The organism is Diaphorobacter sp. C33, assembly GCF_030503915.1.
GTDB classification, from domain to species: domain Bacteria; phylum Pseudomonadota; class Gammaproteobacteria; order Burkholderiales; family Burkholderiaceae_C; genus Diaphorobacter; species Diaphorobacter nitroreducens.
In genome coordinates this window covers 947,383-1,005,053 of sequence record NZ_CP129980.1, presented here as the reverse complement: position 1 = coordinate 1,005,053, position 57,671 = coordinate 947,383, and the positions used below count along the sequence as shown (strand labels likewise).

Genomic DNA, 57,671 nt, shown 5'->3' with positions numbered 1-57,671 from the left:
TGCGCAGGAGCGCCCGGCGCTGGACCACGCCTGCGCGTTTTACATGGCGCTGCTGCAGTCGCTGCTGTCGCAGGCGCGCCACATCGACATTGCCAAGATCGAAGGGCGCGTGAAGGACCGCGATGAATGCCTGCGCAAGTTTTCGCGCAAGTACCGCGCGGCGCTGGAGGAAAGCGGGGCGCCCTATGAAATCCGCCCCTACATCACCGACCTGATCGGCGTGCGCGTGGTCTGCCTGTACGAGGACGAGCTGGAGAAGGTGGCGCAGATCGTCCAGTCGCACTTCGACGTGATCGACGTGACCGACAAGGTCAGCGCCTTGGAGGGCACCGAGGCCTCTTTCGGCTACAAGGGCCTGCACCTGGACCTGCGACTCAACGCCTTGCAAGCCGCCCTGCCCGAGAACGCTGCCTACGCCGCGCAGCCGTTCGAGCTGCAGGTGCGCACCATCATCCAGGACGCGTGGAGCGTGCTGGACCACAAGATCAAGTACAAGAAGTCGATTCCGGCCGAACTCAAGCGCCGCATCAACGTGCTGTCCGCCCTGTTCGAACTGGCGGACCGCGAGTTCCGCCAGATCCGCGATGCCACCGATGCCGAACTGCTCTACGCACCCGACGAGACCACCGAGGCCGAGACCGAAGCCAGCCGAACGCCGGTGCCCGGCAGCGAGCTCAACGCCTTCACGTTCCTGAAGATTGCCCGCCATTTCTTCAAGGACGTGGAGTTCGACGCGCAGAAGGTGGACCTGTTCGTGGACGACATGCGCGCATGGTCACCGGGCATCACGCGTGCCCGCTTCAACACGCTGATGCGTGAAACGATTGCCACCGTCAAGCGCTACAAGCAGTTCTACGAGGCGCAGAACCCCGAGGGCAGCTTCAACCCCTTCACCGTGATCCGCCACTGCCTGTACCTGGGCGACCGGCAGGCGTTTCGCCGCGCGCTGCGCAACAGCTCGCGCGAAGCCTTCGAAGCGTGGTTGCAGGAAAATCCCACCCTGATATAAGTCAAATCGACCTCCAGCGCTTGTCCATCAAGTGCTAACAGCTATCAAAAGTATAGCATCAAGCCCGCCCGCCAATGTCGCGCGCGGGACACTGAATGCGTAGTTGCACGACACGCAAGCAAATGCAACTGCTGATATATTGCACTGCAACATAACTTGGTCCTGCCCCATGCTGTACACCCTCTACGAGACCCAGCGCTCCCTCATGGAGCCCTTCGCCGACCTGGCGCAGGCCGCCGCCAAGTTCTACAGCAACCCGCTGTCGCCGTTCAGCGAGACGCAACTGGCCCATCGCATTTCGGCGGGCTATGAACTGCTGTACCGCCTGGGCAAGGACTACGAGAAACCCGAGTTCGGCATCAGCACCGTGGACGTGGATGGCGTGAGCGTGGCCATCCATGAGCGCGTGGACGTCGACAAGCCGTTCTGCGAACTGCGCCGCTTCAAGCGGTTTTCGGACGACCCGGCCACCTTGCTCAAGCTCAAGGGCCAGCCCGTGGTGCTGATCGTGGCGCCGTTGTCGGGCCACTACGCCACGCTGCTGCGCGACACCGTACGCTCCATGCTGGAGAGCCACAAGGTCTACATCACCGACTGGAAGAACGCGCGCATGGTGCCGCTGCAGGAGGGCGAGTTCCACCTGGACGACTATGTGAACTACGTGCAGGAGTTCATCCGCTACCTGCAGGGCCAATACGGCAACTGCCATGTGATGAGCGTCTGCCAGCCCACCGTGCCGGTACTGGCCGCTGTCTCGCTGATGGCCAGCCGCGGCGAGACCACGCCACTGTCCATGACCATGATGGGCGGTCCCATCGATGCGCGCCGCTCACCCACGGCGGTGAACAACCTGGCCACCCAACGCAGCTTCGAGTGGTTCGAGAACAACGTCATCTACCGCGTACCCAGCAACTTCCCCGGCGCCGGCCGCCGCGTGTACCCGGGCTTTCTGCAGCACACGGGCTTCGTGGCCATGAACCCGGACCGGCACGCCAGCAGCCACTACGATTACTTCAAGAACCTCATCAAGGGCGATGACGCCAGCGCCGAGGCCCACCGCAAGTTCTACGACGAATACAACGCCGTGCTCGACATGGATGCCGACTATTACCTGGAGACCATCAAGACCGTCTTCCAGGACTACAGCCTGGTCAACGGCACCTGGGACGTGCGCTCGCCGGACGGCGCGGTGGAGCGCGTGCGCCCCCAGGACATCACCCAGACCGCGCTGCTGACCATCGAAGGCGAGCTCGACGACATCTCCGGCTCCGGCCAGACCGAGGCGGCGCAGGATCTGTGCACCGGCATCGCCGCGGACCGGCGCAACCACCTCGAGGTGAAGGGCGCCGGCCACTACGGCATTTTCAGCGGCCGCCGCTGGCGCGAGCTGGTCTACCCGCAGGTGCGCGACTTCATCCGTGCCAACCAGTCCGCCCAGCCCACGTCACGCCCCCGCCGCGCACGCAGCGCCGCCTGACGCCGGCCATGACCTCCCCCGCAGCGCAGCAGGCGCTCGTTGAGCGCATTGACGCGGCCCTGCCCCAGACCCAGTGCACGCGCTGCGGCTACCCTGACTGCCAGTCCTATGCCCGTGCCATCGCACGGGGCGAGGCCGAGATCAACCAGTGCCCGCCCGGCGGGGCCCAGGGCGTTGCACGCCTGGCCGCCATCACTGGCCGGCCCGAGCTGCCGCTGAGCGCGGCCCATGGAACGGAGGTCCCGCGCGCCGTGGCGGTGATCGACGAGAACTGGTGCATCGGCTGCACGCTGTGCCTCAAGGCCTGCCCCACGGACGCCATCCTGGGCATCAACAAGCGCATGCACACCGTGATTGCACCGCACTGCACGGGCTGCGAACTGTGCCTGCCCGCGTGCCCGGTGGATTGCATCCGCATGGAAAATGCCAGCGGCCAGGCCACTGGCTGGGCCGCATGGTCCGCCCCGCAGGCCGAGCAGGCGCGCGTGCGCTACCAGGCGCGGCAAGAGCGGCTGCAGCGCGAGGAGGCGCAGGCCACCGCCCCCGAACCTGCCCCTCCGGCGCCGGACAACGCGCCCGATCCCAAGCGCGCAGCCATTGCCGCGGCACTGGCGCGCGCCCGCGCGCAGCGCGCCGACCGGGGCTGACGCCGCTGCGCCGGCAGCCCTACCGCTCACGACCGTAGCGGGCTATGGCAATACGGAGCGAACCGGCGACAGGCCTGCCGCATCAGGCTGCGAGCGACTTGTAGACGCCGCAGCCCAGATAGACATCTCCCGCGCGCTGCACGTAGGACATCTTGGTTTGCACCGCGCCCGTGGCCGGATTGGTGATGTCGTATTCCACCCAGCCCGGCGCGCGTTCGGCCTGGGCCACGATGGCGCTGACCAGCGCATCCCCGGCAATACCGGGAATGTCCTGCACCCGCGTTCCCACTTTGGCGGGATTGCCGCCAAAGGCCAGGTAGGTGCCGCCCGCATCGAGCGCGAACACGTACATGTCGCGGTCGTGGTAGGGCTGTGCGGGGTCGGTCAACGTGCGCAGAAAGGCGTCGCGCGGCAGGCCGCGCTGCACGGCGGCGGCGCGCTGCACCAGGGCCACGGCCTCCTCGGCCGTACCCTGCTGCAGACGAAACGCCAGCACCGCCCGGGACAGGGTAGACGCCCGGCTCTCCAGCGCCTGCGCCTCGCGCAGGGCATCGCTCACCATCTGGGCATTGCGCTGCGTGATCTGGTCCAGTTGCTGCACCGCGGTGCTGATCTCGCGCAGACCCGTGCCCTGTTCATTGACCGAGTGGGAGATTTCGCTCACATGCCCGGCCACGCCACGGATGCCTTGCGCCATGGCCGCAATGCCCTCACCGGCGGTGCGGATCAGCCCCGCGCTGCCCTCCACCTGCCGCACGGACGTGCCAATGAGGTCGCGGATCTCGCGCGCCGCCTCGGCCGAGCGGCCCGCCAGCGTGCGCACCTCGGCCGCCACCACGGCAAAACCCCGGCCCTGCTCGCCCGCGCGTGCCGCTTCCACGGCGGCATTCAGCGCCAGGATGTTGGTTTGAAAGGCGATGCCGTCGATCACCTGGATGATCTCGCCCATGCGGCGGGCATCGTTCTGGATGCCCTGCACCGCCTCCACCGCCCGCGCCATCGCCTGGGTGCCCGCCTCAGCGGCTTGGCGCACCTCTCCGGCGCGCTGATCGGCCACGCCGGCCGCCTGCGCGTTGTTGTTCACGGCGGAAGACAGCTCCTCCACGCTGGCCGCAGTCTGCTCCAGGCTGGCGGCCTGTTGCTCGGTGCGGTCGGCCAGTTCGCGGTTGTCCGCCGCCAGGCTTTGACCCGCGTGCGCCACCAGCGCCGCGTTGCTGCGGATGTCGGCCACCATCGACGAGAGCGTGTACACCATGCGGTTGAGTTGCTCGTCCATGTGCGCCAGTTCATCGCGGCCGCGCACTTCGGCCCGGCTGCACAGGTCGCCCTGCGCCGTGCGCTCCATTACGCCGCTCAGCCGCCGCAGGTCGCCCGCCACACTGGCCTGGAAAGCCGTGGCCAGATAGGCGGTGGCCAGCACCGCCACGCTACACACGCCCCACGTGGCGCGCGGCCCCCATCCCTGCACCCCCGCGACGGCCAGCAGTGCCAACACGGCCACGCCTCCCAACAGGGCCAGCTTGGCCGAGAAACGCAGGCGCCGCATGAGTCCCACGCCCGGCCGCAGAATGAATGAAACCGTCATCGCTTTTGTCCCCCTCGCTGGCTGAAATGCGCGCCCTGGCGCGTCGCACTGATGAATTGATGCCATTTGTAACCAAATTCGACGGCTGTGTAGAGCGATCAAACCCTGTAGTTGTTTTTGGGAACGGGTGGCGGGGCCGCGCCCTATGGCGCCCGGCCGCATCCCTGATAATCGCCCCCCTATGAATCCCCTGCTCTCCCTACTGCAGCCCTACCCGTTCGAGCGGCTGCGACAGCTTTTTGCGGGGGTGACGCCCTCGGCCGCTCACCGCGCCATCAGCCTGGGCATCGGCGAGCCACGCCATGCAACGCCGCCGTTCATCCAGGAGGCCCTGGCCGCCAACCTGGCAGGCCTGGCCAGCTACCCCTCCACCGCCGGTGACCCCAGCCTGCGCGAAGCCTGTGCCGGCTGGATGCAGCGGCGCTACCGTATTCCCGTCAACCCCGCCACGCAGGTGCTGCCGGTGAACGGTTCGCGCGAGGCGTTGTTCGCATTCGCGCAAACCGTGGTGGACCCCACCCGCGCGGGCGCCACCGTGGTGTGCCCCAACCCGTTCTACCAAATCTATGAAGGCGCCACGCTGCTGGCCGGCGCCACGCCGTACTACGCCCCGAGCGATCCAGCCCGCAACTTTGCTGTGGACTGGGACAGCGTGCCCGATGAGGTATGGCAGCGCACGCAACTGCTCTTCGTGTGCTCGCCCGGCAACCCCACGGGCGCCGTGATGCCCCTGCCCGAGTGGGAGAAGCTCTTCGCGCTGAGTGACCGCTACGGTTTTGTGATCGCCTCGGACGAGTGCTACAGCGAGATCTACTTCCGTGACGAGCCCCCGCTGGGCGGCCTGGAGGCGGCGACCCAACTGGGCCGAGCCGACTACCGCAACCTGATCGCCTTCACCAGCCTGTCCAAGCGCAGCAACGTGCCGGGCCTGCGCAGCGGCTTCGTGGCGGGCGACGCGGCACTCATCAAGGCGTTTTTGCTGTACCGCACCTACCACGGCAGTGCCATGGGTCCCGCCGTGCAGGCCGCCAGCGTGGCTGCCTGGAACGATGAGGTGCACGTGGAAGAAAACCGCGCCCTTTACCGCCAGAAGTTCGCCCAGGTCACGCCCATGCTCGCCGAGGTGATGGACGTGCGCCTGCCCGACGCGGGTTTCTACCTCTGGGCCAAGGTGCCCGACGCCCTGGGCATGAGCGATGCGGAGTTCGCCCAGGCCCTGCTGGCTCAATACAATGTCACGGTATTGCCGGGCAGCTATCTCGCCCGCGATTCCGGCGGCGCCAACCCCGGCGCCCAGCGCGTGCGCATGGCCCTTGTGGCCGAGACCGCGGAATGCGCCGAAGCGGCCTCGCGCATCGTGCAATTCATCCAATCCCGTACGTGATTCCATCCATGACCCAACAATTGCAGACCCTGATCGACAACGCCTGGGACAACCGCGCCAGCCTCTCGCCCTCCGCCGCGCCCCAGGAAGTGGTGGACGCCGTCGAGCATGTGATCGCCGAGCTCAACAACGGCAGGCTGCGCGTGGCCACGCGCGAGGGCGTGGGCCAGTGGACCGTGCACCAGTGGATCAAGAAGGCCGTGCTGCTGTCGTTCCGCCTGAAGGACAACGAGCTCATGAAGGCCGGTGACCTGGGCTTCTTCGACAAGGTGCCCACCAAGTTCGCCCACCTGTCCGCCGACGAGATGGCCGCCACCGGCGTGCGCGTGGTGCCGCCGGCCGTGGCGCGCCGCGGCAGTTTCATCGCCAAGGGCGCGATCCTGATGCCCAGCTACGTGAACATCGGCGCCTATGTGGACGAAGGCACCATGGTGGACACCTGGGCCACCGTGGGCTCGTGCGCGCAGGTCGGAAAGAACGTGCACCTGTCCGGCGGCGTGGGGCTGGGCGGCGTGCTCGAGCCCCTGCAGGCCAACCCGACCATCATCGAGGACAACTGCTTCATCGGCGCGCGCTCCGAAGTCGTCGAGGGCGTGATCGTCGAAGAGAACTCGGTCATCAGCATGGGCGTGTACATCGGTCAGAGCACGCCGATCTACGACCGCACCACGGGCGAGATCACCTACGGTCGCGTGCCCGCTGGCTCGGTGGTGGTCAGCGGCAACCTGCCCAAGGACGGTGGCCGCTACAGCATGTACGCGGCCATCATCGTCAAGAAGGTGGACGCCAAGACCCGCTCCACCACCAGCCTGAACGACCTGCTGCGCGACTGAAGCTACGCCGCACCGGCACTGCACGCATACATAACCAGCACTGAGAGGGAACCAGCATGAGCACGATGGAGCGGATTCTGCGCCTGATGGCCGACAAGAAGGCATCCGATGTCTACCTGTCGGCCAACGCACCGGCGCTGATCAAGATCAACGGCGAATGCGTGCCGATCAACAGCCAGATCCTGCCGCCCGACGCGCCCAAGAACCTGCTGTCCGAGATCGTCCCCCCCGACCGCATCGAAGAGCTGGAAGAGACCGGTGAGCTCAACATGGGTGTGCCGCTCACCGGCGTGGGGCGCTTTCGCGTCAGCGCGATGCGCCAGCGCGGCACCTATGCGGTGGTGATCCGCTTCATCACGCAGAACATCCCGCAGTTGTCCACGCTGCACCTGCCGCCGGTGCTCAGCGAGCTGATCATGGAAAAGCGCGGCCTGATCCTGCTCGTGGGCGCCACGGGCTCGGGCAAGAGCACGACGCTGGCGGCGATGCTGGACGCGCGCAACGAGTCTATGACCGGCCACATCCTCACGGTGGAGGACCCGGTCGAATACCAGTTCAAGAACAAGAAGTCCATCGTCAACCAGCGGGAGATCGGCAGCGACACCCAGTCGCTGCAGACCGCGCTCAAGAACGCGCTACGACAGGCGCCCGACGTGATCCTGATCGGCGAAATCCGCGACCGCGAGACCATGTCCGCCGCCATCGCCTACGCCCAGTCGGGCCACCTGTGCCTGGCCACGCTGCACGGCAACAACAGTTACCACGCCCTCAACCGCATCCTGTCGTTCTACCCCGTGGAGGTGCGCCCCACAATGCTGGGCGACCTGGCGTCCGCCCTCAAGGCCATCATCTCGCAGCGCCTGGTGCGCACTACGACCGGCGATCGCGTGCCCGCGGCGGAGGTCATGCTCAACACCAAGCTGGTGGCCGAGCTGGTGGAAAAGGGCGACTTCTCGGGGATCCGCGAGGCCATGGAAAAATCCATGGCCGAAGGCTCGCAGACCTTCGAGGAAGCGCTGGCCCACCTGATCCTGGAGGGCAAGATCGACCGCAAGGAAGGCCTGGCCTACGCCGACTCCCCCACCAACCTCATGTGGCGCCTGCAAAACGACTTCTCGGCTGCCGCGAAGTCGGCGCGCGCCGTCAACGACGCCGGCCAACAGTCCGAGGACGATGCCCCCTCGTTCACCGAGATCGTGCTGGACGTCAAGCCCGCCTGAGCCCGTTTCGCGGCCGCTGCACGGCAGTGCGCCGCCTGTACCCATGTCCCCCACCCTGCTACTGACCGAACAGCTCATCGCCCGCCCCTCCGTCACGCCCGACGACGCGGGCTGCCTGGACCTGCTGGCCTGGCGCCTCGCTCCCTTGGGCTTTGCCTGCGAGCGACTGGACAGCGGGCCCGAGAACTTCCGCGTCAGCAATTTGTGGTCAAAACGCACTGCAACGCGCTCTGGACAAGCGCAAACAGCTACCAAAACAGTAGTATTCGCCGGCCACACCGACGTGGTACCCACGGGCCCCGTGGAGCAGTGGAGCAGCCCGCCGTTCACCCCCACACACCGGGACGGCCGCCTGTACGGCCGCGGCGCGAGTGACATGAAGGCCTCGATCGCCGCATTCGTCGTCGCGGTCGAGGAATTCCTCGCCGCCACGCCCGACCCGCGCCTGGACATCGCGCTGCTGCTGACCAGCGACGAGGAAGGCCCCTCGGTGGACGGTACCAAGGTGGTCATTGAGCAGCTGCGCGCGCGCGGGGAGCGGCTGGACTGGTGCATCGTGGGCGAGCCTACCTCGGTCGAGCAGACCGGCGACATGATCAAGAACGGCCGCCGCGGCACGCTGTCCGGGCGGCTCACCGTGCGGGGGGTGCAGGGCCACATCGCCTACCCGCAGCTGGCGCGCAACCCCATCCATCAGGCCGTGCCCGCGCTCACCGAGCTCGCCGCCACCGTGTGGGATGAGGGCAACGCCTTCTTTCCGCCCACCAGTTGGCAGATGAGCAACATCCACGGCGGCACCGGCGCGACCAACGTGATCCCCGGCCAGGTGGTGATCGACTTCAACTTCCGCTTCAGCACCGAATCGACCGCTGAAGGGCTGCAGCAGCGCGTGCATGCGGTACTGGACCGCCACGGACTGGAATACGACCTGACCTGGACGCTGGGCGGCCAGCCCTTCCTGACCACGCCGGGCGAACTGGTGCAGGCGGTGCAGCAAGCCATCCACGCCGAAACCGGTCTGGAAACCGAGCTGTCCACCACCGGCGGCACCAGCGACGGGCGCTTCATTGCCCAGATTTGCCCCCAGGTGATCGAGCTGGGCCCGCCCAACGCCAGCATCCACAAGATCGACGAGAACGTGCGCTTGGTCGACATCGAGCCGCTCAAGAACATCTACCGCCGCACGCTCGAGCACCTCAACGCACTGGCGGGCGCATGACCGCGAAAGTGCACGGTGACACCGTCGGTGCGCTGGTCGCCAGCGGCGCCGCGCGCCTCACACAGGCCGGCGTGGCCTTCGGCCACGGCACTGCCAACGCGCAGGACGAGGCCGCCTGGCTGGTGCTGTGGCGCCTGGGGCTGCCGCTGGACAGCGTGCTCGACGAGGGTGCTGAAGGTTCAGTGGCAAATCGGCCCGTAACGCCCGCCCATCAAGCGCTGGTAGCTACACTTTTTGAAGAACGCATCGCCACGCGCAAGCCGGCTGCCTACCTCACGCGCGAGGCCTGGTTGCAGGGCGTGCCGTTCTACGTGGACGAGCGCGCCATCGTGCCGCGCAGCTTCATTGCCGAACTGCTGGCCGACGGCAGCATCGACGACTGGCTCAGCGACCAGACGCGCCACGTGCTCGACCTGTGCACCGGCAACGGCAGCCTGGCCGTGCTGGCCGCCATGGCGTATCCCGACGTGCAGGTGACGGGCGCCGACCTCTCGCCCGACGCGTTGGCCGTAGCCCGCATCAACGTGGACCGGCACGGGCTGCAGGAGCGCATCACGCTGGTCGAGTCCGACGGCCTGGCCGCCCTGCCCGGCCCCTGGGACCTGATCCTGTGCAACCCGCCCTACGTCAACGCCGCCAGCATGGCCCAGCTGCCGCCCGAATACCGGGCCGAGCCCGAGCTGGCCCTGTCCGGCAATATGCGGGGCGGCAGCGACGGCATGGACTTCATTCGCCAGCTGTTGGCCGACGCCCCGGCGCGCATGAGCGAAGACGCCGTGCTGGTGCTGGAGATCGGCAACGAACGCGAACACTTCGAGGCCGCCTTTCCCGACCTGCCCGTGTTCTGGCTGGAGACCAGCGCCGGCAGCGACCAGGTGCTGCTGCTCACGCGCCAGGCCCTGCTCCCACTCGCTCCCGCAAAGTGACGGCGCCGGCCCGTCCGGCCCCCGCCCCGTCCATTGGTTTTGACCCATGATCACCCTGAAGAACGTCACGCTGCGCCGCAGCGCCAAGGTATTGCTCGACGGCGTCTCCGTCACCATCAACCCCGGGGAACATGTCGGCCTGGTCGGGCGTAACGGCGCTGGCAAGTCCACGCTGTTTGCGCTGCTCAATGGTTCGCTGCACGAAGACGGCGGTGACTTCTTCCTGCCCGCGGCCTGGCGCATGGCCCAGGTGGCGCAGAACATGCCAGAGACGGACGAGTCTGCCACCGCCTTCGTACTTGAGGGCGACACCCGTTTGTCGGAGCTGCGCCAGGCGCTGCACACGGCCGAGCAGGCGGGTGATGGCATGGCCATGGCCCAGGCGCACTCCGACCTGGCAGACGCCGGTGCGCACGACGCCACCGCGCGCGCGCAGGCGCTCATCCTGGGTCTGGGCTTTCAGGTGGCGGAGCTGGAGCGCCCGGTCAACAGCTTCTCCGGCGGCTGGCGCATGCGCCTGCAACTGGCGCGCGCGCTGATGTGCCCCAGCGACCTGCTGCTGCTGGACGAGCCCACCAACCACTTGGACCTGGACGCGCTGGTATGGCTGGAAGCCTGGCTGCAGCGCTACAACGGTACCTTGGTCGTCATCAGCCACGACCGCGAATTCCTCGACGCCGTGACCCAGGTCACGCTGCACATCGATAACGCGCGCCTGACCCGCTACGGCGGCAACTACAGCAAGTTCGAGGAGCTGCGCGCCCAGCAGCTGGAACTGCAGCAGTCGGCCTACGAGCGCCAGCAGGACAAAATCGCGCACCTGCAGAAATTCATCGATCGGTTCAAGGCCAAGGCCACCAAGGCCAAGCAGGCACAAAGCCGCGTGAAGGCGCTGGAGCGCATGGAGAAGATCGCCCCCGTGCTGGCGTCGGCCGACTTCACCTTCGAGTTCAAAGAGCCGGCCAACCTGCCCAACCCGATGCTGGCCATCACCGACGCGTCCTTCGGTTATCGCTCCGAGGATGGCAGCGAGACCACCATCCTGCGCCACGTGAACCGCTCGGTGCTAGCCGGCCAGCGCATCGGCATTTTGGGCGCCAACGGCCAGGGCAAGTCCACGCTGGTCAAGACCATCGCCCGCACCATGGCGCCGCTCTCCGGCACCCTGACCGAGGGCAAGGGCCTGTCGATCGGCTACTTCGCGCAGCAGGAGCTGGACGTGCTGCGTCCCGGCGATAACCCGCTGGAGCACATGGTACGCCTGGCGCGCGAACTGGGTGCCCAGGCCCAGGAACCCAGCCGCGAGCAGGACCTGCGCAACTTCCTGGGCAGCTTCAACTTCAGCGGCGACATGGTGCACCAGGCCGTGGGCACCATGAGCGGCGGGGAGAAGGCCCGCCTGGTGCTGGCCATGATCGTCTGGCAGCGCCCCAACCTGTTGCTGCTGGACGAGCCCACCAACCACCTGGATCTGGCCACGCGCGAGGCGCTGTCCATGGCGCTCAACGAGTTCGAGGGCACGGTGATGCTGGTCAGCCACGACCGGGCGCTGCTGCGCGCCGTGTGCGATGAGTTCTGGCTGGTGGGCCGGGGTGCCGTGGCGCCCTTCGACGGCGATCTGGACGATTACCAGCGCTACCTGCTTGAGGAGTCCAAACGCCTGCGCGAACTGGCCCGCGCAGCCGAGCAGGTGGTCGTTGCCGAGGCCGCGTCCCCAACCGCCACTGCCGCCCCTCCCCTGCGCGACGCCCGCGAACAGCGCCGCCAGGAAGCCCAGGCCCGCCAGCAACTGGCCGAGAAAACCCGCCCCCTCAAGCGAGAGCTTGAAAAAATCGACCAGCGCCTGGAAGCCCTAAACCGGGAAAAAGCGCAGTTGGAAGAACGGCTCATGCAGCCGTTGCCCCCCGCGGAGATCGCGGAATGCGGGCGGAGGCTCAAGGACTGCACCGAAGAGGTGACAGCCCTTGAGGAAAAGTGGCTGGATGTTTCCTCAGCGCTGGAAGAACTGGCACGCTGAGGGGCTACAGGTATTTTTGATATCTGTATAAAAACAGCCTCTAAGCCTTACGCATAAATCGCACGCAGCTCCTTTTTCAGGAGTAAATTCTGGGGATATCCCGGGGTTGCATTTTTTTGCAGCGCACTGTCAACGCCCCCCCAGGGGGCCGCGTTGTGGGTACATCTAAGGAGTTTTCCCTATGACCATGACTGCAATCCTCTCTGCCTGGCCCGAAGACGAACGTGACCGCAAGCGCGCCCCGGCCCGCCTGTAAGCGTCCACTCGGCCTGTTCTGAAGGCCGTTCGTTGGAGGAATCGCCGCACTGCGCAATTCCAAGCCACTGCCAGGGCCCGCCGGGAGCTACCGGCCCCGATTCACACCGCCCACTTCAGGGTGGAGACAGAAAAGGAACGTGCCACCACGTTCCTTTTGCATTTCAAGGCAGCCTTTTTCAGCTGCCGCTAGGTCAGCCCATGTGCAGGCCGCCGTTGACCGAGAAATCCGCCCCGGTGGCATAGCCGCCCTCTTCGGAAGCCAGCCACGAAATGATGGACGCGATCTCGCTGGGTTCGCCCAAGCGCTTCACGGGCACAGTGGCGACGATCTTTTCCAGCACATCCGGGCGGATCGCCTTGACCATGTCGGTGCCGATGTAGCCGGGGCTCACGGTATTCACCGTCACGCCCTTGGTGGCCAGTTCCTGCGCCAGCGCCATCGAAAAACCGTGCATGCCCGCCTTCGCCGCCGAGTAGTTGGTCTGGCCGGCCTGGCCTTTCTCGCCGTTCACGCTGCTGATGTTGATGATGCGGCCCCAGCCCTTGTCCACCATGTCTGCAACGACCTGCTTGGTCACGTTGAACATGCTGTTGAGGTTGGTTTCGATGACAGCGTCCCAGTCCTCGCGCGACATCTTGAGGAACATGCGGTCGCGTGTGATGCCGGCGTTGTTCACCAACACATCCACGCTGCCATGCTCGGCCTTGGCCTGGGTGAAGGCCTCCACCGTGGACTCCCAGTTGCCCACGTTCCCGACCGACGCGTAAAACGTATAGCCCAGCGCCTTTTGCTCGCCCAGCCACTTGTTGTAGTCGCGCGTGGGGCCGCACCCGGCGATGACCTTGAACCCGTCCCGGTGCAGACGCTGACAGATGGCCGTGCCGATGCCCCCCATACCCCCGGTGACGTACGCAACTTTCTGGCTCATGTGTGCTCCTTGGATGTGTCAAAAGTGAATCAGATCAGTGACCACTCTACCCAAGAATTACGACAATACCGAGGAGGAAAACACTGCGCCCCGGCATTATTGTTGCGGCGCAAAAAACCGGGCATCATCGCGTTTTTGCACTCCGTAGCCAGCCGTTGCCGCCTGCGCCGACAAAAAAGGCCGCACGGGGAAGCCCGTGCGGCCTTTTTGCATGCAGGGCACCCGTCCCAAAGGGTGCCGCGCCTTCAACGCTCCAGCGCCATGGACACGCCCATGCCTCCACCAATGCACAGCGCGGCCAGGCCCTTCCTGGCATCGCGGCGCTGCATTTCGTGCAGCAGGGTCACCAACACGCGGCAGCCCGAGGCACCGATGGGGTGACCGATGGCGATGGCGCCGCCATTCACGTTGACCTTGGCGGGATCGATGCCGAGTTCTTTGTTCACCGCGCACGCCTGGGCAGCGAAGGCCTCGTTGAGTTCGAACAGGTCCACATCGCCCACGCTCCAGCCCGCGCGCTGCAATGCCTTGCGGGATGCCGGCACCGGGCCCATGCCCATGGTGGCGGGGTCCAGTCCGCTGGTACCGTAGGCCGCAATGCGGGCCAGCGGCTGCAGGCCCAGGGCCGCAGCCTTGCTGGCACTCATCACCACCACGGCGGCCGCACCGTCATTGATGCCCGAGGCATTGCCCGCCGTGACCGAGCCGGCCTTGTCGAAGGCGGGGCGCAGGCCAGCCAGAGCTTCGGCACTGGTTTTGCGGTTGAGATATTCGTCTGCCGCGAATATGACGGGGTCGCCCTTCTTCTGCGCAAGTGTCACCGGCACGATCTCGTCCGTGAAGCGCCCTGCGTCCTGGGCGGCGGCGGCCTTTTGCTGGCTGGCCAGGGCCAGCGCATCCTGCATCTCGCGCGTGATGCCGTGCTGCCTGGCCACGTTCTCGGCCGTGATGCCCATGTGGTACTGGTTGTACACGTCCCACAGGCCGTCGACGATCATGGTGTCGACCAGCTTCCAGTCGCCCATGCGCTGGCCTTCGCGCGAGCCATTGAGCACGTGCGGTGCCAGGCTCATGTTCTCCTGGCCGCCGGCCACGACGATCTCGCTGTCGCCCGTCGCCACGGCCTGGGCGGCCAGCATCACGGCCTTGAGACCCGAGCCGCACACGGCGTTGATGGTGAGCGCGGGCGTCTCCTGGGCCAGCCCCGCCTTCATCATGGCCTGGCGGGCCGGGTTCTGGCCGCAGCCGGCCGCAAGCACCTGGCCCATGATGACCTCGCCCACCTGATCGGGAGCGACGCGGGCGCGTGCCAGCGCCTCGCGGATGACGATGGCGCCCAGATCGGTCGCGGGGGTCTTGGCCAGTGCGCCGCCAAACTTGCCCACGGGCGTGCGCACGGCGGAAACGATGACGATGTCTTCCATGGTGTGTCCTTTCGGGAGTGGCACCTGCCGGCTGCACGGCCGCAGGCCAGTAGCCATTGTCTGTCGGCCCGGTGTCAGGACTATTGCGTAGTCACTCCGCAGCGCGCCGCAACGCCGCCCCCGGGAGCGTGCGGCGCCAGCCTCAGGCCTTTTGCTGCACGTAGCGCCCTGGCGCGGGTTCGATGGCCTTGAACTTCGGCGCCTTTCCATAGGCCTTGGGTGCGGCGATCTGCCGACCGGCGTGGCCGTGCAGCCATGCGCACCAGTCGTCCCACCAACTGCCGGGCAGTTCGGTGGCCCCAGCCAGCCATGCATCCAGCGTGGCGGGCAGTTGCCCATCCTCGCGCAGCCAGTGGCTGCGCTTTTTCTTGGCGGGCGGGTTGATGACCCCCGCGATATGGCCCGACGCGCCCATCACGAAACGCTTGTCCCCCGGCAATACTTGCGTGGAGGCGTAGGCCGCGCCGATCGGCACGATGTGATCCTCGCGCGAGCCGTAGATGTACACAGGCAGTTGGACCTGGGTCAGGTCGAGTGGCTCGCCGCACACGGTGAGCCGCCCCGGCCGGATGAGGTTGTTCTCCAGGTAGAAGTTGCGCAGGTACCAGGCGTAGTACGGCCCAGGCAGGTTGGTGCTGTCGCTGTTCCAGTACAGCAGGTCGAAGGGCGGCGGCGTCTCGCCCTTGAGATAGTTGCCCACCACGTAATTCCACACCAGGTCGTTCGGGCGCAGAAAGCTGAAGGTGGATGCCAGGTCCTGGCCCTTCATGAGCCCGCCCTGCCCCATCTGCAGTTCGCGCATGCGCACGAAGCCTTCGTCGATGAAGACGTCGAGGATCCCGGTGTCGGCAAAATCGATCAGCGTGGTCAGGAAAGTGCAACTGGCCACAGGCTCCTCGCCACGCGCCGCCAGCACCGCGAGCGCCGTGGCCAGCATGGTGCCGCCCACGCAAAAGCCCAGGGCGTTGATCTGCTTGGCGCCAGCGATCTGCTGCACGGTGGCGATGGCCGTAAGCACGGCCTCGTCGATGTAGTCGTCCCAGGTCTTGTGCGCCAGCGACGCATCGGGGTTGCGCCAACTCACCACGAAGGTGCGGTGGCCCTGGGCCACGGCATGGCGGATCAGCGAGTTGTCGGGCTGCAGGTCCAGGATGTAGTACTTGTTGATGCACGGAGGCACCATGAGCAGGGGCCGCTCGTACACCTTGGGGGTGAGCGGCTTGTATTCCAGCAGCTGGAACAGCTCGTTCTCGAACACCACGGCACCCTCGGTGGTCGCCACGTTGCGGCCCACTTCGAAGCGGCTCTCGTCGGTCATCGAGATATGCCCCTGGCCCAGGTCGTGCAGCAGGTTGGCCACGCCCTTGGCGATGCTCTCGCCGTGCGTTTCCAGGGCCTTCTGCTGCGCATCCGCGTTGAACACCAGGAAGTTGCTGGGCGCCACGGCGGCCAGCCACTGCTCCACGCTGAAGCGGATGCGTGCGCGGGTCTTGTCGTCGGCCTGCACCGCGTCGACCAGGCCCATGAGCGCGTGCGCCTGCAACTGGTAGGCCGCGACCGAGAACGCCGACAACGGGTTGTGCGCCCAATTCTCGCCCGCGAACCGGCGGTCGTTGCTGAGGGGTGCCTCGTCGTGATGCAGCGCATGGCTCCACAGCGCCTGCACCTCTTGCAGGTACCGCTGCTGCACCGCAGCCAGCTTGTCGGGTGCGAAGCTCACCGGGCCGGCAGCTGGCATGGACAGCGCGGCGCCCATTTCTTTGGGCTGCAGGACCTGCAGCATCTGGCTCCAGCCCTCGCCCACCATCTGCTGGAACTGCCGGGCGCTGTCGGCCCAGCTGGCGTCGAAATTCGTGCTCATGCAGCCTCCATCGCGGCCCAGGCGCGGGCCCCGTATGCCATTGTTGCCCAGCAGGCGGTGCCGCAGAAAACTGCAGCGCATTCGCAGGGCTTTGGGTTTCCGCAGCCGTGGCAAGCCGGCCACAATCGCCGCTTTGCCCTTTCGGAATCGATCATGTACCTGGTGGTTATCGCATGGCTGTATGTCACCGTGTTGATGGCCTTGGCCGAGGCCACGTCCGCCAACGGCACGGTGCTGGGCGCCATCGTCACCTTCGTGCTGTACGGGCTGCTGCCCATGTCCATCGTGCTCTACATCCTGGGCACGCCCGGGCGCAAACGCGCGCTGCGCGCCCGGCAGCAGGCCGAGGTGGAAGCCGCCTCAGGCGGCCAGCCAGATGCAGGCGGCCATGCGCCCGCTGCTGCCGAGCCGGGCGCTGTCCCGCCGGTGCGAAAAGAACCGTGACGGATTGGCCACAGTGCACCAGGCGCTGGTGCTGTCGTTGCCGTACAGCGCCGTAACGCCGCAGGCGCGCAGGCGGTGGCGTGCCAGCCCGGCCAGGTCCGCCAGCCACTTGCCATCGCTGGCATGCGGGCGAAAGTACACGGCCGCCCGCGGATCCTGCGCACAGAAGGCCTCGCGCACCTCCGCGCCCACCTCGAAGGCCTCGGGGCCGATGCAGGGTCCCAGCCAGGCCATTACGTCATCCGCATCCGCCGTCGCTCCGTTTTCAATAGCTGCTCGCGCTTGCTCTGCCTGCGCTAGGGGCCTAAAACACTCCAAGGTCGATTCCAACACCCCTGCGGCCAGACCGCGCCAGCCCGCATGCGCCGCGGCCACGCGCGTACCCGCGCGGTTGGTGAACAGTACCGGCAGGCAATCCGCCGCCATCACGATGCAGGCCACGCCTGCGGCCCGCGTGGTGCAGCCATCGGCGTCCAGCCCGTCGGGCGTGTGCGCGTCCAGCGGCTGCACTGCCGTGCCATGCACCTGGCGCAGGTACACCGCCCGTACCGCGGAGCCGCCGGCGCCCAGCGCATCTTGCAGCGCCGCCCAGTTGGCCTGCACGGCGGCGGGGTCGTCGCCCACGAAGCGGCCCAGGTTGAAGCTGTCCCAGGGCGGCGCGCTCACGCCGCCGTTGCGCGTGGTGCACAGCGCACGTACCCGGGCGGGCACGGGCCAGTCCGGAACCAGCCAGTCGTGCGGAACTGCGGAGGGAGCGGTCTGTGCCACGGGCTTCAGGCCTCGTGGTCCGGGCAGGCAGACGGCTGCGCGCGCTGAAAGGCCGGCAGCGCCATGCATGCGTCGAACGCGGACATCGTGCGCGGCAGACCGTCCATGTCCACATGGAAGCGCCGGCCGTTGAAGATCTGCGGCACCAGGCAGCAGTCGGCCAGCGTGGGCGCATCGCCCCAGCACAGGCGCGAGGCCGCCAGCCCGGCGGCCTGGCGTTCGCCGTCCAGCAGCACCAGCTGCCGCTCGAACGCCTCCAGGCCCTTGCGCACCCAGTGGCGGTACCAGGCGTCCTTGGCGGCGTCTTCCACCTGCAGCTGGTGCTTGAGGTACTTGAGCACGCGCAGGTTGTTCAGGGGGTGGATCTCGCAGGCCACCATCTGCGCCAGCGCCCGCACGCGCGCGCGCGCCAGCGCGTCGCCCGGCAGCAGCGCAGGCTCGCGGTGGGTCTCGTCCAGATATTCGATGATCGCCATCGACTGCGTGAGCAGGTGGCCGTCATCGGTCTGCAACGCCGGCACCAGCGTGTCACCCACGCGGTCGGCATAGCCGGGCGCCAAATGCTCTGCCTTGACCAGGTGGACCGGCAGGTAGTCATAGGGCAGGCCCTTGACTTCCAGCGCGATGCGCACGCGAAACGATGCCGAGGAGCGGAAGTAGTTGTAGAGCTTCATGCGGCCGCAGCATAAGCCAAGCCGGCGCCGGGCGTAATGCGGGCCCCCGCCCATGCGCGGCGCCGCGCCGTGGCACACTGCTTCATCCCTTCACACCGCCGCTACCACCGAGAGAACCATGAGCTATGTGATCCCTCCCGCACCGCAGGCCAGCGTGCCCGTCGTGGGCACAACCCAGCGCTTTCCCGTGCACCGCATCTACTGCGTGGGCCGCAACTATGCCGAGCACGCCAAGGAAATGGGCTTCACCGGCCGCGAGCCGCCATTCTTCTTCATGAAGCCCGCCGACGCCGTGCTGCCCGTGAACCCGGGCGAGACCGGCCAGATGCCCTACCCCACGCTGACCAAGGACCTGCACCACGAGATCGAGCTGGTGGTGGCCATCGGCAAGGGCGGCAAGCACATCGCCGCGGCCGACGCGCTGTCGCACATCTGGGGTTACGCCGTGGGCCTGGACATGACGCGTCGCGACCTGCAGGGCGAGATGAAGAAGCAGGGCCGCCCCTGGTGCATCGGCAAGGGCTTCGAGGCCAGCGCGCCCATCGGCCCGATCACGCCCGCGGCGCAGGCGGGCGACGTGCAGCAGGCAGCCATCTGGCTGCAGGTCAACGGCACGGACCGCCAGCGCAGCAGCGTGGGCCAGCTGATCTGGAACATCGCCGAGACCATCGAACACCTGTCCGCCGCATGGGAGCTGCAGCCCGGCGACCTGATCTTCACCGGCACCCCCGAGGGGGTGGGCGCGGTGGTGCGCGGCGACGTGCTGGAAGGCGGCATCGACGGCCTGGGCACGCTGCGCGTGGCCGTGGCCTGATTCACTATCATAAAAATAGCTGCTAGCGCTTTCCCCATAAGCGCTGCAGCCGTTTTTTATTCATACAACGAATGAACTTCCGCCGCCCCATCAAGCATTGCCGCGCCTGCGGAACGGCCGTGGCCTACCGCGTGCCCGACGACGGTGACACGCGCGAGCGCGCCGTCTGCCCCAGTTGCAACGTAATCCACTACGAAAACCCGCTGATGGTGGTGGGAACGGTGCCGGTACTGGGGGACCACGTGCTGCTGTGCAAGCGCAACATCGAGCCGCGCCGAGGCAAGTGGACCCTGCCGGCCGGCTTCATGGAACTGGACGAGACCACCGTCGAGGGCGCCGCGCGCGAGACCGACGAGGAAGCGGGCGCGCAAATCCAGATGGGCCCGCTGTTTTCGCTGCTGAACGTGCCGCAGGCGGGTCAGGTGCACCTTTTTTACCTGGCCACGCTGCTCAGCGACCGCTTCGACCCTGGCCACGAGACCATCGAGGCACGCCTGTTCACCGAGGACGAAATCCCCTGGGACGAGATCGCGTTTCGCACCGTCAAGCACACGCTGGAGCAGTTCTTTGCCGACCGTCGCGCGGGGCGCTTCGGCATGCACTGCATCGACATCACCTGAGCAACCGGCCAGCCCCTGCGCTGCGCCAACCGAGACCCGCAAGGCACAGCGCCGCAAACACACCGCCGGCCCAGAACGTGGCCGCCGGCCCCACGGCATCCCACATCAACCCGGCGACCGCGCTGGCCACCAGCATGGCCAAACCGCTGGCCAGGTGGAACACGCCATAGGCCGTGCCGCGCAGGTCGGCCGGAGTCGCATCCGCCACCATGGCCGACAGCAGGCCCTGCGTCATGCCCATGTGAATGCCCCATACGGCCACGCCGGCAATCACCAGGGTCCAGTGCTGGGCGGTTGCGAGCAGCACGTCCGACAGGATCAGCACCACCAGGCCCCAGGCCAGCAGCCGCGTGTGGCTCACGCGGTCCGACAGCTTGCCAAATGGATAGGCCGCCGCCGCATACACCAGGTTCATGGCCACCATCACCAGGGGCACGAGTGCCATGGGTATGCCGATGTTCTGGGCGCGCAGTACCAGGAAGGCTTCGCTGAAACGTGCCAGCGTGAACACCGCACCCACGGCCACCACCCACCAATAGGCGGGCCCCAGGCGGCGGATGTTCTCGCGCCGGATGGGGTTGGTGCGGCGCACGCCCCCTTGGGACGCAGGCTCGCGCACGCCCCAGGCCAGCACGGCCACCGACAGCACGCCCGGCACCACCGCCACCCAGAACACGGCGCGAAAGTCATTGGCCCACAGCAGCATCAGGCCCACGGCCAGCAGCGGCCCGAGGAAGGCGCCCACCGTGTCCAGTGACTGGCGCAGGCCGAACGCGGCACCGCGAATCTCCGGCGGGGTCACGTCGGCCACCAGCGCATCGCGCGGTGCGCCGCGGATGCCTTTGCCCACCCGATCGATCAGGCGCGCCGTCACGATCAAGCCGGCGCCCGAAGCCAGCGCGAAGAGCGGCTTGGTGACGGCCCCCAGCCCATAGCCCAGCAACGCCAGCCCCTTGCGCCTGCCAAGATAGTCGCTGAGCGTGCCCGAGAACACCTTGACGATCAGCGCCGTGGCTTCTGCCAGACCTTCGATGAGGCCCACCGCGAAGGCCGACATACCCAGCGCGCCCACCATGAACATCGGCAACAGGCTGTGGATCATCTCGGACGAGATGTCCATCAGCATGCTCACCAGGCCCAGCGCCCATACAGCGGCGGGGATGCGCGCTGGCGAGGGTTGGCGCGGCGTCTGCATGCCAAGGGGCCGTGGTCAGCGGGTTTCGACGAAGAAAGGCGCGTTGTCATGCGGCCGGGGTACGACCACGCCACGCTGCACGGGATCGACCACCACGCCGGGAACCACCTGCGGCGCGGCGGGGCCGGCACCGGGTGACGCCGGGGGCGCCGCCGGAGCAGCGGCTGGCGGACCCGGCAACGGTGCATCCGGCTCGGTCACCCACACCGGCGGCTCGGCCGGCGCGGGGCGGGGCGTGACCTCCTGCAGCGGCACAAGGGGCGCATCCGTGATCTCGGGGCGCTCTTCCGGCGGCGGGGCGCTGGCGGCCGGCGCCGGCGTCTGCGGCAGTTCGGACTGCGGCGCCGGAGCGCCCGCCGGGCCGGCCTGCTCACCCGTGGGTCGGCCGAACAGGTCATAGACCCAGTTGCGCAGCGTGCCTGCGGCCGAGCCGATCCAGGAGCTTTCCTCCTCATCCACGAAGCGCTCGCGGGCATCGATGACCTTGGCGCGCAGGGCCTGGCGGAACACGTCGCCCACCATGGGCAGCGCGCTGTGCGCGCCCTGCCCCCAGTAGTCGCTGCGCAGGGTGATGCGCCCGTCGTTGAAGCCCGCCCAGGCCCCCGCGACGAGCTGCGGATGCATCAGGATGAACCAGCCGTCGGTGTTGTCCTGCGTGGTGCCGGTCTTGCCCGCCACGTCCGCCGTAATGCCGTAGCGGCTGCGGATGGCCGCGCCCGTGCCTTTGTCCACCACGCCCCGCAGCGCGTCGCGCAGCTGCTGCGCGGCGGTGACGTCCAGCGCGCGCTCGGGCGATGCAGGTTTGAATTCCTCCAGCAGCTTGCCGTGCTTGTCCTCGATGCGCGTGATGACCCGGGGCGCCAGGTAACGCCCGCCGTTGGCGATAGTGCCGTAGGCGGCGACCATCTCCTTGAGCGTGACCGAGCTCGTGCCCAGCGCCAGCGCGGGCACGGCCTCCAGTTCGGACTCGCGCACACCCATGGCGCGGGCCAGTTGCACCACGCGCGCCGGCCCCACCTTCTGCATGAGCTGTGCGGTGATGGTGTTCTTGGAGTACGCCAGCCCGTCGCGCAGCGTCATGGGCTCCTCGCTGGGTGGCGTGCGGCCGTCCGTGGGGCGCCAGACCCGCTTGCCACCCAGGGGGATCTCCACCGCGGTGTCCAGCAGCGTGTCGGTCGGCTGCAGTCCCATCGCAAAGGCCGCGCCGTACACGAAGGGCTTGAAGGTGGAGCCCGGCTGGCGGCGCGCAGCCTGCACGTGGTCGAACGGATCGGTCGCGTAGTCGCGGCTGCCCACCCAGGCCAGCACCGCACCGCTGCGCGGGTCCATGGCCATGAAGCCGGCCTGCACGCGGGTCTTGGACTGGCGCAGCGTGCGCAGGAAGCTACCGTCGTCCAGCAGCTCGCGCAGTGCCTCCTCGGGTGCGGCCCCCGCGGCCACTGCCTTTTCGTACTGGGGCGACTCGCGCACCAGCTGTTGCACCAGCGCGCTCTTGGGGCCCCAGGCGCTGCGCGGCGCCCACGCACTGTCGGCCACACCCTGCAGCGCCCGGCCCTGCTGCTGCACGGCCCGGTTGGCCATCTCCTGCAGCCGCCCGTCGATGGTGGTGCGGATCACCAGCCCATCGGAATACAGGCTGTAGCCGTTGCGGTCGGCCCAGTCGATGAGCTGGCGGCGCAGCTGCTGCGCCAGGTGCGGCGCTAAACCCGCCACCTCGGCCTGCCGCTCGAAGCGGATGCGCAGCGGGCGCTTGATCAGCCGCTCGTATTCCGTCTGCGAGAGCTTGCCCCGCTTGGCCATTTGCGCCAGCACGGTGTTGCGCCGGGCCTGCGCGCGCTCGGGGTTGAGCACCGGGTTGTAGTAGGCCGTGCCCTTGAGCATGCCGATGAGAGTGGCGCTTTCCAGCACGTTGAGCTTGTCGGCCGACTTGTCGAAGTACGTGCGCGCCGCCATCTCGATGCCGTAGGCGTTGTAGAGGAAGGGCACCGTGTTCAGGTAGGTCTCCAGGATCTCGTCCTTGGAGTACAGCCACTCGATCTTCAACGCGGTGATCGCCTCCTTGATCTTGCGCGTGAGCGTGGGCGCGCGGCCGATGTCCTCGGGGTAGAGATTGCGCGCAAGCTGCTGGGTGATGGTGGAGCCGCCCTGCTTGTCGCCGCCCACGGTGCGCACGACGGCCGACAGCGTGCGCCGCCAGTCCAGGCCGAAGTGGTCGTAGAAACGGTGGTCCTCGGTGGCGATGAGCGCATCGACCACGGGCTTGGCGATGGTTTCCAGCGGCACCCATTCGCGGTTCACCCACCGGTACTCGGCGAGCAGCCGCCCGTCGGCAGACACCAGTTGCGCAGGCTGGTCGCTCTTGGCCTTGCGGATGTCGCTGATCCCCGGCGTGAACGGGATCAGCGCCAGCACATACAGCACGCCGGCCAGCGCCAGCGCCGCCAGCAGCCACACCAGGCCATGCGCGGACAGCCAGCGCTCGGGCCGATGCAACAGTTGCGCCAGCGCGGGCCGCAGGCGGGCCCAGCGGGCTCGCAGGGTCGTGGAAAGATCCATGTAATTTATGGGCAAAAATGGCCTGTAGCGCTTTATCAGCAAGCGCTAGCAGCTATGAATTCAGAAGCAATGCGTAGACAGGGGTGCCCGGCCATGCGCGGCAGGCAGAACACGCGCCGCCGCGCCGGTCGCCGCACCAGCCGCGGCGCCTGGCGACGGGCCGGGCCTGCTTTATACCGCCAATCCCGCGCAAGGCTGGGCCGCTGTACAGATGCCACTGACCGCCCGGTGGCCCGCGCCACCACCTCAGCCCATGAACTGGCGCAATTGCGGCAGGCTGGCATGGGCGGCGCGCCGGCCCTCGGCAATGGCTTCGCTGGCACGGTGAAAGTCCAGCAGGCCCAAATGCGCCAGGCGCGGGGCGATCACCACCTCGGGCGGGTCACCCGCCATGCGGCTGCGGGTGATGCGCATCTGCATGATGTTCACGCTGGTCATGATCACGTCCAGCGCCGATGGCTTGGGGGGCGGCGCCTCGCCGCTGGCGGGCGCCCAGAACTTCAGGCGGCGCATCCAGTCGGCGCTGACCAGCGGTTCGGGCACCGGCTCCGGCCCGGGGTCCGGCGCCGCATCCGTGGGCACGGAGGCCTGCGGCTCGCGCACCACCGCCAGCGGATGCATGTGGCGGTGCAGGATGTCGGAATTCAGGTCCACGGCGATGACGATGTCCGCACCCATGGCGCGGGCCAGCGATGCGGGCACGGGGTTGACGAGTCCGCCATCCACCAGCAGCCGCCCGTCGGTGTGGTTCACGGGGGTGAACAGGCCCGGCAGCGCGATGGAAGCGCGCACCGCGTCGGCGATGGAGCCGTGGCGCAGCCAGACTTCGGCACCCGAGTGCAGGTCGGTCGCCACCGCGCCGAAGGGCAGCGGCGAGGCGTCGATGTCGAAATCGGCGAAGTTGCGGCGCCAGAAGGCGATGAGCTTTTCGCCCTTGAGCATGCCGCCCGACAGATTGAAGTCCATGAAGCCGAACACATCGCGCAGGCCCAGGCCCTGCACCCAGTCGGCAAAGCGCTCCAGTTCGCCCCCCGCGTAGGCCGCGCCCACCAGCGCGCCGATGGAGGAGCCGCAGATCACGTCCAGCCGCACGCCCTCCTCCCGCAGCGCCTGCAGCACGCCGATGTGCGCCCAGCCGCGCGCCGAGCCGCTGCCCAGCGCAAGGCCCAGCCGTGGGGCGCGGCGGGTCAGTGCCATCTAGGCCCCACCCGCGTTGGGCGGTGTGCCCCGCAGCAACGCATGCAACCCGTCCTCGTCCAGCACGGGGATGCCCAGCTCCTGCGCCTTGGCGAGCTTGCTGCCCGCATCGGCGCCGGCCACCACGTAGTGCGTCTTCTTGCTGACCGAGCCCGCCACCTTGGCACCGGCGGACTCCAGCAGGTCCTTGGCCGCGTCGCGGCCCAGGGTGGGCAGCGTGCCGGTCAGCACCACGGTCATGCCCGCCAGTGGCAGCGTGGCGGCGGCAGCGGGCTCGCTCTCGTCCCAGGTGACGCCGCAGGCGCGCAGCTGCTCGACCACCTCGCGGTTGTGGGGTTGCGCGAAGAAGGTGTGGATGGCCTCGGCCACCACGGGCCCCACGTCGTTCACCTGCAGCAACTGCTCCACGCCCGCATCCATGATGGCGTCCAACTGGCCGAAGTGGCGCGCCAGGTCCTTGGCCGTGGCCTCGCCCACATGGCGGATGCCCAGGCCGAAGAGAAAGCGCGCCAGCGTGGTGCGCTTGGATTTGTCGAGCGCATCCAGCACATTTTGCGCGGACTTCTCGGCCATGCGGTCGAGCTGCGCAAGGCTGGACAGCCCGAGCCGGTACAGGTCGGGCAGCGTGCGGATCACGTGGCCTTCGACGAGCTGGTCCACCAGCTTCTCGCCCAGGCCCTCGATGTCCATGGCGCGGCGCTGGGCGAAGTGCAGCACCGCCTGTTTGCGCTGCGCGGGGCAGAACAGCCCGCCGGAGCAGCGGTGGTTGACCTCGCCCGGCTCGCGCACCACGGCGCTGCCGCAGATGGGGCACTGGCGCGGCATGCGGAAGTTGGGCACGTAGGGCTGGCGCGGCCCCGCCAGCGGCTGCGCGGGTGCGGTGCCGTCCGCGCTGCTGGCGGCGTCCACCAGCGCGTCGGAGCCCGCCAGCACTGCCAGGCCTGCGCCCGCCGGCACCACGCCCACCACCTCGGGAATCACGTCGCCCGCGCGGCGCACGATCACCTGGTCGCCCACGCGCACTTTCTTGCGGCGCAGCTCGAACAGGTTGTGCAGCGTGGCATTGGTCACCGTGACGCCGCCCACGAACACCGGCGCGAGTCGCGCCACAGGGGTCAGCTTGCCCGTGCGGCCCACCTGCACGTCGATGCCTTCCACGCGCGTGACCATCTCCTGGGCCGGGTATTTGTGGGCCACGGCCCAGCGCGGCTCGCGCGTCACAAAGCCCAGCTGGCGCTGCAGTGCCAGGCTGTTGACCTTGTAGACCACGCCGTCGATGTCGTACGGCAGCGCATCCCGTTCGGCCCCCACACGCTGATGGAACGCTATGAGTTCAGAAGCGCCTTGCGCAATCTGCACCTGGGCTGCGACCGGAAATCCCCATTCCTTGAGCTGCTGCAGCATGCCGAAGTGCGTGCCGAAGTCGGGCCCGCCCTCGGCGGCTGGCGTGACCTCGCCCAGGCCGTAGGCGAAGAAGGACAGCGGCCGCTGCGCGGTGATGCCTGAGTCCAACTGGCGCACCGCGCCGGCGGCGGCGTTGCGCGGGTTGACGAAGGTCTTGTCGCCCTTCTCGCGCTGGCGATCGTTGAGTGCGTCGAAGTCCGCGCGGCGCATGTAGACCTCCCCGCGCACCTCCAGCACCGGCGGCACGCCGGCGGGCAGGCTCAGAGGGATCTGGCGGATGGTGCGCACGTTGTGCGTCACATCCTCGCCCACCTCGCCGTCACCGCGCGTGGCGGCCTGCACCAGGCGCCCGCCCTCGTAGCGCAGGCTCATCGCCAGGCCGTCGAACTTGGGCTCGGCCACGTATTCCACCGGCGGTGCATCGGGCGGCAGCTTCAACTCACGGCGCACGCGCGCGTCGAAGGCTTGGGCGCCGCTGGCCTCGGTGTCGGTTTCGGTGCGGATGCTGAGCATGGGCACGCGGTGGCGCACCGGTGTCAGCCCGTCCAGCACCGCGCCCAGCACGCGCTGCGTGGGCGAGTCGGGCGTCACCAGGTCGGGGTAAGCGCCCTCCAGCGCCTGCAACTGCTGGAACGCGCGGTCATACTCGGCATCGGGCACGCTCGGCGTGTCCTGGACGTAGTACTCGTGCGCCCAGCGGTTCAGCTGCTCGCGCAGCGCTTTGATTTTTGTAGCTACCAGCGCAGACCCCTTGGGCCCAGAAGCCGGAAAAAGGTCGGATTGTTCAGTCATGCCGGAAAGGATCAGGCCCGGTCCCATTGGGCGAGGTGCAGCAGCACGCCCGACGGGTCCCAGACGTAGGTCACGCACGCGCCGTACGGTTCCTGCTTCGGCGCGGACACGCGGGCCCCAGGAAAGCGGCCCGTGCCGATGAGCTGCGAAACGTCTGCAAAACACTGGGCCGCGTCCTGCACGGAAATGTGCAGCATGCAGTTGTCCGCCCATTCCTTCTCGTAGTAGCGCTGCAGGTAGAACCCCACCCCGCCCAGATGGAACAGGGCCAAGTCTTCGTCCGACCATTCCAGGGTGCAGCCCAGGGCCGCGTAGAACGCCTTGGACAGCGCGAAGTCCTGGGCCGGGAGGAAAGAGCGCACATCATGGGCGCGCAGGTCGATCATGCCGTTTCCTAGCTGAACAGGCGCCGCGCCAGCGCGGAGCCGGCCGAGAGTTCGCGGCTGTCCAGCTTGTCGTACAGCTGCTCAAGATCGGCGGCGATGGGCTCCATGGTCATGGCAGGCAGCGGCGTACCGTTCTGGTCGCACAGCACGCCGTCCATGGCCTCGCCGAGCGCGGCCGCCACCTCGCGCAGGCGCGCAAAGGGCTGCTGCGAGCGGTGGACCTGGGCCACGTCCAGGCTCAGCACGATGTCGCGCACGGCGGACTGCTCGGGGTCGTCGGACATGGCGGCCTGCGCGTCATAGGTCAGCGTGAGCACGGGCGGCAGGCCCGGCCCCTGCGCAGGCAGCACCAGCCGGCCCGGAATGGCGCCAGCGACGAGACCCAGGCGTGCGGCGTTCTGCTGCACGTAGCCGGGGCTCCAGGCCGCGTGGCGCGCCCGCAGCACGAAGGTGAGCTGCGCATCGTGCTCGCTGGCGAACTGGTCCAGCTCGCGCGCGCGGGCCACCTCGTGCAGCATGTCGGGAAAGTCGGGCGCGGCATTGATCGCGTCGGCGAAGCCCTGAGCCTTCATGACGAATTCGGAGAACTCGATCTCGTTGAGCGCACCCAGGCGGTTGGCCAGTTGCACGCCCGCCTGGAACTGCAGGTAGCGCTGGCCGGGCTGGGGGGTTTCCCACTGCTGCGCGGCGTCGTTGAAGCCCTCCACCGCGAACGGCTTGCTGCCCGCGCGGCGCGTGGGCGGCAGCGCGGCCAGGGCCGCATCGCCCGAAACCTGCTGCTCGGCCACGATGGGGGCGATGGCGTCGATCAGCGGATCCAGCCCGCCGCGGCGCTCGGCCGTGGGCACGGGCAGGTCCAGCGCATCACGCAGATCCACGGCGTGGCCGTCGAAGCCGGGCTCGGCCTCGCCTTCGGCGCCGCTCCCGACAAGCCCCGCGCCGGTGAGCCCCGCGCCGGTAAGCACCGCGCCATCAAAGGCGGGCTCATGGCGCGCCACCGGCTCCTGCGCGGGATCGGCCTCGGCCGGCCGCGGGCGCTTGGGCGCGTTGCGGTGGGTTGTCCAGGCGTTGTAGGCGACGACGACGATCAGCACGAGCGCGCCGGCGATGATGAGACCAAGTTGGAAGTTGCTCATGGTGAATACGGGGTCAGGCCTCGGCCATGGACAGCGCGGACTCCATGTCCACGGCCACGATGCGCGACACGCCCTGCTCCTGCATGGTGACGCCGATCAGTTGCTCGGCCATCTCCATGGCGATCTTGTTGTGGCTGATGAAGAGGAACTGCGTTCCCTTGGACATGCTGGACACCAGCTTGGCATACCGCTCGGTGTTGGCATCATCCAGCGGTGCGTCCACTTCGTCCAGCAGGCAGAACGGAGCGGGGTTGAGCTGGAAGATGGCGAACACCAGCGCGATCGCGGTGAGTGCTTTCTCGCCGCCCGACAACAGGTGGATGGTCTGGTTCTTCTTGCCCGGCGGCTGGGCCATGACCTGCACGCCGGAGTCGAGGATCTCGTCGCCCGTCATGATGAGCTTGGCCTGGCCGCCGCCGAACAGTTCGGGGAACATGCGGCCGAAGTGCCCGTTGACGGTCTCGAAGGTGCCCGACAGCAGGGTGCGCGTCTCGCCGTCGATCTTGCGGATGGCGTCCTCCAGCGTGGTCATGGCCAGCGTCAGGTCTTCGGTCTGCGCGTCCAGGAAGCCCTTGCGCTCGCGCGCGAGCTGCAACTCCTCCAGCGCGGCCAGGTTCACCGCGCCCAGCGCCGTGATCTCGCGGTGCAGGCGGTCGATCTCGCCCTGCAACCCCGCCATGCGCACGCCACCGTCCTGGATGGAACGCTCCACCGCCGCCAGGTCGGCCTGCGCGTCCGCCAGCAGCGTGCTGTACTGCTCCAGGCCCAGGCGCGCCGCCTGCTCCTTGAGCTGGAACTCCGTGATGCGTGCGCGCAGGGGCTCCAGCGTGCGCTCGTTCTGCATGCGCAGTTCGTCGCTGGCGCGCAGCCGCGCCGTCAGGTCATCGTACTGGCTGCGCTGGGCGGCCAGGTCTTTTTCGCGCTCGATCTTCAGGTCCAGCGCCTGCTGCAGGCCGCCCTGGGCGGCGGCATCGGACAGGCGCGAAAGCTCGTCCTGCGCGCGCTGGCGCTCATCGTGCAACGCGCGTGCCTGCGTGGCCGCGGTGTCGATGGTGCGCGCCAGCTCGGCACGCCGGGCCTGCAGGCTGCGCTGGGAGAACTGGGCCTCCTGTGCCTGGCGCTCCAGCGCGCGCTGCTGCTCACGGCATTCGGCCAGGCGGCGCTCGGCCTCGATCACACGGTCGCCCAGCTGCGCATGGCGCTCCTGGCTGTCGGCCAGTTGCATGTCCAGTTCTTCAAAACGCGCCTCCGCGGTGACGCGGCGCTCCTGCAGGTCGCCCAACTGCGCCTCGACCTCGGACAGATCGGCGCCAATCTGCTCGCTGCGCGCCCGGGTCTGCTCGGCCAGTTGCGACAGGCGCAGGGTCTCAACCTGCAGCTCGTGCGCGCGGCCTTGGGCCTCGCTGGCCTCGCGGCGCGCGGCCACCAGGCGCTGCGCCGCGTCGGCGTACAGGCTCTCGGCACGTACCAGCGCCGCGCGCGCCTCCTCGGCGATCAATGCCTGGGCACGCAGCTCTTTCTCCAGGTGTTCGATCTCCTGCGCCCGGGCCAGCAGGCCGGACTGCTCGGAGTCCTGCGCATAAAAACTCACGCTGTGCGCGCCCACGGCATGGCCGGCTGACACATAGATGGCCTCGCCCGGCTGCAACTGCGCGCGGCGGTTCAGCGCATCGTCCAGCGTCTGCGCGGTGTAGCAGCCCTGCAGCCAGTCCACGAGCACGGCGTGCAGCCCGGCGTCGTGCACGCGCAGCAGATCCGACAAGCGCGATGAACCAGCGGGGGCTTCGGGCGCGGGCGCGGATGGCGCGCTGTAGAAAGCCAGCCGCGCCGGAGGCGCATCCTGCCCGCCCGCGCCCAGGAAGCCGCGCACCATGTCCAGCCGGCCCACGGGCAGCGCGGCCAGGCGCTCGCGCAGCGCGGCCTCCAGCGCGTTCTCCCAGCCGGGTTCGATGTGGATGCGGCTCCACAGTCCCTGCAGCCCTTCCAACCCGTGCTTGGCCAGCCAGGGCTGGAGCTTGCCGTCCACCTTGACCTTTTCCTGCAAGGCCTTGAGCGCTTCCAGCCGCGCGGACAGGTCGGCCTGCCGGGCCGTTTCCTGGTTCACGACCTGCTGGCGCGCACGGCGGTCCTCGTCGAGCTGGGGCACGCTGTCCTGCAGCTCGGCCAGGCGCGCCTCGGCCATCTCGGCGCCTTCCTCGGCCTGCTGCAACTGCTGGCGCAGGTTGGCCAGGCGCGCCTCGTCGGGCGCAGCCAGGGCATTGCGGTCGGTGCGCAGGCGCTCCAGGCGCGCCTCCAGTTGGCGGCTTTGCTCGTCCAGGCTGCGCTGCTCGGCCGCCAGCACCTGGATCTGCTGCTGCACCTGCGCCACGGCGGCGCGCTGCTCGTCGCTGCGCTGCTGGCTCTGGCGCAGGGCGTCTTCCAGCTCGGGCAGGCGTGTCGCCTGCTCCTCGACCTGTGCGGCCAGGACCTCGGCCTGCTCCTCGGCATTCATGCCGGCGCCTTCGATGCTTTCGACTTCGGCTTCAGCCTCTTCCTTGCGCGCGGACCACTGGGCGATCTGCTCGGCCAGTTGCACCAGGCGCTGCTCCACGCGCTGGCGGCCCTCGACCACGTAGCGGATCTCGGCTTCCAGCTTGCCGACCTCGGCCGTGGCCTCATAGAGGCGCCCCTGTGCCTGGTTGACCTTGTCGCCCGCCTCGTAGTGCGCCTGGCGGATGGTCTCCAGGTCGGCCTCCACATGGCGCAGGTCGGCCATGCGCGACTCCAGGTCGTTCACGGCGGCCAGGCCCTCGGTGCGCACGCGGGCCTGTTCGCTTTCCGCCTCGGCGCGCTTCAGGAACCACAGCTGGTGCTGCTTGAGGGTCACGTCCTGCTGCAGCGCGTTGTAGCGCGCGGCCACCTCGGCCTGCTTTTCCAGCTTGTCGAGGTTGGCATTGAGTTCGCGCAGGATGTCCTCTACCCGCGTGAGGTTCTCTCGCGTGTCGGACAGGCGGTTCTCGGTCTCGCGCCGGCGCTCCTTGTACTTGGACACGCCCGCGGCTTCTTCAAGGAACAGGCGCAGTTCCTCGGGGCGACTTTCGATAATGCGGCTGATCGTGCCCTGGCCGATGATGGCGTAGGCGCGCGGGCCCAGGCCCGTGCCCAGGAACACGTCCTGCACGTCGCGGCGACGCACCGGCTGGTTGTTGATGAAGTAGCTGCTGGTGCCGTCGCGCGTGAGTACGCGCTTGACGGCAATCTCGGTGAACTGGTTCCACTGCCCGCCCGCGCGGTGGTCGCTGTTGTCGAACGTCAGCTCCACGCTGGAACGGCTGGCCGGCTTGCGGCTGGTGGTGCCGTTGAAGATCACGTCCTGCATGCTCTCGCCGCGCAGCTCGCTGGCCTTGCTCTCGCCCAGCACCCAGCGCACGGCATCCATGATGTTGGACTTGCCGCAACCGTTGGGGCCCACCACGCCCACGAGTTGCCCCGGCAGCATGAAGTTGGTGGGCTCGGCAAACGACTTGAAGCCGGCGAGTTTGATCGAGTTAAGACGCACGGGTCAGGCGTTGGACAGGGCGGTTCGCAGGTGCAGGAAAGACCGGAATCATACCGTGGCGCTCGTGTCGGCCCCATGCCCAGCCGGGCATCCTTCGATTGCAAGCAAAAATGGCCTCCAGCGCTTACCCAGCAAGCGTCAGCAGCTATTCTTACGAGAGCATCCTACGGCAGCTCAGCCCCCACGCGGGGCAAAGGCAATGATGGCCATGCCGCACAGCGTGACGGCCACGCCCAGCCAGTCCCATGGGCCGGGGCGCACGCCGTCCACCGTCCACAGCCAGACCAGCGCCACGGCCACATACACGCCGCCGTAGGCCGCGTACACACGCCCTGTGGCCGCCGGATGCAGCGTGAGCAGCCAGGCAAACAGCGCCAGGCTGGCGGCCGCCGGCACCAGCAGCCAGGCGCTGCGCCCCTGGCGCAACCACAACCAGGGCAGATAGCAACCGACAATTTCCGCCACGGCAGTGAGCAGGAACAGGGCCAGGGTCTTGACGGGCAGCATGCGTGAATGCGTGATGAAAAAGAAGGCCGCAGCGTTCAGACGCCGGCCCGCTTCAGCACCAAGGCCTCGAACGCCGCGGCCTGCAGCGGTGGGCTGAGCAGATAGCCCTGCCAGGCATGGCAGCCGTTGCGCTCCAGAAAGGCGCGCTGCGCCTCGGTCTCAACGCCCTCGGCCACCACCCGCAGACCCAGGCTGGTGCCCAGGGCGACGATCGTGCGTGCGATCACGGCATCGTTGGGGTCGGTGAGCACGTCGCGCACGAAGCTCTTGTCGATCTTCAGCTCGTGCAGGGGCAGGCGCTTGAGGTAGGCCAGCGACGAGTAGCCCGTGCCGAAGTCGTCCAGCGAGAAGCCCACGCCGTAGCCACGCAACTGCACCATCTTGGCGATGGTGTCCTCCACGTCCTGCAGCAGCATGCCCTCGGTCAGTTCCAGCCGCAGGCGGCGCGCGTCGGCGCCCGAGGCGGCCAGCGCCTCCAGCACCTGGGGCACGAAGCTACCCTCGTGGAACTGGCGCGGGCTCACGTTCACCGCGACGGTGAGCTCACCCAGCACGGGGTGCGCGCTCCACTGCGCCAGCTGTGCGCAGGCGCTGCGCATCACCCACTCGCCCACGCGCAGGATCAGTCCGCTTTCTTCCGCCAAGGGAATGAATTCCGCTGGCGAGATGAAGCCCCTGTCCGGATGGCGCCAGCGTACCAGCGCCTCGGCGCCCGTGATGCGGCCCTGGTCCACCTTGGGCTGGTAGAACAGTTCTAACTGCCCCGCATCCAGTCCGGCGCGCAGGTCCGCCTCCAGCGCCGCGCGTTCGGACACCGCAGCCTGCATCTGTGGATCAAAAAAGCGCAGCGTATCGCGCCCGGCGGCCTTGGCCTCGTACATGGCAAGGTCGCTGCGCTTGAGCAGCTCGTCCGCCGATTCGCGCACCCCGCGGAAGATGGCGATGCCCACGCTGAGCGCCGTGTGGTGCTGCTGACCGTCGATGTCGAAGGGCGCGCGAATGGCCGCCAGGATCGTCTGGCCCATTTCCTCGGCGCGGTTGGCGGCCTCCTGCGGGTCGGCGCCCAGGTCCTTGAGCACCACGACGAACTCGTCGCCGCCGTGGCGCGCCAGGGTTTCGTCCTCGGGCACGCAGTCGCGCAGCCGCCGGGCCACCTCGCGCAGCAGGCGGTCACCCATGTCGGGGCCTTGTGTCTCGTTGATGGTCTTGAAGTTGTCCAGGTCCAGCATCATCACCGCGCCGCACAGCTGATGGCGGGCGCTCATGGCCAGCGCCTGCTCCAGGCGGTCCAGCAGCAGGCGGCGGTTGGGCAGGCCGGTGAGCGGATCGTTGTAGGCCAGGTAGCGCACCTCTTCCTCGGCCGCCTTGCGCTGGCTCTGGTCCACCATGGTGACGATGTGCGAGTCACCCAGGATCATGCCGGACAGCTCGACCGCGCGGCGCACGCCCGACTTGGCGGTGATCACGCATTCCACGGTACGGATGGCACCGTCGGGGTTCTTCAGCGCCGCCGTGCATGCGGCGTGCCATGCCTCGCGCGCATGCTCGCGTTGGTGTGCGTCGGGCATTACCAGGCGCCACCAGGTGTCCACGTCGGGCGCCTCGCGTATGTCGTAGCCGCAGATCTGGACATGCCGGTCGTTGCGGAACACGATCTTGCCGTCCTGCACCTGGTTCACGCCCACGGGCATGTGGTTCAGGATGTTGCGCAGGTGCTCCTCGCTCTGACGCAGCACCTGCTCCATGTGCTTGCGCTTGCTGATGTCCTGCACCACCGCAAGGTGGTGTTCGGGCTGGCCTTCCAGGCGCAGCGGCGAGACCATGAGGTCCACCCACACCTCGCTGCCGTCCTTGCGGCGGTAGCGCTTTTCCATGCGGTATTCGCTCAGCTCACCGGCCAACATCCGCTGCAATTGCTCCAGGTCCGCGGCCAGGTCGCTGGGCTCGCTGAAGTCCTGAAAGCGCATCTGCTGCAGTTCCTGCGCGCTGTAGCCCAGCAGGTCGCATAACTTCTGGTTCATGCGCACCAGGCGGCCGGTGCGCGAGTCGGTCTGGGCGATGCCCACCGCGGCCTGGTTGAACACGGCGCGCAGGCGCGCCTCGCTTTCGCGCAAGGCCGTATCGGTCTCCTTGGCATGGTCCAATGCCTGCGACCGCCGCAGCACCAGCATCGATACCAGCGCGGTGAGCAGTGCGGTCACCAACAGGCCGCCCGAGCCCAGCAGCCAGGGCAGGCGCGACTCCTGCGGCGAGAGGAACGGCACGACGGGCTGGAACTGCAGGCTCCAGCGCCTTCCGCCCACGCGCACGCTTTGCTCATATTCCATGGCAGAGGTGCCGACGCGCGTCTCCGATTCAAAGAGGGATTGCGGCGGAGCAGGCTCCTCGCTGCTGAAGGGGCCCACGTCCGCCATGCGCAGCGCCAGGCCCTGCATGTTGCCCGCGGTGCGCACGGCATGCACGATGTCGTAGATGCGCAGGCTCACGCCCACCGCCCCCAGAAAGCGCGCCGGCCCCGCCTGTCCGGCCGCCGGCTCGGCAAACACCGGCATGCGGATGATGACGCCCGTGCGGTGCTCGGTTTCCTGGTGCAGCTCGAACGGCGCGGAGGCGACCAGCCCGCCGGTGTCGCGCGCACGGCGCATGGCTTCGAGGTTGGCTGGCTGGGAATGGATCTCCAACCCTTGCACGCTGCTGTTGCCCCCCTGCGGCCAGAGGTAGTCCACCACGAAATAGTCCGGCAATACGGCCTGTGGATGGATGGCGAAATCCCGCGGCAGGTCGCCGTCCAGATGCGGGTCGGAGCGCGCCTGCTCTTCGAAGGCCGCCCGCCGGGGGCCGGGCACGTACCGCGTAAAGTTGATGTTCTTCACGCCGGGGTGGTAATGCCGCAGATCCAGCTCACGCGCCACGCGCTCGAAGTCGGCGCGCCGCAGCTGCGGATTCACCGTCAGCAGGCCGCGCATGCCCTGCAGCAAATCCGCGTGGGATTCCATGCGCCGCTGCAGCGTCTCGGCGAACAGCCGGGCCTCCTGCTCGAAACGCACCCGCGCGATGGCCTGCATGGAGGACTGCTGCTGGTGGTACAGCGCGTAGCTTGCCGCGCAACCGGCCAACGCCACGGCCGCTCCGGGGAGCCAGTGCCAGGGGAACGAGCGCTGTGCGTGGGATGTCGGCATGCGGGCAGATGGACAGGGAGGACAACGGGTGATAGGACGCCGCCTCGCCGCAGAGCATAGCGGTATTTACCCGTGCGGGGGCAACAGACACCGCCAACGTCTGCTGCGACCGCGCAGCCGCGGCACCGCGGCGCCTGCGCAATTCCCCACGCCGGCGTCGCCAGCCGCCGGCTCGTACCATGGCCGCATCAGGAGTGTCCGCCATCGTGTTGTTTCGGTTGTTCGAAAATCGTGTCCCCCCGTACCCTGCGGCCGAGCCGACCGTGCCGCCCGCCGGGTTCCTCGCCTTCGTGTGGGCCAGCACGCGCGGCCTGCGCGGCTATGTCGGGGCCATGGCCGCCCTGTCTGCCGTGGTGGCCATCTACGAGGCGCTGCTGTTTGCCGTGCTGGGACGGGTGGTGGACTGGATCGCCGCCACTGCGCCCGAGCGCTTCTGGGCCGAGCGCGGCACGCTGCTCGCCGGGGTGGCTGCGGTGCTGGTCGCCAGCATTGGCATAGTGGCGCTGCAGACCACCGTGCGCCACCAGGTGCTGGCCATCAACTTCCCGCTGCGCCTGCGCTGGAACTTCCACCGGCTGATGCTGGGCCAAAGCATGGCGTTCTATGCGGACGAGTTCGCGGGCCGCATCACCACCAAGATCATGCAGACCGCGCTGGCCGTGCGCGACATGATCTTTACCACCTGCGACGTGGTGATCGGCATGGGTGTCTACCTGGTCACCATCCTGGCACTGGCGGGCGGCTTTGAATGGCGGCTGCTGCTGCCCTTTCTTGCGTGGGCGCTGTGCTACGCGGCCGCGTGCTGGTACTTCGTGCCACGCCTGGGCCAGGTGAGCAAGGCCCAGGCCGACGCGCGCTCCGTCATGACCGGCCGCGTGACGGACGCATACACCAACATCGCCACGGTGAAGCTGTTCTCGCACACGCGGCGCGAGGCCGAGTTTGCCCGCGCGGCGATGGACGCGTTCAAGACCACGGGCTACGCACAGATGCGGCTGGTCAGCCGCTTCGAGATCGTGAACCACGCCCTGGTGGTGGGCATGATCCTCGGTGCCTGCGGCACGGCGCTATGGCTGTGGTCACGGGGCGAGGTAGGCGCCGGCGCGGTGGCCGCGGTGACCGCCATGGCACTGCGCGTTTCGGGCCACGCCCACTGGGTGATGTGGGAGATGACCACGCTGTTCGAGAGCGTGGGCACCATCCAGGACGGCATCAACACCCTCACCCGCCCGCGCACGGTGGTGGATGCGCCCGATGCCCGCCCGCTGCAGGTCACGCGTGGCGAGGTGCAGTTTGAGAACGTGCGCTTCGGCTACCGCGACGGCGCGGCAGTGATCGACGGGCTGAACCTCACCATCCGCCCAGGCGAGCGCATCGGGCTGATCGGCCGCTCCGGCGCGGGCAAGTCCACGCTGGTCAACTTGCTGCTGCGCTTTCATGACGTACAGGGCGGACGCATTCTGGTGGACGGGCAGGACATCGCCCACGTCACGCAGGACAGCCTGCGCCAGGCGATCGGCATGGTCACGCAGGACACTTCGCTGCTGCACCGATCGATGCGCGACAACATCCTGTACGGCCGCCCCGATGCCTCCGAGGAAGACATGCGCCTGGCTGCCGAACGCGCCGAGGCCGCGCAATTCATCGACGAGCTGACCGACCTGCAGGGCCGCCGCGGCTACGACGCCCAGGTGGGCGAGCGCGGCGTCAAGCTCTCGGGCGGGCAGCGCCAACGCGTGGCGATCGCGCGCGTGATGCTCAAGGACGCCCCGATCCTGCTGCTGGACGAGGCCACCAGCGCGCTGGACTCCGAGGTGGAGGCCGCCATCCAGCAGAGCCTGGACGGACTGATGCGGGGCAAGACGGTGATCGCCATCGCGCACCGCCTGTCCACCATCGCCGCCATGGACCGGCTCATCGTGCTGGACGCCGGCCGCATCGTCGAGGAAGGCACGCACGCACAGCTGCTGGCGCAAGGGGGTGTCTATGCGCGGCTGTGGACGCACCAGAGCGGCGGCTTCATGGGACAGGACCCGGACGAGGCCTGAGCGATACAGGATCGGCCGCGCACGATCATGATAATCAAGACAGAAATAGGCCTCCGAGGCAATACTGGCAAGCGCCAACAGCTCTTTTAACGATAGCACAAGAGACCGACGAGTCCCGGTTCAGCTCTGCTCCTCTGGGCCCAGGGGATGGGGGCGCGGCGGCTCGTGCGGCGGCAACTGCAGGAACAGCGCCGTGGCCGCCAGCGTCAGCACACCCATGCAGGCAAACGTGGCGCGAAACGCGTGGAGTGTGTCCTGCGCATCTGCGGCCCCAAAGTAGCCCTGGAAGCTCGCCAGCACCGCCCCGGCAGCCGCCACCCCCATGCCCATGGCCAGCATCTGCACCATGGACAGCAGGCTGTTGCCGCTGCTAGCATGACCCGTGTCCAGGTCCTTGAGCGTGACCGTGTTCATGGCCGAGAACTGCATGGAGTTCACGCCGCCAAACGCCGCCAACTGCACCATCAGCAGCCAAGGGGGCTGGCCGGGCGTGATCAGGCAGAAGCTGGCGATGAGCAACGCCAGCGCGCAGGTATTGACCACCAGCACCTCGCGATAGCCCCAGCGCCGCACCATGAAGGTGACCGCAGGTTTCACGGCCATGCTGCCCAGCACCGTGGGCAGCATCATCATGCCTGCCTGCATGGGTGCGTAGCCCAGGCTGACCTGCAGCACCAGCGGGATCATGAAGGGCATGCACGAGCTGCCCAGCCGCGAAAACAGGTTGCCCAGCAGCCCCACACGCAGCGTGCGCACCGTAAACAACCCCGGCACAAACAGCGGCGCATCGCTGCGCAGCGCATGCAGCCAGTAGGCCGCCAGACTGGCCAGGCCAAAGATCATCATCACCAGCGACGACGCGCTGCGCGCACCACCGCCGGCCATGCCCTCCACCGCCAGCGACACGGCCGCCATGCCAAAGGCCAGCAGGCCATAGCCCACGGCGTCGAATCCACGCACGGCCAGCACCTCTCCCGCCGCCATGAAGCGCCGCGCGGCCATCAAGCCCACCAGCCCCACAGGCACATTGACCCAGAAGATCCAATGCCACGAGGCGTACTCCACCATCCAACCGCCCAGGGTCGGCCCGATCAGCGGCCCCACCAGCCCGGGAATCGCGACGAAGCTCATGGCGCGGATGAACTCGTCGCGCGGAAATGCCCGCAGCACCGCCAGCCGCCCCACGGGCAGCAGCAGCGCACCGCCCAGCCCCTGGACCACGCGTGCACCCACCAGCAGCGGCAGCGTGGACGACAGCGCGCACAACACCGAGCCGAGCACGAACAACGCGATCGCCGACATGAACACCCGCCGCGTGCCGAAACGGTCCGCCAGCCAGCCCGACGCCGGAATCAGCACCGCCATGGCCAGCGAATACGCCACGATCACCGAGTGCATCTGCAGCGGGCTCTCGCCCAGGTCGCGCGCCATGGCCGGCAAGGCCGTGTTGACGATGGTGGCGTCCAGCGTCTGCATGAAAAAGCCCAGGGCGACCAGCCACAGCAGCGGCTGGCGCGAAGTGGGGGAAACAGGTCCACGCGTCATGAAATCGCCCATGTCGGGCTCAGAAAAGAAGGCCAAAGTGTGCCATTGGGGCCCGTTTGCGGACTGATGCGCTGGTCATATCCGTCAAAACGATGTTGGGCCCTGTCCACCAAACATGAACCGCTATCAAAGTAGAAGCATTTTCCCGAGATGGTGAAAGGCCGGCATGCGAAAGGCACTTCACCCCATCACCGGGCAAAACCCAGCAAGGCGTTGCCTATCGCCGCGGGCACGTTCATGAAAATCCATGTAAATCAACTATTTACTATCACTTGTCGGCAGATTTCCCGTCATGCCGTGGTACCCTCGCGCCCCATGTTTCGTCGGTTGTGCCTGCTGCTGCTGCTTTGCTCGAATGCCTACGCCGCTCCCTCCCCCGAGGTAGAGCGGGCAGCCGCCACCCCTGCCGCCAGCATTGACCGCAGCCTGCTCGTCCAGTTGCAGGACGTTCAGCACAACGTGGCAGACCGCACCTCCTCCCTGATTTCCACCGCCATGGGCTTCATCGGCGTGCCATACCGCCGGGGTGGCAGCAGTGCCGAGACGGGTTTTGATTGCAGCGGCTTCGTGCGCGCCATCTACGAGCAGGCCAAGGGCATGGTGCTTCCACGCCGCGCCAACGAGCAGGCCGCCGCCACCGAAGTCATCGACAAAAAAGACCTGCAGCCCGGCGACCTGGTGTTCTTCAACACCATGCGCCGCGCGTTCAGCCACGTAGGCATCTACGTGGGCGACGGCAAGTTCATCCATGCTCCGCGCTCCGGTGCGCAGGTGCGCGTGGAAGACATGGGCGCTTCCTACTGGCAGCGGCGCTTCAACGGTGCACGGCGCGTGACCACGGACGAAGACGCCGCCGCCATGGCCATTTCGGCGCGCTCTCCGGCCGCCAACTGAGACCGAGGCCGGCACCCTGTCCGGCACTGCTGTAGTAATTGCGGTAAGTAGCTACGCACCGGGCCAGCGTTTTCAGTGCCTGCACATGGGGTGACGGTGTGCAAGCCACACAGGTGTCCTGAGTCCTTCCAGCCATGACCACACCCACTACGCGCTTTTGGCTCATGAAATCGGAGCCCGACGAGTGTTCCATTGACGATGCATTGGGCGCCCCGGGCGCCACCGTGCCCTGGACCGGCGTGCGCAATTACCAGGCGCGCAACTTCATGCGCGACGAGATGCAGGTGGGGGATGGCGTGCTCTTCTACCACTCAAGCTGCCCTGCACCCGGTATCGCCGGCATTGCACGCATAGCCTCGGGCGTACGCCCCGACCCCACACAGTTCGACCCTGAATCCCCTTACTACGACCCCAAGTCACCCCTTGAGAAACCCCGGTGGCTGCTGCGGGACGTGCAAGCCGTGCGCAAGACACGGCTCATTGGCCTGGCGGAACTGCGCGCCCATCCCGAGTCGGCGTCGATGCGCGTACTGCAGCGGGGCAACCGGTTGTCGATCACGCCGCTGCAGCCCCAGGAGTGGACCTTCATCACGCAGGTGCTCGCGGCAGACTAGCGGGCCGCGCGGGTGTCCCCGCCACGCATCAACAGGCTGGAGGCTGGAGGCGCGAGGACTGGCGGCGGGAAAAGGGAATCCCGCCAGAAATCCAACCTTCATCCACCCGTCCCCTTGGCACGCAGCAGCGCTACCAGCTCCGGCACCAGCGCCTGCGGCCCACCCTCGGCAACGGCGGCGGCAAAGGTGTCGTGCACGGCCTGGGCAATGCCATCGGCCGCGCCGCCGTCGTGCGCCATGGCGGTGTAGTAGCCCATGTCCTTGAGCGCGTTGGACATGAAGAAGCGCAGCCCGGAGGGGTCCTGCTGCAGCAGGTAGGGCCGCAGGCGCTCAAGCGCCACGCCGCCGCCGCCGCCCTTGGCGAGAACATCCAGGAACACCTGCGGCGCCACGTCGGCCGCCAGCGCGCAGGCGGCAGCCTCCGCGATCAGCGCCACGCTGCCCAGCGACACATAGTTGTGCAGCAGCTTCATGCGGTGGCCGCTGCCAACGGCACCGGTATGCGTGATGTTCTCGGCAAAGCACTGCAGCACCGGGCGCACTTCGTCGAGCAGTGCGGCCTCGCCGCCCACCAGCAGGTTCAGCAGGCCCTCGGCGGCCTCCTTGGGGGTGCGGGTCATCGGCGCATCCAGGAACCGCCCTCCGGCCGCCGCCACGGCGCGGGCGACGGATTCTGTGGACGAAGGAATGGCCGTGGAGCAGTCGATCACCACGGTGCCGGGCTGCAGGGCGGCCAGGGCGCCCTCCTCGCCCAGCAGCACCGCCTCTACCTGGGGAGATCCCGTCACGCACAGGATGAGCACCTGCACCTGTCGCATCAGTTCATGCACCGATGCGGCGCTGGCCACGCCCTGGGCGCGCAATGCATCCAGGGGCTGGTTGCCAGGGTGCTCCAGCACCGTCAGCGCATAGCCCTTGCGGGCGATATTCATGGCAATGCCGTGGCCCATCAGGCCTACGCCGATCAGTCCGATGCGAGGGGTGTTCATGTGCTGCGTTTCAACCGGTGGGTGGGAAGCGGTGTCCACCGCATTGTGGCGCGCGGAGCCCCTTCAACCCACCGCCTCCGTATCCCGGAAAACCAGTACCTTCAGCGACCGCTCCTCGTCCACATCGGCGAACACCGCCGGGTTGGGAACGCGTTCCACGAACGCCAGCGAAGGCGCCTGGGATCGCATCTGCTCGCGCAGAAACTCCATCCCCAGCTCCGGCGCGTTCAGGCACAGCAGGGCGTGGCCGCCCGGTATCAGCAGTTCCGGCAGGCGCCGCATGAGCCGCGCATAGTCCTTGGTCGCGACGAAGCTGCCCTTCTGGTAGGACGGCGGATCCACGATCACCAGGTCGTACGGCCCGCTGCGCGTGATCTTGCCCCACGAGCTGAAGATGTCATGCGCCAGAAAGCGGGCACCGGCGCCCAGCCCGTTGAGCTGGTGGTTCTGCTGCCCGGTGGCTATGGCACCCCGGCTCATGTCCACATTCACCACCTCTGCCGCGCCCGCCTGCAGCGCAGCGACCGAAAACGCACAGGTATAGGCGAACAGGTTGAGCACCCGAGCGCCGCGCCCGGTGCGTGCGCGGTGGTTCGCCACATGTGCGCGCACCCAGCGACGCCCTTCGGCCATGTCCAGGAACAACCCGTGGTTCTGCCCGCGCAGCACCTGGACGCGCAGGCGTGCGCCATCCTCGGTGACCACATGCGGCTCGGGCACCTCGCCCGCCATCAGCCGCGTATCGCTGCGGCCCTCGATGCGCAGCGCCTCGCCGCGGTGCTGGAACACCCAGTTCAGCGGCTGCCCTGGCGCCACCTGCTGCCAGCGTGCGCGCAGGGCGCCGTCGATGGTGGCGAGTGCGTCGTCCGTCACCGGGGCGAAGCTGGTGAGCACCAGCACGGGTGGATAGGCATCCAGCGTCCACTGCTCGCTGCCGGGAAACCGCCCGCCACGCCCATGGAAGATGCGGCAGGCCTCAACGGGCGGAGTGAGGGTGGCGATGGCGTCGAGCAGGGCTTGCATGAGGGGGCGGGCGCAAAGAAAAACAGGCATCAAAATGCCCTCTAACGCAGATTGTGCCAGCGCTAACAGCTATGGTTTTTACGTTATCGTCACGGTTTCATCCGCTCCGTTCAAGGCTTTTGCATGACCTTCGCTGACAACCTGCGCCAATTGCCCTCCATTGCCCACCTGGCCGCCCTGCAACTGCTGGACGACGCCGGCCAGGTGGTGGCCACCATTCCCAACCAGCCGGGCAAGACGGGCTCGCTGACCGTGTACGCCGCGCTGGCCGCCAAGCACGGCGGCATCACCGTCGCCGCGGCGCAGGAAGGCCTGGAACTGTTCGCCGAACACACCGCCGATGCCCGCCAGCATCCCGGCAGCCATCCCAACATCGACCGGCTGCTGCAGGTGGTCGAGACGGGCCAGGGCTACCGCGTGGCACTGGTGCAGGCCTGAGCTGCCACGCACACTCGCCAACCCAGCACCTCATACTCAAAAACGCCTCCAGCCCTTGCACAGCAAGCGCTAGGCGCTATCAAAAGCATAAAAAAAGCAGCCAGAGGCTGCTTTTTTGCTACGGCCGCGGCCTTTACCTGCGCTGCGGCGGCACGTCCGTGCAACTGCCGTGGGCAATCTCCGCCGCCATGCCGATGCTCTCGCCCAGCGTGGGATGCGGGTGGATGGTCTTGCCGATGTCCACCGCGTCCGCGCCCATCTCGATGGCCAGGGCGATCTCGCCGATCATGTCGCCGGCGTGCGTGCCGACGATGCCGCCGCCCAGGATGCGGCCGTGGCCGTGCGCCTCGGGGCTGTCGTCGAACAGCAGCTTGGTAAAGCCCTCGTCGCGGCCGTTGGCGATGGCGCGGCCGCTGGCCGCCCAGGGGAACAGACCTTTCTTGACCTTGATGCCCTGCGCCTTGGCCTGGTCCTCGGTCAGGCCCACCCAGGCCACTTCGGGGTCGGTATAGGCCACGCTCGGGATCACGCGGGCGTTGAAGGCAGCGCTTGCCAGTTCCTTGTTGCCCTGCAGTTCACCGGCGATGACCTCGGCCGCCACGTGCGCTTCATGCACCGCCTTGTGCGCCAGCATGGGCTGGCCCACGATGTCGCCGATGGCGAAGATGTGCGGCACGTTGGTGCGCATCTGGATGTCGACGTTGATGAAGCCGCGGTCCGTCACGGCAACACCGGCCTTGTCAGCGGCGATCTTCTTGCCGTTGGGGGTGCGGCCCACGGCCTGCAGCACCAGGTCGTACACCTGGGGCTCGGGCACCGTGACGCCGTCCTTGGCGGGCGCGAAGCTCACCTTGATACCTTCGGGCGTGGCCTCGGCGGCCACGGTCTTGGTATTCAGCATCACGTTGTCGAAACGGTGCTGGTTCATCTTCTGCCATACCTTGACCAGGTCGCGATCAGCGCCCTGCATCAGGCCGTCCAGCATCTCCACCACGTCCAGGCGCGCGCCCAGCGTGCTGTACACCGTGCCCATTTCCAGGCCGATGATGCCGCCACCCAGGATCAGCATGCGTTTGGGCACGTCCTTGAGCGCCAGCGCACCGGTGGAATCCACCACGCGCGGATCGTCGGGCATGAACGGCAGGCGCACGGCCTGGCTGCCGGCGGCGATGATGGCGCGCTTGAACGCCACCACCTTCTTGGCGCCGGTCTTGTCCTGGCTGGTGCCGGTGGTTTCCTCCACCTCCAGGTGGTTGGCGCCGACGAAGTGGCCGTAGCCGCGCAGCACGGTCACCTTGCGCATCTTGGCCATCTGCGCCAGCCCGCCGGTCAGCTTGCCGATGACCTTTTCCTTGTGGCCGCGCAGGGTGTCGATGTGGACCTGCGGCGCGCCGAAGTCGATGCCGGCGCTCTTCAGGTGGCTCACCTCGTCCATCACCGCGGCCACGTGCAGCAGCGCCTTGGAAGGAATGCAGCCCACGTTCAGGCACACGCCGCCCAGGGTGGCGTAGCGCTCGACCAGCACCACGTTCAGGCCCAGGTCGGCGGCGCGGAAGGCGGCGCTGTAACCGCCGGGGCCGCCGCCCAGCACCAGCACATCGCACTCCACGTCGGCACTGCCGCCGAAGCTGGATGCTTCTGTTTTAGGAGCTGCTGGCGCTTGAACAGCGGGCGCTGGAGCCGGTTTTGACTCAGATGGCGGTGCGCTGGGTGTGCTCGCCGCGGCAGGGGCCGCAGCCGGCGCCGCCGCACCCTGCGCCACTTCCAGCGTCAGCAGCACGGAGCCCTCGGCCACCTTGTCGCCCAGCTTGACCTTGAGCTCCTTGACCACCCCGGCGTGGCTGCTGGGAATCTCCATGGAGGCCTTGTCGGACTCCACGGTGACCAGGCTCTGCTCGGCCCGGATGGTGTCGCCCGGCTGCACCAGCACTTCGATCACGCCCACCTCGGCGAAGTCGCCGATGTCGGGCACCTTGATGTCGATGATTGCCATATGTTGTGCTCCGTCCTTACAGCAGGATGCGGCGGTAGTCCGCCAACACCTGGCCCAGGTAGGCGTTGAAGCGCGCGGCAGAGGCGCCGTCGATCACGCGGTGGTCGTACGACAGGCTCAGCGGCAGCGTGAGGCGCGGCACGAACTGCTGGCCGTCCCACACGGGCTTCATCTGGCTCTTGGACAGGCCGAGGATGGCCACCTCGGGCGCATTGATGATGGGGGTGAAATGCGTGCCGCCAATGCCGCCCAGGGAGCTGATCGACATGCTGCCGCCCTGCATGTCGGCCGCACCCAGCTTGCCGTCGCGGGCCTTCTTGGCCAGCTCGGCCATCTCGGCGCTGATCTGCAGGATGCCCTTCTTGTCGGCATCTTTCAGCACAGGCACCACCAGGCCGTTGGGCGTGTCGGCCGCAAAGCCGATGTGGAAGTACTGCTTGTAGACCAGGGCGTCGCCGTCCAGGCTGGCGTTGAACTCGGGGAACTTCTTCAGCGCCGCGACCACGGCCTTGATGACGAAGGCCAGCATGGTGACCTTGACGCCGCTCTTCTCGTTCTCCTTGTTGGTGGAGACGCGGAAGGCTTCCAGTTCGGTGATGTCGGCCTCGTCGTTGTTGGTGACGTGGGGAATCATCACCCAGTTGCGCGACAGGTTGGCGCCGCTGATCTTCTTGATGCGCGACAGCTCCTTGCGCTCGACGGGGCCGAACTTGGCAAAGTCCACCTTGGGCCACGGCAGCAGGTCCAGGCCCACCCCAGAGCCACCCGCAGCGGGCGCCTTGCTGCCCTGTGCCTGGGTCTGCAGCGCACCGCTCATCACCTGGCGCGTGAAGGCCGCCACGTCATCCTGCGTGATGCGGCCCTTGATGCCCGTGCCCTTGACCTCCGCGAGCGGCACACCCAGTTCACGGGCGAACTTGCGCACCGAGGGGCTGGCGTGCGGCAGGCCCGGCGTGGGCGTCGAGGGCTGGTGGACCGGCACGGGCGCCGTTGCCGTTGCCGCAGCTGGTGCGGGCGCGGAGGCCTGAGCCGCCAGGGGCGCGGCAGCGGCCGGAGCGGAAGCGGCCGCTGGTGTAGAAGCCTGCGCCGGGGCGGCGGCCGGTGCCGCGGCGGCACCTTCAAGCACCGCCACGAGGTCGCCCACGTTGATCTTGTCGCCGATCTTGACCTTGAGCTCCTTGAGCACGCCGGCGGCGGGCGAAGGGATCTCCATCGAGGCCTTGTCGGACTCCACGGTGAACAGCGACTGCTCCACCTTGACCGCATCGCCGGGCTGGACCAGCAACTCGATCACGGCGACGTCCTTGAAGTCACCGATGTCGGGCACACGCACCTCAACCGCGCCACCACCCGCAGCAGGGGCGGCGGGTGCAGCAGGCGCGGCAGGCGCTTGCGTTTCGATAGCTGCCGGCGCTTGCGCGGCGGGCGCTGGAGCCGGTTTTTCATCAGAAGCAGCGGCTTCGCCCGCAGCCTCCAGCACGGCGATCACGCTGCCTTGCTTGACCTTGTCGCCCAGCTGGACCTTGAGTTCCTTGACCACACCCGCGTGGCTCGACGGGATTTCCATCGAGGCCTTGTCGGACTCCACGGTGATCAGCGACTGCTCCGCCTTCACCGTGTCGCCCACCTTGACCAGCAGCTCGATCACGCCGACTTCGTCGAAGTCGCCGATGTCGGGAACCTGGATGTTTACCAATGCCATGTCGTGTCTCCCGATCTTCAGGCGTGCAGGGGGTTGATCTTCTCGGTCTGGAGGCCGTACTTGGCAATCGCCTCGGCCACCTTCTCCTTGGGCAGCTTGCCCTCGTCGGCCAAGGCGCTGAGCGCGGCCACGGTGATGTAGTGGCAGTTGACCTCGAAGTGCTCACGCAGGCGGTAGCGGAAGTCGCTGCGGCCAAAGCCGTCGGTACCCAGCACGGTGTAGGAGCGCCCTGCGGGGATGAAGGCGCGGATCTGCTCGGCGTAGTTCTTCATGTAGTCGGTGGACGCCACCACAGGGCCCGGGCGGCCGCCCAGCTGCTGCGCCACGAAGGACACGCGCGGTGTCTCCAGCGGGTGCAGCAGGTTCCAGCGCGCCACGTCCTGGCCCTCGCGGGTCAGCTCGTTGAAGCTGGTGCAGCTCCACACGTCGGCCTGCACGCCCCAGTCGGCGGCGAGCAGCTTCTGCGCCTCGATCGATTCGCGCAGGATCGAGCCCGAGCCCAGCAGCTGCACGCGCTTGTCGCCGTCCGCGCCGGCCTTGCACAGGTACATGCCCTTGATGATCTGCTCTTCCGTGCCCGGCTGCAGGCCCGGCATGGCGTAGTTCTCATTGAGCAGCGTGATGTAGTAGTAGACGTTTTCCTGCTTCTCCACCATGCGCTTCAGGCCGTCCTGCATGATGACCGCCACCTCGTGCGCGAAGGTCGGGTCGTAGCTCACGCAGTTGGGAATGGTGTTGGCCAGGATGTGGCTGTGGCCGTCCTCGTGCTGCAGGCCTTCGCCGTTGAGCGTGGTGCGGCCCGACGTGCCCCCCAGGATGAAGCCGCGCGCCTGCATGTCGCCCGCGGCCCAGGCGAAGTCGCCAAAGCGCTGGAAGCCGAACATCGAGTAGTAAACATAGAACGGGATCATGATGCGGTTGTTCGTCGAATACGACGTCGCCGCAGCGATCCACGAGCACATGCCGCCCGCCTCGTTGATGCCTTCCTGAAGAATCTGACCGGCCTTGTCTTCCTTGTAGTACATCACCTGGTCGCGGTCGACCGGGGTGTAGAGCTGCCCCTTGGGGTTGTAGATGCCAATCTGGCGGAACAACCCCTCCATGCCGAAGGTACGCGCCTCATCCACCAGGATGGGCACCACGCGCGGACCCAGGGCCTTGTCGCGCAGCAGCTGCGTGAGAAAGCGCACGTAGGCCTGGGTGGTGGAGATCTCGCGGCCCTCCGCGGTGGGCTCCAGCACGGCCTTGAACGTCTCCAGCGCCGGCACGGTGAAACTCTCGTCGGCGTGCGTGCGACGCTGCGGCAGGTAGCCGCCCAGGGCCTTGCGGCGCTCGTGCAGGTACTTCATTTCCGGCGTGTCGTCGGCCGGCTTGTAGTAGGGCAGCTTGTCCAGCTCGCTGTCGGGGATCGGGATGTTGAAGCGGTCGCGGATGTACTTGATGTCCTCGTCCGACAGCTTCTTGGTCTGGTGCACGGTGTTCTTGCCCTCACCGGCCTTGCCCATGCCATAGCCCTTGACGGTCTTGACCAGCAACACCGTGGGCTGGCCCTGGTGTTCATTGGCCGCATGGAAGGCGGCATACACCTTCTCGGGCTCGTGACCACCGCGGCGCAGTTCCCAGATTTCGTCGTCGCTCAGGTGCTCCACGAGCTTGGCCGTCTCGGGGTACCTGCCGAAGAAATGCTTGCGGATATACGCGCCGTCCATGGCGCGGTAGGTCTGGTAGTCGCCGTCCAGCGTCTCCATCATCAGCTGCTTGAGCTTGCCGCTCTTGTCGCGCGCCAGCAGCTCGTCCCAGCCCTTGCCCCACAGCAGCTTGATGACATGCCAGCCCGCACCGCGGAAGTCACCCTCCAGCTCCTGGATGATCTTGCCGTTGCCGCGCACCGGGCCGTCCAGGCGCTGCAGGTTGCAGTTGATAACGAAGATCAGGTTGTCCAGGTTTTCACGTGCGGCCAGGCTGATCGCGCCCTTGCTCTCGGGCTCATCCATCTCGCCGTCGCCCAGGAAGATCCAGACCTTGCGGTTCTCGGTATTGGCGATACCGCGGGCATGCAGGTACTTGAGAAAGCGCGCCTGGTAGATGGCCATCATCGGCCCCAGGCCCATGGACACCGTGGGGAACTGCCAGAAGCCCGGCATCAGCTTGGGGTGCGGGTAGCTGGACAGGCCCTTGCCGCCTACTTCCTGGCGGAAGTTTTCGAGCTGGTCCTCGGTGATACGGCCTTCCAGGTAGGCGCGGGCGTAGATGCCGGGCGCGCTGTGTCCCTGGAAATAGATGCAGTCGCCGCCGTGGCTCTCGCTCTCGGCATGCCAGAAGTGGTTGAAGCCCGCGCCCCACATGGAGGCCAGCGAAGCGAAGGAGCCGATGTGGCCGCCCAGGTCGCCGCCGTCATGCGGATGCAGGCGGTTGGCGCGCACCACCATGGCCATGGCATTCCAGCGCATGTAGGCGCGCAGGCGCTTCTCGATGGCGATATTGCCGGGGCAGCGGGCCTCCTGGTCCGGCTCGATGGTGTTCACGTATCCCGTATTGGCGGAGAACGGCAGGTCAATACTGCTCTGGCGGGCCTGCTCCAGCAATTGCTCCAGCAGGAAGTGGGCACGCTCCGGCCCCTCCTTGTCGATCACTGCCGACAGCGCGTCCAGCCATTCGCGGGTTTCCTGTTGGTCGATGTCGGTAGCGGTCAGGACTTTGGTCGGATCAGACATACCTGTCTCCTTGATTCAGTGGCAATAACGGTAATACGGGCGCGAGTTTCGCACAAATTTTCATCATTTCAAATGATGCTTTTTCATCTCTTAATATGAAAAATTGCTGCGATTGCACATTATTTCTTCAGATGAAATCGTCCCCGCGAAGCCTTTAAACTCCGCGCCCATGGAGTCTCCTGTCGCGCCCTCTTCCACCGTGTCTGCCGTTAAAACCCCGGCGCGCTGGTGGCGTGCCTGGTGGCGCAGCCTCTCGCCCACGCGCCAGGACCGGTTCGCGGCGCTGGCGCCCGTGGCATCGGTGCTGATGTTCCTCGCTGCCATCGTGGCCTCGTTCTGGTATTTGCGCACGGAAGAGGTGGAACGCGAGAAGGAAGCCCTCAGGCGCGACGTGGAATACGCCCAGCAGCGCGTGCGTTTGCGCTTGCTGGAGCGGCAAGAGCAGATCATGCGCATCGCGCGCGATCTATCCAACCAGGATGTGGAGCGCGCGGACTTCGGCAGCCGCGCCGAGCCGCTCATCAGCCAATACCCCGAGCTGCAGGCCATCACCTGGATTGACGAGCGCCGGCGCATCCGCGCCAGCCACGCCGCGCCCGCCGTGACCAGCAGCCAGCTGCGCGTGGGCGGCGAGGTGCTCAAGCCCGGCGAGACCACCAACCTCTTTAACGCCGTCCGCGACCTGCAGCAGCCGCTGTATTCGCAACCCACGGCCACCGAGGGCGAGAGCGCTCCCCTGCTGCAACTGCAGGTGCCCCTGTCGCCCCAGGGCAAGTTCGGCGGCGTGGTGCTAGCGGAATATTCCATCGACAGCCTGCTGCGCTACGGCACTCCCACCGAGGTGCTGGCGCGCTACGCCGTCACGTTGCTGGACGGCAATGGCCGCACCTTGGCGGGCACGCCCCTGCCCCCGCGCACCAATGCGCTGCTGCCCTGGGCCACCAAGGCCAACCAGTATGAGATCCCGGTCTCCCCGGTGGGCAACGGCCTCGTGATGCGGGCGCAGGCGTACCGTACGTCGCTGGGCGTGGTGGGCAGCGGGTTGTTCTGGCTCGTGGGCACGCTCAGCGTGATGACGGCGTGGATGCTCATCGCCACCTGGCGGCACACGCGCAGGCGGCTGCAGGCCCAGGAAGCACTGGTGGCAGAAACCAACTTCCGCCGGGCGATGGAGAACTCCATCCTCACCGGCATGCGCGCGCTGGACCTGGAAGGCCGCATCACCTATGTGAACGCCGCGTTCTGCCAGATGACAGGCTGGACCGAGGCCGAGCTGGTCGGGCAGACCCCGCCCTACAGCTACTGGCCCGAGGGCGAATATGAGTCGCTGCACGCCAATCTGCGCGACGAACTCTCGGGCAAGACCGTGCCCGGTGGATTCCAGGTACGCGTGCGGCGCAAGAGCGGCACGCTGTTCGATGCGCGCCTGTACGTCTCGCCGCTGATCGACGCACGCGGTCACCAGACAGGCTGGATGACCTCGATGACCGATATCACCGAGCCCAACCGCGTGCGCGAGCAACTCACCGCCTCGCACGAGCGCTTCACTATCGTGCTGGAGGCGCTGGACGCCTCCGTCTCCGTGGCGCCGCTGGGGAGCGAGGAGCTGCTGTTTGCCAACCGCCTGTACCGCCAATGGTTCGGCTCGCAGACCAGCGGCCACCTGCAGCTGGTGGCGCAGGCGGGCGTGCTGCCCACCTCCTACAGTTCCGGCGGCATGGACGACGAAGATGGCCTGATGGGCCTGCCCACCGACTCGCTGACCAGTGCCCGTTCGGAGAACGCCGAGATCTATCTGCCCGATCTGGGCAAGTGGCTGGAGGTGCGCTCGCGCTACCTGAACTGGGTGGACGGCCGGTTGGCGCAAATGGTCATTGCCACCGACATCACGCCGCGCCGCCAGGCCGAGGAGCAGGCCGCGCGCCAGGCCGAACGCGCCCAGTCGGTCAGCCGCCTCATCACCATGGGCGAGATGGCCTCCAGCGTGGCTCACGAACTCAACCAGCCGCTCACCGCCATCAGCAACTATTGCAGCGGCATGGTCTCGCGCATCCAGGGCGGCCAGATCAGCGAGGAGGCACTGCTCACGGCGCTGCAAAAGACCGCCCACCAAGCGCAGCGCGCCGGCCAGATCATCCAGCGCATCCGCGCCTTCGTGAAAAAAAGCGAACCCAACCGCACGCTGGCCGACGTGCACGAGATGGTGAGCGAAGCGGTGGAACTGGCCGACATCGAGCTGCGGCGCCACAACGTGCACCTGACGCACTACGTCGCCGCCCGCCTGCCCCAGGTGATGGCCGACACGATCCTGATCGAGCAGGTGCTTATCAACCTGATGAAGAACGGCGCCGAGTCCATCGCCCAGGCCCACCGCCCCCCATCCGGGCGCAGCGTGGAGCTGCGCGTGGTGCCGCGCCATGTGGATGGCCGCGGGGTGATCGAGTTTTCGGTGCAGGACACGGGCAAGGGCCTGGCCCCGGAAGTGCTGGCGCACCTGTTCGAGGCGTTCTTCTCCACCAAGAGCGAAGGCATGGGCATGGGCCTGAACCTGTGCCGCAGCATCGTCGAGTCGCACCAGGGCCGGATGCACGCGGAGAACCTCTACAATGGATCGGAGGTCACCGGCTGCCGGTTCTCCTTCTGGCTTCCGCTCGCCACTGCTGCGGATGCCACTATCAATTCCGCAGCAACGTCAACCCCAAGGACTATTGCATGAGTTTGATTCCGAAAAAAGGCACCGTCTATGTCGTCGACGACGACGAAGCCGTCCGCGACTCGCTCCAGTGGCTGCTGGAGGGCAAGGACTACCGTGTGCGCTGCTTTGATTCGGCGGAATCGTTCCTCGCACGCTATGACCCGCGCGAAGTCGCCTGCCTGATCGTGGACATCCGCATGGGCGGCATGACGGGCCTGGAGCTGCAGGACCGCCTGGTCGAACGCAAGTCGCCCCTGCCCATCGTCTTCATCACCGGTCACGGCGACGTCCCCATGGCCGTGAACACCATGAAGAAAGGCGCGCTGGACTTCATCCAGAAACCTTTCAACGAAGAAGAGTTGCTGGGCCTGGTTGAGCGCATGCTGGACCATGCACGCGAAGCCTTTGCCGACTACCAACAGGCCGCCAGCCGCGACGCGCTGCTGTCCAAGCTCACCAGCCGCGAGGCGCAGGTGCTGGAACGCATCGTTGCCGGCCGCCTGAACAAGCAGATCGCCGACGACCTGGGCATCAGCATCAAGACGGTGGAGGCGCACCGCGCCAACATCATGGAAAAGCTCAACGCCAACACCGTGGCCGACCTGCTCAAGATTGCCCTGGGGCCAGGTAGCGCCAAGGCCTAATCGCTCCGTTTTCAATAGCTGCCTGCGCATACCAGACAAGCGCCAGGCAGCTTTTTCATTTGTATCGTGGATTCATCAATGACAGCCCAACTGATCGACGGCAACGCCCTCTCCCGCCAACTGCGCACTGAAGTCGCCGCGCGCACGGCCGCGCTGAAAGACCGCGGCATCACCCCTGGCCTCGCAGTGGTGCTGGTGGGCGACAACCCTGCCAGCCAGGTCTACGTGCGCAACAAGGTCAAGGCTTGCGAGGACGTGGGCTTTCACTCGGTGCTGGAAAAGTACGACGCCAGCATGACCGAAGAACAGCTGCTGGCGCGCGTGCAGGCGCTGAACAACGACCCCAGCATTCACGGCATCCTGGTGCAACTGCCGCTGCCCAAGCACATCGACGACCACAAGGTCATCGAAGCGATCTCGCCCCTCAAGGATGTGGACGGCTTTCACGTCGCCAGCGCCGGGGCACTGATGGTGGGCGAGGTGGGCTTCAAGGCCTGCACGCCTTACGGCTGCATGAAGATGCTCGAATCCATCGGTATGAAGGACCTGCGCGGCAAGCACGCCGTGGTCATCGGTCGCTCCAACATCGTGGGCAAACCCATGGCCATGATGCTGCTGGCAGCCAACGCCACCGTCACGGTCTGCCATAGCGGCACGGCGGATCTTGCCGCCATGACGCGCCAGGCCGATGTGGTGGTGGCTGCCGTGGGCAAGCGCAACGTGCTCACGGCCGATATGGTCAAACCCGGCGCCGTGGTGATCGACGTGGGCATGAACCGCAATGACGAAGGCAAGCTCTGCGGCGACGTGGACTTCGAGGGCGTCAAGCAGGTGGCGGGCTACATCACGCCAGTGCCCGGCGGCGTGGGCCCGATGACAATTACCATGCTCTTGGTGAACACCCTGGAAGCGGCTGAGCGCCTCTGACGCGAGGCACCCCTGACCCGAGTGCCGATGCGCGCGCGTTTGCGCCAACGGCTTGAACCCACTCACGGCAACGCCATCTAAGCCAGCATGAGCAATCCCCTCCTCGACTTCTCGGGCCACATTCCCTTCGATCGCATCACCCCCGCCGACGTAGCCCCTGCGGTGGATGTGCTGCTGCAACGCGCAGACGCCGCACTGGAAACCGTCACCCAGCCGGACTACCCGGCCCGCTGGGATGCGATTGCGCAGGTACTGGATGTCGCCACCGAGGAGCTGGGCCGCGCATGGGGCGCCGTCAGCCATCTCAACAGCGTGGCGGACACGCCCGAGCTGCGCGCCGCCTACAACGAGGCGCTGCCCAAGGTCACCGAGTTCTGGACCCGCCTGGGCGCCGACGAGCGCCTGTACGCCAAATACAAGGCGATCGACTCCGCCACGCTCAACCCCGAGCAGCGGCAGGCGCACAGCAATGCGATCCGCAACTTCGTGCTGTCGGGCGCCGAGCTGCAGGGCGCAGCCAAGGAGCGCTTTGCTGCCATCCAGGAACGCCAGGCCGAGTTGCAACAAAAGTTCAGCGAGAACGCGCTGGACGCCACCGACGCCTACGCCTACTACGCCACGGCCGAGGAACTGGACGGCGTGCCGGCCGACGTGCAGAACGCCGCCCGCGCCGCGGCCCAGGCCGAGGGCAAGGACGGTTACAAGCTCACGCTGAAGATGCCGTGCTACCTGCCGGTGATGCAGTTCGCCACCAGCAGTGCCCTGCGCGAGAAGCTCTACCACGCCTACGTCACACGCGCATCGGACCAGGCCAGCGGCGACGCCGCGCGTTTCGACAACACCTCCGTGATGGCCGAGATTCTCGCGCTGCGCAAGGAAGAGGCGCAGCTACTGGGGTATGGCAACTTCGGCCAGGTGTCGCTGGTGCCCAAGATGGCGCAATCGCCCGAACAAGTCATCCACTTCCTGCGGGACCTGGCGCACCGCGCCCGGCCCTTTGCGGAGAAGGACGTAGCCGACCTGCGCGCCTTTGCCGCTGAGCATTTGGGCCTGGCCAACCCCCAGTCTTGGGACTGGCCCTACATCTCCGAGAAACTCAAGGAAGCGCGCTACGCCTTCAGCGAGCAGGAGGTCAAGCAGTACTTCACGGCGCCCAAGGTGCTGGCCGGGCTGTTCAAGATCGTCGAGACGCTGTTCGAGGTGGCCATCCGCCGCGACGTTGCGCCCGTATGGAACAGCGCCGTGGAGTTCTACCGCATCGAGCGCGGCGGCGAGCTGGTGGGTCAGTTCTACCTGGACCAGCCTGCCCGCCAGGGCAAGCGCGGCGGGGCCTGGATGGACGATGCGCGCGCCCGCTGGCTGCGCCCGGACACGGGCCTGCTGCAGACACCGGTGGCGCATCTGGTGTGCAACTTCGCCGACGGGGTGGACGGCCGCCCACCCCTGCTCACGCACGACGACGTGATCACCCTGTTCCATGAATTCGGCCATGGCCTGCACCACATGCTCACCCAGGTGAACGAGCGCGACGTGTCAGGCATCAGCGGCGTGGAATGGGACGCCGTGGAACTGCCCAGCCAGTTCATGGAGAACTTCTGCTGGGAATGGGAAGTGCTGCGCCACATGACCGCCCATGTGGACACGGGCGAGCCGCTGCCGCGCCCGCTGTACGACAAGATGATCGCGGCCAAGAACTTCCAGGCCGGCATGGCCACGCTGCGCCAGATCGAGTTCGCGTTGTTCGACATGCTGCTGCACACCGAGCACGACCCCCAAGGCGACGTGCTGGCGCTGCTGGACCGCGTGCGCGACGAGGTGGCCGTGCTCAAACCTCCCACCTTCAGCCGCTCGGCCCACACGTTCAGCCATATCTTCGCGGGCGGCTACGCGGCGGGGTATTACAGCTACAAGTGGGCGGAGGTACTCAGCGCAGACGCGTATGCAGCGTTCGAGGAAACTGCCGGCGCGGGCGGGGAACCCAGCGCGGAGACCGGCCGGCGCTACCGCCAGGCCATCCTGGAAGCGGGCGGCAGCCGCCCCGCCATGGACTCCTTCAAGGCCTTCCGCGGCCGCGAACCCACACTGGACGCGCTGCTGCGCCACCAGGGCATGGCAGCATAAAAGTGAGCGGTTCGCGCTTGTCTGCCGGGCGTTTGCGCCTGCTTTCTACTTCAGAATGGCTTGCAGCAAGCGCGATCAGCTATTATTTTTAAGAAACCAAGAGGAGAGGAACCCATGTCCATCATTCGCAACGCTGCCGTGTTGGCCACCACATGCGCCACGGCCGCCCTGCTGTCCACGGCCGCCCTGGCCCAGCAGGTGTACCGCATCGTCGGGCCGGATGGCAAGGTGACCTTCTCCGACCGCGCTCCCGCCGCAAACGCCGAGGGCACAGCGGTCGGCGCCGGACCACGCAGCGGCGGCGCCGAGGCCCTGCCCTACGCTCTACGCCAGGTGGCCACGCGCTTTCCCGTGACGCTGTACACCAGCAGCGACTGCGTGCCCTGCAACAGCGCGCGCAATCTGCTGATCAACCGTGGCATTCCTTTCACCGAGCGCACCGTCAGCACCAACGAGGACATCGACGCGCTCAAGCGCATGAGCGGTGAATCCAGCCTGCCCTTCGGCACCATTGGCGCACAGCAGCTGCGGGGCTTTTCCGACACCGAGTGGACGCAGTACCTGGACGCCGCCGGCTACCCCAAGCAGTCGCAATTGCCGCCGAACTACCGCCGCCCTGCGGCAGCCCCGCTCGTTGCGGTGCCTGCGCAGCCTGCAGCACCGGCTGCAGACAAGGCGTCCGCTGCTCCCGCACGACGCCCCTCGGCGCCACCGGCAGCACCCACGGGGCCGTCTCCCTCCAATCCGGCCGGCATCATTTTCTAAAAGCGAGGGATGCTTGGCGCGGCATTGCCGCGCCACTGCCATCCCACCGTCTTACAGGGACAGCGTACGCACGCCCTGTGCCGTGCCCAGCAAGCAGACGTTGGCCTTCTGGAGCGCAAACACGCCCACCGTCACCACCCCGGGCCACTGATTCACTTCGGTCTCGAACGCCAGCGGATCGCTGATGGTGAGGCCGCGCACATCCAGTATGTGTTGGCCGTTGTCGGTCACGAGCGGTTGGCCATCCTTGAGACGCAGCGTCGCCTGCCCCCCCAGCGACTCGAAGCGCCGCGCGATATGCGCCGCAGCCATCGGAATGACCTCCACTGGCAGCGGGAACGCGCCCAGCACGTTCACCAGCTTGGACTCATCCGCAATGCACACAAAGCGCCGTGCCAGCGCGGCGACGATCTTCTCGCGCGTGAGGGCCGCCCCTCCGCCCTTGACCATGTAGCCGTTGCCGTCGATCTCGTCGGCGCCATCGATGTACACCGACAGCGAGCGCACGTCGTTGGCGTCCAGCACGGGGATGCCCAGCGCCTTCAGCCGCGCCGTGCTGG

43 protein-coding genes (2 of these 43 only partly in view) are annotated in these 57,671 nt (G+C 67.4%); 21 read left to right on the top strand and 22 right to left on the bottom strand.

The annotated features are described in order from the left end of the window. The 3 genes from QY917_RS04740 to QY917_RS04730 form a co-directional block, all read left to right on the top strand. A protein-coding gene (locus QY917_RS04740) for a GTP pyrophosphokinase family protein (RefSeq protein WP_123676443.1) crosses the window boundary here: on the top strand, positions 1 to 1,009 show its 3' portion. Its footprint begins 62 nt before the window's first position; the window shows 1,009 of its 1,071 coding nt (coding positions 63-1,071); its start codon lies off the left edge, out of view; the stop codon is at positions 1,007 to 1,009. Between the two features lie 169 nt (positions 1,010 to 1,178). Then, the gene (locus tag QY917_RS04735; RefSeq protein WP_088886626.1) at positions 1,179 to 2,486 is read left to right on the top strand and encodes a polyhydroxyalkanoate depolymerase; all 1,308 of its coding nucleotides are present in this window, start codon (positions 1,179 to 1,181) and stop codon (positions 2,484 to 2,486) included. 8 nt (positions 2,487 to 2,494) lie between these two features. Continuing rightward, a complete protein-coding gene (locus QY917_RS04730; protein WP_123676287.1) occupies positions 2,495 to 3,133 on the top strand; it encodes an RnfABCDGE type electron transport complex subunit B in 639 nt (212 codons plus the stop codon). A gap of 82 nt (positions 3,134 to 3,215) precedes the next feature. Here the strand turns inward: QY917_RS04730 and QY917_RS04725 are convergent, their stop codons facing one another. Further along, positions 3,216 to 4,718, bottom strand: coding sequence for a methyl-accepting chemotaxis protein (locus QY917_RS04725; RefSeq protein WP_123676288.1), 1,503 nt, complete (start codon positions 4,716 to 4,718; stop codon positions 3,216 to 3,218). A 181-nt stretch (positions 4,719 to 4,899) separates the two neighbouring features. Between QY917_RS04725 and dapC the strand changes: the two genes are divergently transcribed. The 6 genes from dapC to QY917_RS04695 are packed head-to-tail and all read left to right on the top strand — an operon-like array spanning position 4,900 to position 12,317. Further along, positions 4,900 to 6,102 carry a succinyldiaminopimelate transaminase gene (dapC, locus tag QY917_RS04720; RefSeq protein WP_123676289.1) on the top strand — a complete coding sequence of 401 codons (1,203 nt, stop codon included), beginning with the start codon at positions 4,900 to 4,902 and terminating at the stop codon, positions 6,100 to 6,102. A gap of 8 nt (positions 6,103 to 6,110) precedes the next feature. Continuing rightward, positions 6,111 to 6,935, top strand: a complete 825-nt coding sequence (dapD, locus tag QY917_RS04715; protein ID WP_123676290.1) for a 2,3,4,5-tetrahydropyridine-2,6-dicarboxylate N-succinyltransferase — start codon at positions 6,111 to 6,113, stop codon at positions 6,933 to 6,935. A 56-nt stretch (positions 6,936 to 6,991) separates the two neighbouring features. Next, positions 6,992 to 8,155, top strand: a complete 1,164-nt coding sequence (locus QY917_RS04710; protein ID WP_088886622.1) for a PilT/PilU family type 4a pilus ATPase — start codon at positions 6,992 to 6,994, stop codon at positions 8,153 to 8,155. Positions 8,156 to 8,198: 43 nt separating this feature from the next. Continuing rightward, positions 8,199 to 9,374: a succinyl-diaminopimelate desuccinylase gene (dapE, locus tag QY917_RS04705; protein ID WP_123676291.1), complete on the top strand. Its 1,176-nt coding sequence runs from the start codon at positions 8,199 to 8,201 to the stop codon at positions 9,372 to 9,374. Further along, positions 9,371 to 10,300 (top strand): 50S ribosomal protein L3 N(5)-glutamine methyltransferase, encoded by a 930-nt coding sequence (gene prmB / locus QY917_RS04700; protein ID WP_123676292.1) that lies wholly within the window; start codon positions 9,371 to 9,373, stop codon positions 10,298 to 10,300. The genes dapE and prmB overlap by 4 nt, the downstream gene beginning before the upstream one ends. 46 nt (positions 10,301 to 10,346) lie before the next feature. Next, positions 10,347 to 12,317: an ABC-F family ATP-binding cassette domain-containing protein gene (locus tag QY917_RS04695; protein WP_123676293.1), complete on the top strand. Its 1,971-nt coding sequence runs from the start codon at positions 10,347 to 10,349 to the stop codon at positions 12,315 to 12,317. 449 nt (positions 12,318 to 12,766) lie between these two features. Here QY917_RS04695 and phbB read toward each other — a convergent pair whose 3' ends face one another. From phbB to QY917_RS04680, 3 genes are all read right to left on the bottom strand, one after another. After that, entirely contained in the window at positions 12,767 to 13,504 is a 738-nt protein-coding gene (gene phbB, locus QY917_RS04690) for an acetoacetyl-CoA reductase (RefSeq protein WP_015913416.1), read from the bottom strand. Between the two features lie 245 nt (positions 13,505 to 13,749). Then, positions 13,750 to 14,928, bottom strand: coding sequence for an acetyl-CoA C-acetyltransferase (locus QY917_RS04685; protein ID WP_123676294.1), 1,179 nt, complete (start codon positions 14,926 to 14,928; stop codon positions 13,750 to 13,752). A 142-nt stretch (positions 14,929 to 15,070) separates the two neighbouring features. Next, positions 15,071 to 16,789: an alpha/beta hydrolase gene (locus QY917_RS04680; RefSeq protein ID WP_123676444.1), complete on the bottom strand. Its 1,719-nt coding sequence runs from the start codon at positions 16,787 to 16,789 to the stop codon at positions 15,071 to 15,073. Between the two features lie 153 nt (positions 16,790 to 16,942). Between QY917_RS04680 and QY917_RS04675 the strand changes: the two genes are divergently transcribed. Further along, positions 16,943 to 17,233 carry a hypothetical protein gene (locus QY917_RS04675; protein ID WP_123676445.1) on the top strand — a complete coding sequence of 97 codons (291 nt, stop codon included), beginning with the start codon at positions 16,943 to 16,945 and terminating at the stop codon, positions 17,231 to 17,233. On the opposite strand, the gene pgeF is transcribed toward QY917_RS04675, so the two are convergent. Both pgeF and maiA read right to left on the bottom strand, forming a co-directional pair. Then, a complete protein-coding gene (pgeF, locus tag QY917_RS04670; RefSeq protein WP_123676295.1) occupies positions 17,150 to 18,001 on the bottom strand; it encodes a peptidoglycan editing factor PgeF in 852 nt (283 codons plus the stop codon). The two genes, QY917_RS04675 and pgeF, sit on opposite strands and share 84 nt — an antisense overlap. Positions 18,002 to 18,006: 5 nt before the next feature. Beyond that, entirely contained in the window at positions 18,007 to 18,675 is a 669-nt protein-coding gene (gene maiA, locus QY917_RS04665) for a maleylacetoacetate isomerase (protein WP_123676296.1), read from the bottom strand. A gap of 118 nt (positions 18,676 to 18,793) precedes the next feature. Between maiA and QY917_RS04660 the strand changes: the two genes are divergently transcribed. Beyond that, positions 18,794 to 19,489: a fumarylacetoacetate hydrolase family protein gene (locus tag QY917_RS04660; protein ID WP_011805321.1), complete on the top strand. Its 696-nt coding sequence runs from the start codon at positions 18,794 to 18,796 to the stop codon at positions 19,487 to 19,489. 71 nt (positions 19,490 to 19,560) lie between these two features. Then, entirely contained in the window at positions 19,561 to 20,109 is a 549-nt protein-coding gene (locus tag QY917_RS04655; protein WP_015913223.1) for an NUDIX hydrolase, read from the top strand. Here QY917_RS04655 and QY917_RS04650 read toward each other — a convergent pair. The 9 genes from QY917_RS04650 to QY917_RS04610 form a co-directional block, all read right to left on the bottom strand. Next, a complete protein-coding gene (locus QY917_RS04650; protein ID WP_123676297.1) occupies positions 20,102 to 21,304 on the bottom strand; it encodes an MFS transporter in 1,203 nt (400 codons plus the stop codon). The genes QY917_RS04655 and QY917_RS04650 overlap by 8 nt on opposite strands. 15 nt (positions 21,305 to 21,319) lie before the next feature. Beyond that, entirely contained in the window at positions 21,320 to 23,860 is a 2,541-nt protein-coding gene (locus QY917_RS04645) for a penicillin-binding protein 1A (protein WP_123676298.1), read from the bottom strand. Positions 23,861 to 24,106: 246 nt separating this feature from the next. Then, a complete protein-coding gene (locus QY917_RS04640; protein ID WP_123676299.1) occupies positions 24,107 to 25,057 on the bottom strand; it encodes a patatin-like phospholipase family protein in 951 nt (316 codons plus the stop codon). Then, positions 25,058 to 27,253, bottom strand: coding sequence for an NAD-dependent DNA ligase LigA (gene ligA, locus QY917_RS04635; protein ID WP_123676300.1), 2,196 nt, complete (start codon positions 27,251 to 27,253; stop codon positions 25,058 to 25,060). It abuts the gene before it with no gap. 11 nt (positions 27,254 to 27,264) lie between these two features. Then, a complete protein-coding gene (locus QY917_RS04630; protein ID WP_123676301.1) occupies positions 27,265 to 27,639 on the bottom strand; it encodes a hypothetical protein in 375 nt (124 codons plus the stop codon). 8 nt (positions 27,640 to 27,647) lie between these two features. Further along, positions 27,648 to 28,775, bottom strand: coding sequence for a cell division protein FtsZ (locus QY917_RS04625; protein WP_088886866.1), 1,128 nt, complete (start codon positions 28,773 to 28,775; stop codon positions 27,648 to 27,650). A 13-nt stretch (positions 28,776 to 28,788) separates the two neighbouring features. Further along, on the bottom strand, positions 28,789 to 32,313 hold the full coding sequence (gene smc / locus QY917_RS04620) for a chromosome segregation protein SMC (protein ID WP_123676302.1): 3,525 nt from the start codon (positions 32,311 to 32,313) through the stop codon (positions 28,789 to 28,791). 174 nt (positions 32,314 to 32,487) lie between these two features. Continuing rightward, positions 32,488 to 32,820 (bottom strand): YnfA family protein, encoded by a 333-nt coding sequence (locus tag QY917_RS04615; RefSeq protein ID WP_123676303.1) that lies wholly within the window; start codon positions 32,818 to 32,820, stop codon positions 32,488 to 32,490. A gap of 35 nt (positions 32,821 to 32,855) precedes the next feature. After that, positions 32,856 to 35,999, bottom strand: a complete 3,144-nt coding sequence (locus QY917_RS04610) for an EAL domain-containing protein (protein WP_123676304.1) — start codon at positions 35,997 to 35,999, stop codon at positions 32,856 to 32,858. 179 nt (positions 36,000 to 36,178) lie between these two features. Here QY917_RS04610 and QY917_RS04605 point away from each other — a divergent pair, with 179 nt between their 5' ends. Then, complete coding sequence (locus QY917_RS04605; protein ID WP_269466925.1) at positions 36,179 to 38,047, top strand: ABC transporter ATP-binding protein; 1,869 nt, start codon at positions 36,179 to 36,181, stop codon at positions 38,045 to 38,047. A 120-nt stretch (positions 38,048 to 38,167) separates the two neighbouring features. Here the strand turns inward: QY917_RS04605 and mdtD are convergent, their stop codons facing one another. Continuing rightward, a complete protein-coding gene (gene mdtD, locus QY917_RS04600; protein WP_123676305.1) occupies positions 38,168 to 39,604 on the bottom strand; it encodes a multidrug transporter subunit MdtD in 1,437 nt (478 codons plus the stop codon). A 303-nt stretch (positions 39,605 to 39,907) separates the two neighbouring features. On the opposite strand from mdtD, the gene QY917_RS04595 reads away from it, so the two are divergent. Together QY917_RS04595 and QY917_RS04590 are read left to right on the top strand one after the other, a co-directional pair. Beyond that, on the top strand, positions 39,908 to 40,486 hold the full coding sequence (locus tag QY917_RS04595) for a C40 family peptidase (RefSeq protein WP_088886871.1): 579 nt from the start codon (positions 39,908 to 39,910) through the stop codon (positions 40,484 to 40,486). A 134-nt stretch (positions 40,487 to 40,620) separates the two neighbouring features. Next, complete coding sequence (locus tag QY917_RS04590; RefSeq protein WP_123676306.1) at positions 40,621 to 41,100, top strand: EVE domain-containing protein; 480 nt, start codon at positions 40,621 to 40,623, stop codon at positions 41,098 to 41,100. Positions 41,101 to 41,198: 98 nt separating this feature from the next. Here QY917_RS04590 and QY917_RS04585 read toward each other — a convergent pair whose 3' ends face one another. Both QY917_RS04585 and QY917_RS04580 read right to left on the bottom strand, forming a co-directional pair. Then, on the bottom strand, positions 41,199 to 42,089 hold the full coding sequence (locus tag QY917_RS04585) for an NAD(P)-dependent oxidoreductase (protein WP_123676307.1): 891 nt from the start codon (positions 42,087 to 42,089) through the stop codon (positions 41,199 to 41,201). A gap of 63 nt (positions 42,090 to 42,152) precedes the next feature. Then, the gene (locus QY917_RS04580; RefSeq protein ID WP_123676308.1) at positions 42,153 to 43,112 is read right to left on the bottom strand and encodes a class I SAM-dependent methyltransferase; all 960 of its coding nucleotides are present in this window, start codon (positions 43,110 to 43,112) and stop codon (positions 42,153 to 42,155) included. A 123-nt stretch (positions 43,113 to 43,235) separates the two neighbouring features. On the opposite strand from QY917_RS04580, the gene QY917_RS04575 reads away from it, so the two are divergent. Then, on the top strand, positions 43,236 to 43,550 hold the full coding sequence (locus QY917_RS04575; protein WP_123676309.1) for a DUF2322 family protein: 315 nt from the start codon (positions 43,236 to 43,238) through the stop codon (positions 43,548 to 43,550). Positions 43,551 to 43,683: 133 nt separating this feature from the next. Here the strand turns inward: QY917_RS04575 and lpdA are convergent, their stop codons facing one another. From lpdA to aceE, 3 genes are read right to left on the bottom strand one after another with little or no spacing between them, the layout of a single operon-like run. Continuing rightward, the gene (gene lpdA, locus QY917_RS04570; protein WP_123676310.1) at positions 43,684 to 45,543 is read right to left on the bottom strand and encodes a dihydrolipoyl dehydrogenase; all 1,860 of its coding nucleotides are present in this window, start codon (positions 45,541 to 45,543) and stop codon (positions 43,684 to 43,686) included. A 16-nt stretch (positions 45,544 to 45,559) separates the two neighbouring features. Continuing rightward, a complete protein-coding gene (aceF, locus tag QY917_RS04565; RefSeq protein WP_123676311.1) occupies positions 45,560 to 47,245 on the bottom strand; it encodes a dihydrolipoyllysine-residue acetyltransferase in 1,686 nt (561 codons plus the stop codon). 17 nt (positions 47,246 to 47,262) lie between these two features. Further along, a complete protein-coding gene (gene aceE, locus QY917_RS04560; protein ID WP_123676312.1) occupies positions 47,263 to 49,959 on the bottom strand; it encodes a pyruvate dehydrogenase (acetyl-transferring), homodimeric type in 2,697 nt (898 codons plus the stop codon). A 169-nt stretch (positions 49,960 to 50,128) separates the two neighbouring features. On the opposite strand from aceE, the gene QY917_RS04555 reads away from it, so the two are divergent. From QY917_RS04555 to QY917_RS04535, 5 genes are all read left to right on the top strand, one after another. Continuing rightward, positions 50,129 to 52,675 carry a PAS domain S-box protein gene (locus QY917_RS04555; RefSeq protein WP_123676313.1) on the top strand — a complete coding sequence of 849 codons (2,547 nt, stop codon included), beginning with the start codon at positions 50,129 to 50,131 and terminating at the stop codon, positions 52,673 to 52,675. Further along, positions 52,672 to 53,298: a response regulator transcription factor gene (locus QY917_RS04550; RefSeq protein ID WP_011805358.1), complete on the top strand. Its 627-nt coding sequence runs from the start codon at positions 52,672 to 52,674 to the stop codon at positions 53,296 to 53,298. The genes QY917_RS04555 and QY917_RS04550 overlap by 4 nt, the downstream gene beginning before the upstream one ends. A gap of 78 nt (positions 53,299 to 53,376) precedes the next feature. Beyond that, entirely contained in the window at positions 53,377 to 54,225 is an 849-nt protein-coding gene (folD, locus tag QY917_RS04545; RefSeq protein ID WP_047350348.1) for a bifunctional methylenetetrahydrofolate dehydrogenase/methenyltetrahydrofolate cyclohydrolase FolD, read from the top strand. Between the two features lie 87 nt (positions 54,226 to 54,312). Continuing rightward, complete coding sequence (locus QY917_RS04540) at positions 54,313 to 56,346, top strand: M3 family metallopeptidase (protein WP_123676314.1); 2,034 nt, start codon at positions 54,313 to 54,315, stop codon at positions 56,344 to 56,346. A gap of 114 nt (positions 56,347 to 56,460) precedes the next feature. After that, entirely contained in the window at positions 56,461 to 57,111 is a 651-nt protein-coding gene (locus QY917_RS04535; RefSeq protein ID WP_123676315.1) for a glutaredoxin family protein, read from the top strand. 51 nt (positions 57,112 to 57,162) lie between these two features. On the opposite strand, the gene rpiA is transcribed toward QY917_RS04535, so the two are convergent. Then, positions 57,163 to 57,671, bottom strand: partial view of a ribose-5-phosphate isomerase RpiA gene (rpiA, locus tag QY917_RS04530; RefSeq protein ID WP_123676316.1) — the 3' portion only. Its footprint extends 181 nt past the window's final position; 509 of the gene's 690 nt are visible here — the last part of the coding sequence; the start codon falls outside the window, past its right edge; the stop codon is at positions 57,163 to 57,165.

Bases quoted from the DNA above. Each gene is read 5' to 3' on its own strand.
- QY917_RS04735 (WP_088886626.1), top strand. From the start codon at position 1,179: ATGCTGTACACCCTCTACGAGACCCAGCGCTCCCTCATGGAGCCCTTC.
- QY917_RS04730 (WP_123676287.1), top strand. From the start codon at position 2,495: ATGACCTCCCCCGCAGCGCAGCAGGCGCTCGTTGAGCGCATTGACGCG.
- QY917_RS04725 (WP_123676288.1), bottom strand. From the start codon at position 4,718: ATGACGGTTTCATTCATTCTGCGGCCGGGCGTGGGACTCATGCGGCGC.
- dapC (WP_123676289.1), top strand. From the start codon at position 4,900: ATGAATCCCCTGCTCTCCCTACTGCAGCCCTACCCGTTCGAGCGGCTG.
- dapD (WP_123676290.1), top strand. From the start codon at position 6,111: ATGACCCAACAATTGCAGACCCTGATCGACAACGCCTGGGACAACCGC.
- QY917_RS04710 (WP_088886622.1), top strand. From the start codon at position 6,992: ATGAGCACGATGGAGCGGATTCTGCGCCTGATGGCCGACAAGAAGGCA.
- dapE (WP_123676291.1), top strand. From the start codon at position 8,199: ATGTCCCCCACCCTGCTACTGACCGAACAGCTCATCGCCCGCCCCTCC.
- prmB (WP_123676292.1), top strand. From the start codon at position 9,371: ATGACCGCGAAAGTGCACGGTGACACCGTCGGTGCGCTGGTCGCCAGC.
- QY917_RS04695 (WP_123676293.1), top strand. From the start codon at position 10,347: ATGATCACCCTGAAGAACGTCACGCTGCGCCGCAGCGCCAAGGTATTG.
- phbB (WP_015913416.1), bottom strand. From the start codon at position 13,504: ATGAGCCAGAAAGTTGCGTACGTCACCGGGGGTATGGGGGGCATCGGC.
- QY917_RS04685 (WP_123676294.1), bottom strand. From the start codon at position 14,928: ATGGAAGACATCGTCATCGTTTCCGCCGTGCGCACGCCCGTGGGCAAG.
- QY917_RS04680 (WP_123676444.1), bottom strand. From the start codon at position 16,789: ATGAGCACGAATTTCGACGCCAGCTGGGCCGACAGCGCCCGGCAGTTC.
- QY917_RS04675 (WP_123676445.1), top strand. From the start codon at position 16,943: ATGTACCTGGTGGTTATCGCATGGCTGTATGTCACCGTGTTGATGGCC.
- maiA (WP_123676296.1), bottom strand. From the start codon at position 18,675: ATGAAGCTCTACAACTACTTCCGCTCCTCGGCATCGTTTCGCGTGCGC.
- QY917_RS04660 (WP_011805321.1), top strand. From the start codon at position 18,794: ATGAGCTATGTGATCCCTCCCGCACCGCAGGCCAGCGTGCCCGTCGTG.
- QY917_RS04655 (WP_015913223.1), top strand. From the start codon at position 19,561: ATGAACTTCCGCCGCCCCATCAAGCATTGCCGCGCCTGCGGAACGGCC.
- QY917_RS04650 (WP_123676297.1), bottom strand. From the start codon at position 21,304: ATGCAGACGCCGCGCCAACCCTCGCCAGCGCGCATCCCCGCCGCTGTA.
- QY917_RS04645 (WP_123676298.1), bottom strand. From the start codon at position 23,860: ATGGATCTTTCCACGACCCTGCGAGCCCGCTGGGCCCGCCTGCGGCCC.
- QY917_RS04640 (WP_123676299.1), bottom strand. From the start codon at position 25,057: ATGGCACTGACCCGCCGCGCCCCACGGCTGGGCCTTGCGCTGGGCAGC.
- ligA (WP_123676300.1), bottom strand. From the start codon at position 27,253: ATGACTGAACAATCCGACCTTTTTCCGGCTTCTGGGCCCAAGGGGTCT.
- QY917_RS04630 (WP_123676301.1), bottom strand. From the start codon at position 27,639: ATGATCGACCTGCGCGCCCATGATGTGCGCTCTTTCCTCCCGGCCCAG.
- QY917_RS04625 (WP_088886866.1), bottom strand. From the start codon at position 28,775: ATGAGCAACTTCCAACTTGGTCTCATCATCGCCGGCGCGCTCGTGCTG.
- QY917_RS04615 (WP_123676303.1), bottom strand. From the start codon at position 32,820: ATGCTGCCCGTCAAGACCCTGGCCCTGTTCCTGCTCACTGCCGTGGCG.
- QY917_RS04610 (WP_123676304.1), bottom strand. From the start codon at position 35,999: ATGCCGACATCCCACGCACAGCGCTCGTTCCCCTGGCACTGGCTCCCC.
- QY917_RS04605 (WP_269466925.1), top strand. From the start codon at position 36,179: ATGGCCGCATCAGGAGTGTCCGCCATCGTGTTGTTTCGGTTGTTCGAA.
- mdtD (WP_123676305.1), bottom strand. From the start codon at position 39,604: ATGGGCGATTTCATGACGCGTGGACCTGTTTCCCCCACTTCGCGCCAG.
- QY917_RS04595 (WP_088886871.1), top strand. From the start codon at position 39,908: ATGTTTCGTCGGTTGTGCCTGCTGCTGCTGCTTTGCTCGAATGCCTAC.
- QY917_RS04590 (WP_123676306.1), top strand. From the start codon at position 40,621: ATGACCACACCCACTACGCGCTTTTGGCTCATGAAATCGGAGCCCGAC.
- QY917_RS04585 (WP_123676307.1), bottom strand. From the start codon at position 42,089: ATGAACACCCCTCGCATCGGACTGATCGGCGTAGGCCTGATGGGCCAC.
- QY917_RS04580 (WP_123676308.1), bottom strand. From the start codon at position 43,112: ATGCAAGCCCTGCTCGACGCCATCGCCACCCTCACTCCGCCCGTTGAG.
- QY917_RS04575 (WP_123676309.1), top strand. From the start codon at position 43,236: ATGACCTTCGCTGACAACCTGCGCCAATTGCCCTCCATTGCCCACCTG.
- lpdA (WP_123676310.1), bottom strand. From the start codon at position 45,543: ATGGCAATCATCGACATCAAGGTGCCCGACATCGGCGACTTCGCCGAG.
- aceF (WP_123676311.1), bottom strand. From the start codon at position 47,245: ATGGCATTGGTAAACATCCAGGTTCCCGACATCGGCGACTTCGACGAA.
- aceE (WP_123676312.1), bottom strand. From the start codon at position 49,959: ATGTCTGATCCGACCAAAGTCCTGACCGCTACCGACATCGACCAACAG.
- QY917_RS04555 (WP_123676313.1), top strand. From the start codon at position 50,129: ATGGAGTCTCCTGTCGCGCCCTCTTCCACCGTGTCTGCCGTTAAAACC.
- QY917_RS04550 (WP_011805358.1), top strand. From the start codon at position 52,672: ATGAGTTTGATTCCGAAAAAAGGCACCGTCTATGTCGTCGACGACGAC.
- folD (WP_047350348.1), top strand. From the start codon at position 53,377: ATGACAGCCCAACTGATCGACGGCAACGCCCTCTCCCGCCAACTGCGC.
- QY917_RS04540 (WP_123676314.1), top strand. From the start codon at position 54,313: ATGAGCAATCCCCTCCTCGACTTCTCGGGCCACATTCCCTTCGATCGC.
- QY917_RS04535 (WP_123676315.1), top strand. From the start codon at position 56,461: ATGTCCATCATTCGCAACGCTGCCGTGTTGGCCACCACATGCGCCACG.